Here is a 42,416-nt window from a genome sequence, read left to right as displayed (position 1 = left end):
AGGGGGACAGGAGCGCGAATTCTATACCTGCCTGTGTATGCGCCGGAATTGAATCCTATTGAGATGATGTGGTCGGTTTTGAAGCATTTTATTCGGCAGTTTTCCAGAGTTGGGAAGTATAGCCTGGAGCAGATAGTGCAGACTTCTTTACTACTGATTAATCCATCCTGCTTCCGAAGTTGGTTTGCTAAGTGTTGCTACTGTACCCCTTGATTCTTTAACAGGCTGTGCAAGGCAGCAAGAGCAGGGGTAAAGGTGGTGGTGCTGCCTGCCTACAGCTCGCAGACTTGTCACCGGTGTTTGTGGATTGGCCAGCGGGAAGGGAAGCGTTTTCGTTGTGTGAACCCGGCCTGTGGCTGGGAAGGGGATGCAGATTTGAACGGTGCCAACGTCATTGCACTTTTGGTGGCTGCCATAAACCAGCCTGGAGGTCCGTGGTTGGCTTGCCAACTGCAGGGCTACTGTTCGCGTCAGCGGCGCGTAGCGCTAAAACCCCACCCGCCTATGCGGTGGGGTAGTTTATCGATAGCAGGGAGGGCACTGCTGAACCTTGGCAGGGCAACTGGCTGGACTAGTCAGCCGCGGGATCCCTGCGAAGGTGGGTGGACAAGTCGGGGCAAGTCTCCAAGCTGGCCGCCCACTCACCAATGAGGGCGTTGACCCAGTGGGGCAGCTCGTCGTGAGCACAGTGGCCTACCCCTGGCAGCTTCACCAACGTAAGAGCCGGCTGCCAGCGCTTGAATTGGTCTGCCAAAAAGCTGGGCACCGCCGGATCTTCTTGGCCCCAGAGGAGCAAAATCGGCATTTTGAGGGTGGGCAGCAGGCGCTTGGGGCTGTCGAAGCGGCGGCAAAGGATGGCCCTCAGGCTATCCAAAAACACGTGGGCTGCCCCCGGCTCAAAGGCTGGCCTCTGGAAGATCTGCACCAGCTCGTCGTCCACCTGCTCGTCTCGCTTGTAGACATTTTTGATCCAGGCCCGCAGCACCTCGGTTTGTCGCAGCCAGTTAAACAAATGGGGATAGGTGAGCGGGCAGCCCAAAACAGCCAGGATCCCTTCGCAAAGGGCTTGAACCAGGGCATCCCAAGGAGAGGGCAATTCTTCCGGGTGAGGCCCATCGGCACAACTGATCAAGCACAAACCCTTCACCATCTGGGGATAGCGGGCAGCAGCAATGACCCCCACCAGGCCCCCAATGGAATGGCCTACCAAGAGGCTGGGCTGCTGGATGTGAGTTCGCCAAAACTCGTACACCTGCTCTACCCACAGGTCAACGCTGTAGGCGATCTCCGGCTTGGCGCTTTTCCCAAATCCCAGCAAGTCAAGGGCATAGACGGAGCGTTGGGATCCCAAGGGAACAATGTTATGGCGCCAATGGCCCACCGAGGCTCCCAAGCCATGGATCAAGATGGCCGGAGCCGCCGTCAAGTTCACCTGGCCCTTGGAGGTTTGGGCGCGACTGGGGGTGTAGGTGAAATGGATAGACCAGCCACGCCAGAGCCAGGTTTGGGAATGGCCATAGCGAGGGAGCACGGCAAGGGGATCCCTGTTGCCGACCGAAGAGGGGGGCGGCGCGAGGGGAGGGGAGCTTGCCCCGCCGACAGCAGCAGAGGGAGAAAAGTTGGGTTCAGGCAAGGGAGGAGCGTGTGACAACAACAGGCCCATCTCCACCAGCATAGACCGATCTTAGCGGCTGCTTCGGGGCGTCTAGAGTGGAACTAAAGGGGCGTCTCTCTCAGATAACCCTTTTGAGCACAGCTTTTCTGGACCTTCTGCACGACTTTCCCCGAACAAGACCGCCCGCGTCAGCAGGACGTAGAAAACCCCCCGGCCTGACCATGGCTCCGCCTGTGGATCCCACGATGGCTGAGATGATGGATGAGACAGCTTGGATAGACCCCATTACGGCGGCCAGCTTTCGCCAGATCGACCAAGAGATCGGCCCCCACCCGTGGCAAGGAATCCCCTACGAGATCGTGCGCCGCGCCATCCACGCCACCGCCGATTTTGAGCTGCGGGATCGCTTTGTGTTTAGCCCCACGGCGGTCGAGGTGGGGCTGGCGGCCCTGCGGCAGCAAAGGCCCGTGGTGGTGGATGTGAGGATGGTGGCTGCCGGGATCCAAGCTGGCCTTGAGGCGCAGGGGATCCCGCTCTATTGCGCTTTGGACTGGGTGGAAGACCCCCCCGCGGCAGGGCAAACCCGCACTGCCCAGGGGATGATCCAGGTGGCCCGCCGCTACCCGGAAGCCATCTTTGTTGTCGGCAATGCGCCCACGGCGCTGCTGGCGCTGGTGGAAGAGATTCGGGCAGAGCGGATCCGGCCCAGCCTGGTGATCGGGGTGCCGGTGGGCTTTGTGGCCGTGGAGGAGGCCAAACAGGCATTGGCACAAACGGATGTCCCCCAGATTCGGGTGGAGGGCCGCAAAGGCGGATCCCCGGTGGCCGCTGCCATCGTCAATGCTCTGCTGCTGGCCGCCCGCCGGGATCCCATTCCCAACTGACTAGAATTGGAACGACATCTTCAGACCTTTCCCATGACCCCCGAACAAGAGGAGTGGCTGATCCGCAACCTTCAGCTCCAACAAGAACAGCTTCAAGAGCTGCGGGCCGAACAGCAGCGGGCTGCCGAGCGCTTTGAGGCCCAGATGACGGAAATGCGGCAGGCCTTTACAGCCCAGATCGCCGAGATCCGAGCTGAGCAGCAGCGGGCCGCCGAGCGCTTTGAGGCCCAGATGACGGAAATGCGGCAGGCCTTTACAGCCCAGATCGCCGAGATCCGAGCCGAGCAGCAGCGGGCCGCCGAGCGTTTCTCCGCCGAGATCGCCGAGATCCGAGCTGAGCGGCAACAAGCTGCCGAGCGCTTTGAGGCCCAGATGGCTGCAATGCGAGCCGAGCGGCAGGCCATCGAAGCCCAGCTCCAGACCGAAATCCAGGAGATCCGGGCGTTAATTCAGCACAACCAGGAGCGGATTCGCCAGAACGAAGAGCGGGGAGATGAGCTGGAGAGGGCCATCCAGGAGTCTCGCCGCGATATGCAGGCCGGGTTTGCCGAGCTGAGGGAAGCGCAAGCCATGATGATGGAGCAATTTCGGGAGCGGGATGGCCGCCTGATCGAGGCTCATCTGGGCTTTATTCGGGAAATGCGGGAGATGCAGCGGGAAGTAGCGGAGCTGCGCCTGGATTTTCTCAACCACATGCGCCAGTACCACCCGCCTGTCGAACGCTAGATGGCGAGCCGGTTGCCTCAGCTTGCGGTCGTAGGGGTAGCTGGAGATGGCTCGGTGGCCTCTTGGGCGATTCCCCCCCTCTCCCAAGCGCAAACCCTGGCCGGGCCCCCCAGCCTGCTGCAGCACTTTGCCGACCATCCGGCTCGCCAGATCCGGCTTACTGGATCGGTGGAAAGTTGGATCCCGCTTTTGCAAAAGGAGCTGGCACAGGGATCCCTGGTTTTATTGGCCAGCGGGGATCCCCTGTTTTTTGGGATTGGGCGCCTGCTGACCCAGTATTTCCCGGCGGAGCAACTGGCTTTTTACCCCCAAGTCAGCTCGGTGCAGTTGGCCCTCAACCGCCTGCAGATCCCCTGGCAGGAGGCCACCATTCTCAGTCTGCACGGGCGGGGAATGGAGCCGTTGGAACCCGCTCTCAAACAGGGATCCCCTGTGATTGTGGTGCTTACCGACCCAGAGCACACGCCAGCCAGCTTGGCCCAGTTCATTGCCGACCTGCAGTTGCCGGTGCGCTACCAGGGCTGGGTATGCAGCCAACTGGGATCCCCCCACGAGCAGATCCTGCCTCTGCAGGAAGGTGAGAACTCCGCTTTCCCCAGCCCCAATCTGGTGGTGTTGCGCCGCGTTGACCCGGAACCGGATCCCCGCCGCTGGCCCCTAGTCGGGATCCCCGACGATCAGTTCCACACCTTTCCCGACCAGCCCGGCCTGATCACCAAGCAACCCATCCGCCTGCTCACCCTGGGGGCCTTGCAATTGCCGCGGCAGGGAGTGGTGTGGGATGTCGGGGCCGGCACCGGCTCCGTGGCCGTAGAGATCGCCCGCCTCTCCCCCCAGCTCCAGGTCTATGCCGTTGAGCGCAACGCCATGGGTATTTGTCTCATCCGGCGCAACCGCCAACGCTTCGGCCTGGAGAACCTGCACGTGATCCCCGGGGCAGCGCCCCAGGTGCTGGCCGACTTGCCGGATCCGGATCGGGTGTTGCTGGGGGGAGGCGGCAAAGGGATCCGCGATCTGCTGCCGGTGGTGGCGGCCCGCCTGCAGCCTGAGGGGATCTTGGTGGTCAACTTTGCCACCCTGGAAACCTGCAGCGAAACCCTGCAATGGCTGCGCTCGCAGGGCTGGCAGGTGCGGCTAGAACACATCCAGATCTCCCGCTCCACAGCCCTGGCAGAAGGCACCCGCTTCGCCCCCCTTAACCCCGTTTACCTGCTGCAGGGGATCCCTTCAACTTTGCAATCTCGCTGAACCCCCTCCTTTGGGGTGGGGGGTGAGAGAAAAATTACCCCTCATCCTCCTCGTCGGTGGTGAACCCGGGTCGGTACAGATAGGAGGGGCGATTGGTCTTCTTAATTTGGTCTTTGAGGGATTCTAGGTCGATGTAGCGATCTGCCAAGTTGATCAGTTGGTCGCTGGTCATGGAACGCAAGCTGACCACCTCCACCCGTGCCCCTTGGTAGCTGACGGCATTGACCGCGTAGGCCAAATCCCCATCGCCGCTCACCAGCACTGCCGTCTCGTACCAACGCACCAGCGACAACATGTCCACAGCAATTTCCACATCTAGGTTGGCCCGCTTGGATCCATCGGGCAGTTGGGTCAGCTCTTTGGTAACCACGCGGTAGCCGTTGCGACGCATCCAGAGCAAAAACCCCTGCTGCTTTTCGTTGTTGCGATCGACGCCGGTGTAGAAAAAAGAGCGCAGAAGGGGAGAACGGCCGGTTAGCGTCTTCAGCAGGCGGGTGTAGTCGATCTCAATGCCCAGTTGCAGAGCGGCATAGAACAGATTGGATCCGTCGATGAAGATGGCCACACGACCACGGTTGTCCTGCAACGGATCCGAAGGCTGAAAGCCGGGATCGGGGTCAAGACGCAACATTCGGCTTTTCTTCTCCAAGTGGTTTTGGCAAAGGGATAGAAAAAGGTAAGGTATTAAAGGATATATGAACAAGGCATCGGCAAAAAAAGGCCCTGGCCGGGGAGATACGTCATTTACCCTAGCGCAGGAAACACCCCACCCCTGGAAGACTTCCAAAATCCTAAAGAAAAAATACTTATCGGAGAGCTCTTGCGAATGACAGGCCAACAGGGGGCGCTGCCCTATCGTTTCCCGACCTCCCTGCACAGAGGGGTGTTGCGCAGCCGCTACAAGCGCTTCTTTGCCGAGGTGGAGCTGGAAAATGGGCAACAGGTAACCGCTCACTGCCCCAACACCGGGCCGATGACGGGGGTTTGCCAGGTAGGGGCACCTGTGTACCTCTCCCATCACCCCGATCCCAAGCGCAAATTGGCCTACACCTGGGAGATGATCCAGGTGGAAGGAGTGTGGGTGGGGATCAACACCGGCCTGCCCAATCGCCTGGTGGAATGGGGGCTGGAACAAGGGTGGTTTCCCCAGTTGGCGGGGTTTTCTCGTTGGCAACGGGAAGTGACCTGCGGCAGGAGCAAAATCGACTTCCTGCTGATAGGAGACTCTGGCTTGGCCTACCTAGAGGTTAAAAATACCACCTGGGCCGTGGGATCCCGCGCCCTCTTCCCGGATACGGTGACGACTCGCGGGCAAAAACACCTGGAAGATTTGATTGAGATCCGCCGGCAAGGGCAGCGGGCTCTGCTGCTGTACTGGATCAACCGTGCCGATTGCACCGAGTTCGCCCCTGGCGCAGAACGGGATCCCCGCTATGCCCATCTGTTTCGCCAGGCGCTGCAGGCGGGGGTCGAGGTGTTGCCCTACCGGATCGCGGTCTCGCCCCAGGGGATCCATCCCCTGGGTTTGGCCAAAATGGTGGCCTGAGCGTTGTCTTGGGAACCTGCTGCTATGCAAGTGGCCACCTGGAATGTCAACTCCATTCGCACCCGGTTGCCGCAAGTTTTGGCTTGGCTAGACAAGCAGGGATCCCTGGATGTGCTCTGCTTGCAGGAGACCAAGGTGGTGGATGAGGACTTTCCCCGCGCCCCCTTTGAGGAGCGAGGCTTTCATGTGGAGGTGTACGGGCAAAAGTCCTACAACGGCGTGGCCGTAATTAGCCGGGAGGTGCCGGAGAAGGTGGAGCGGGGGTTTGGCGCGCTGCTGTCGGCGGCTGCAGACCTGGACGAGCAAAAGCGGCTGATCGGTGCCCTCTACCACGGGATCCGCATTCTCAACCTCTACGTGCCCAACGGCGAGGCGGTGGGATCCGACAAGTACGCCTACAAGTTGCGCTGGCTGGCCACGCTGAAGGACTACCTGGCCGTTGCCCTCAGCCAAGGGGATCCCATCTTGCTCTGTGGGGACTTTAACATTGCCCTGGAAGACCGCGATATCTACGATCCCCAAAAGGCCGGAGAAATCATGGCCTCGGAGCCAGAACGGCAGGCCCTGCGGGAGATCCTGGCTTTGGGGTTTGAGGATGCCTTTCGCAAGTTTAACCCGGATCCCGGACATTTTAGCTGGTGGGACTACCGGGCCGGAGGGTTTCAGAAGAATCGCGGCTGGCGCATCGACCACCTCTACCTTTCTCCCCCGCTCCAGGACAAGGCCACTGCCTGCTGGATCGACGTCGAGCCGCGGCGGCTACAAAAGCCCAGCGACCATGCCCCTGTGGTTGTGGAGCTGGCGGTCTGAAATCCCCAGGCCGCTCCCTTGCCAATCTTTTCTCGAGACAAGAGCGGCTATCTACGCTAGGCTGGTAGATGTTAACGAATGTATCGGGCTACCGCCATGGCGCTCTTTGGTTTTGGCAAACTGAGCAAGAAGCTGACCTTGCCCACGCCGGAAGAGGCTTTGCCGGGCCGCTCCGAGCCAATGGCAATCGTTAACCGGCACTACGTCAAGGGCACGCCCCTAAAGCCCCCTTTTCCCGAGGGCATGGAGCTGGCCCTGTTCGGCATGGGCTGCTTTTGGGGAGCGGAGCGCAAGTTTTGGCAGTTGCCCGGGGTGTTCACCACTGCCGTGGGCTACGCTGGCGGGTATACCCCCAACCCCACCTATGAGGAGGTTTGCACCGGTTTGACTGGCCACAACGAGGTGGTGCGGGTGGTTTACGATCCCAGCCAGATTAGCTACCTGCAGCTTTTGAAGGTGTTTTGGGAAAACCACGATCCCACCCAAGGGATGCGCCAGGGCAATGATGTGGGCACCCAGTATCGCTCCGGCATCTACGTCTATTCCCCGGCACAACGGGAGCTGGCGGAAAAAACCCGCGATCTCTACCAGCAGGCTCTGAGCGCCCACGGCTACGGCCAAATCACCACTGAGATCCTGGACGCCCCAGAGTTCTACTACGCCGAAGACTACCACCAGCAGTACCTGGCCAAAAACCCACGCGGCTACTGCGGCCTGGGGGGCACCCAGGTTTGTCTGCCCGAGATCCTCACCGAGTCTGTCTAAGCCACACCCTGGCCGATGGCGGTCATGGCTGCCCTCACCCCCGGCCCCTCTCCCTCAGGGAGAGGGGGGTTAGAGCGTTGATTGCAAGGATCCCAAAAGATGTCTAGAAGATGCGGCGGGAAGGGGATCCCCGCTCCAGCAGCTCCTTGGCCACCAGGGTTACCACCGCCAGCAAGGAGAGCACCACTGCCGCCGCATAGGCCGAGCCCGTGGCATAGCTGCGGTAGGCATCTTCCACAAATAAGGGAAGGGTCTGGGTGCGGCCAATGATGTTGCCAGAGACCACCGCGACAGCGCCGAACTCCCCCATGGCGCGGGCATTGGTCAGGATGACCCCGTACAGGAGTCCCCAGCGGATGTTGGGTAGGGTGATGCGCCAGAAGATCTGCCAGGAATTGGCCCCCAGGGTTTTGGCGGCTTCTTCTTCCTCGCTGCCGGCCTCTTCCAACACCGGCAGTACCTCCCGCACCACAAAAGGGAGCGTGATGAAAGCCGTGGCCAGCACAATGCCCGGAAAGGCAAAGATGACCCGCAGGTTCCAGGATCCCAGCCAACCCTGACGGCCAAAGAGGAGCACCAGCATCAGGCCGGCCACCACCGGGGAAATGGAAAAGGGCAGATCGATCAAGCTGAGCAGCAAAGCCCGCCCCGGAAAACGGCGGCGAGCCAAGGCCAAGGCGGCGCAGAGGCCAAAAAAAGTATTGAGGGGAACAACAACCAGCGCCGTCAGCACCGTCAATCGGAGGGCGCTGAGCAGCTCCCGCTCGGTCAGGTGCTGGAGAAAAGCTGGGATCCCTTCTCGAAACGCCTGATAAAAGATGTTCACCACCGGGATCCCAAGCAGCAGGGCGATGTAGAGCCCGACAATGCCGATCAACAGGCCCGACAGCCAAGGGTTTGTCGATGGCTCCGGTTGGACACCCGCTATCCCGTCAGGTTTCATGGCGACTTCCCCAGGCTTGCAGAAGGTTAATCACCACCAGCGACAAGAACGAGATCCCCAGCATCGCCGTCCCGATCACCGTTGCCCCGGCATAGTCGTACTGTTCCAGCCGCTGGATCACCAGCACTGCCGCGATGAGATCCCGGAAGGGGATGCTAGAGGCGATGATAACAATGGAGCCATATTCACCCACAGCACGGGAAAACCCTAGGGCCACGCCGGTCAACACGGCGGGCAAAATCTGGGGCAGCACCACCCGCCAGAAGGTCTGCCAGCGGGAGGCGCCCAAGCTCCAGGCCGCCTCTTCCACATCTCGTTCCAGCTCCTGCAGCACCGGCTGTACCGTCCGCACCACAAAGGGAAAAGAGATAAACAGCATCGCCACCCCCACCCCCAGCCGGGTAAAGGCAATGCGGATCCCCAAGGGGGCCAAAAGGGATCCAATCCAGCCGTTGCTGCTGTAAACGGTTGCCAGGGTGAGGCCGGCCACAGCCGTGGGCAGGGCAAAGGGCAGATCGATCAACCCCTCGAGGAGCTTTTTGCCGGGGAAGGCGTAGCGCACCAACACCCAAGCCGTCAGGGTGCCCATTACGCCGTTAACCAAAGCCGCCAGCAGCGCGGTTACAAAAGTAACCTCATAGGCGGAGAGGGCCACCGGATCCGTCGCGATCCGCCAGAACTCCGCCCAGCCGACGCTGCTGGACTTGGCGATCAAGGCCGCCAGCGGCAAGGCCAACATCAGGAAGAGATAGCCCAAGCTCAGCCGCCACGGCCAAGACAGTTGAAACCCGGCTTGCTGCAACTTTCCTCAAGCTCCCAGCGACATCGGACTCCGTCCCGCCATTGCCAGCGGGGTCATGGCAGTTTTCTTATCGTTTTTTTTGAGGGGAAAGGCCTTGACCACCTTGGGGCGGACATAGACCTGCTGCCCCACCTGCAGCGGCTGGCTGGCATATTGCTCGCGGCTGAGGTGGGCCCACAGGGATCCGCCATCGCTGAGAATCAGCTCCGCCTGGATCTCCCGCCCCAGGTGGATGATCTCTTTGACCCAAGCCGAGACGCCGCTGCTATTGGGGTTGACCTCGATCTGCACATCGTGGGGGCGCAAGAAGAGCTGGTGCGGGCCCGCCTGGGCCTCGGGAAGCTGGCAAGATAACAGGGAGCGGGGAGAGAGCTCGTTGACCGGGCCGATGAAGCTCATGACAAAGGGAGTGGCCGGGTGATCGTAGATCTCGGCAGGGGATCCCACCTGTTCGATCCGCCCCTGGTTCATGACCACGATCTGGTCGGCCACCTCCATGGCTTCCTCTTGGTCGTGGGTGACCAAGACGGTGGTGACGTGTACCTCGTCGTGCAGGCGCCGCAGCCACTGGCGCAGCTCCTTGCGCACTCTGGCATCCAGCGCCCCAAAGGGCTCATCCAGGAGCAACACCTGCGGCTCCACCGCCAAGGCGCGGGCCAGAGCCACCCGCTGCCGCTGTCCCCCCGAAAGCTGTGAGGGGTAGCGATCCCCAAACCCTGATAGTTGCACCAGCTCCAGCAGCTCGTCCACCCGTGCCCGGATCTCAGCCCGCGAAGCTTTGCGGATCTCCAGGCCAAAGGCAATGTTCTGCCGCACCGTCATGTGCTTGAACAGGGCGTAGTGCTGGAAGACAAAGCCGACGTTGCGCTCCTGGACGCTGGCATGGGTGGCATCCCGCCCGGTGAGGAAAATCCGCCCCGTGTCCGGCTTTTCTAGGCCGGCAATCAGGCGCAAGAGGGTAGATTTGCCGGAACCCGACGGCCCCAACAGGGCAACCAGGGATCCCGTGGGAATGGTGAGATCCGTAGGGTGGAGAGCCTGAAACTGCCCAAAACGCTTCGATACCCCTGCAATGGTGATGCCCATAGGTTCTGCCTAGCTAAGGGTTGGCCGGATGGCGCTGCCTATCCCTGAGGAGGTAGGGAGCCTCTAATCTACGGTAAACCTGTCAACAAACCGTTGATACTGCTCCCAGGATACCTTGAATGGGGATGCAAAACAAGGGAGGCTCCCTACAACCCAGCTTGGATGCGGTCAAACACAGCCCCATCGGCAAAGAAGCGGTTTTGGATTGCTTCCCAGCCGCCCAGGTCGGCAACGGTTACCAGCTTCTCAATGGGAGGGTACCGCTGGGCAAACTCTTGCGCCACCGTCGGCTCCACCGGACGGAAACCCACCTCGGCAAAGGCCCGCTGCGCTTCTGGAGTAAACAGGTAGTTCACAAAGGCTTCGGCCACGGCGCGGGTTCCTTTTCGCTCCACCGTGGCATCCACCACGGCTACGGGGTTGTCGATGGAAATGTTGGGATCCGGCACCACGTAGGGCAAGGGCTGGCCGCGCAGGCCGGCCAGGATCACCTCCTGTTCGTAGGTGAGCAGGGCATCCCCCTGCCCTTTTTGGAAAAAGACATCGGTGGCTTCCCGCGAGTCCCGCGGCAGGACGCGGACATTTTTGTAGACCTGGGTGGTGAAGGCCAGGGCCTGAGGTTCAGGGACAGCACTCCAGAGGGCCAAAAAGTTCCAGCGGGCGCCCCCTGAGGTTTTGGGGTTGGCGGTAACCACCTGCAAGCCAGGCCGGGCCAGGTCCAGCCAAGAGTGGATAGCGTGGGGGTTGCCCTGCCGCGTGACGATCACCACCACCGAGCGGGTAACGATCCCTTGGTTGGGCGTGCGGCTTTCCCAGTCCGGTCGAACGAGACCGGCAGCCACAATGCGCTCCACATCCAGGCCCAGGGCCAGAGCCACCACATCGGCATCCAGCCCGTCAATGACCGCCCGCGCTTGTGTGGCCGAGCCGGCGTAGCTGCTTTCTACGCGCACCCGTTGGCCGGTCTGGGCCAGCCAGTGGGCCTCAAAGGCAGGGATGATCTGCCGGTAGGCATCGCGGGTCACCGCAAAAGAAGCTAGGAGAATCCTCACTTCCCCTTGGGATCCCACCCCACAGCCGCCCAGCCCCAGCAGAAGTCCCAGGAGCAGGGATCCCACCGCCAGCCACCGCCCCACTTTCCCAAACCAGACCACCGCGACAGGTGAGGGGATCCCCAATGGGTTCCCTGCTGTCCCTTCCATGTTCACCCCTATCCCCAAAAACTTCTCCACTTCTGTGTCCCTCACCCCCGGCCCCTCTCCCAAAGGGAAATTGCCCAAGCGCTCCGCGCCGCTCACGCGACCACCCCCAGCCCCTCTCCCAAAGGGAGAGGGGAGCTGAAGGGCTTTGCAACCCGTGAGGCTGGCTGCCGCTCTTCACATTCTACGGTAAGCCGGTCGGCAAACCGTTTTTAGGGCCAGGGATCCCTAGGCAGGGCAGGGGGTGGGGAGCGCCGCATCGGCAGCAAGATCCAGCGTGGCCCTGAGGAGGCCGGGATCCTCTGAAGAGGGGAGCAACTGGAACCCCAAGCGCCTGCAGAGGCGGCGCATGCCCTCGTTTTCGCTGAGCACCTCGCCGGTGAGGCGCCGGATCCCTTCGCAGCGGGCCACCTGAATCAGGCGGGTCAGCAGCTCCGTGCCGATCCCCTGTCTTTGGTAGGGATCCGCCACCAACAGGGCAAACTCGGCTTCTTCGGGAAGGCCGTGTTTTTTGGAGAGGCGGCTGATGCCGAGGATTGTAGCTTCTGGCTCCTGTTTTTCCGCCACCAGGGCGATCTCGCGGTCGTAGTCGTTAAAGCAGATGCGAACCAAGCGCTCGTGGGCGATGCGGGCGCTGTATTTGATGGGGTGGAAGTAGCGCAGGTAGATGCTGTAGTCGGAGACGTGGCGGTGAAACTGGATCACCAGCGGCTCGTCTTCGGGACGGATGGGGCGGATGGTGATGCCCTCGCGGAAGGGCCAAGTGTACTGGCTGGGGTAGGGGCGGATGGCCAACGGCACGGGTGGTTCTTGCTCCGAGCGCAAAATGACGCGGGCATCCAAAGCCAGCAGTTGCTCGCCCGAGGCCAGCAGGGGGTTGATGTCGATCTCTTGGATCTGCCGCTGTTCGGCCACCAGTTGGCTGAAGCGCACCAAGAGCTGTTCCAGCGCTTCCAGATTGACGGCTCGGCGCCCCCGCACCCCCTTGAGGGCCTTGTAGATGAGGGTATTCTCCATCAGGCGGCGCGCCAAGGTGGTGTTGAGGGGGGGAAGGCCAATGGCGCGATCCTGGAACACCTCCACCAACTGGCCGCCGCTGCCAAACAGCAACACCGGCCCAAACTGGGGATCCTCGCTGCTGCCCAGGATCAGCTCGTAGCCGTCGGTGCGGATCATCGGCTGCACCGTCACCCCTTGGAAGTGCTCTGGCCCTGCTTTCTCACTGACGTTGCGGCGAATCTGGGCGAAGGCCCGCCGCACCGCTTCGGCATCGGGCAGGTTGAGCTGCACACCGCCCACGTCGCTCTTGTGGGTGAGGGTGTGGGAGTAGAGCTTCAGCACCACCGGGTAGCCCATTTCTGCGGCGGCCTCTACCGCTGCTTCCGGGCTATTGGCCACCCGCGTGGGCACCACCGGGATCCCGTAGGCGGCCAGGATCTCCTTGGACTCGACCTCGGTTAAGAGCCGGCGACCTTGCTGCCGGGCTTGGCCGAGGATGGGTTGCACCCTCTCGCGCTCGACCGCTGTTGCAGGGAGCAGAGTGGGAGTTTCGTAGAGGGCCTTGAGGTTGTCGCTAAAGCGCCACAGATAGCTGAACACCCGTGCCGCCTGATCCGGATAGCGGTAGGTGGGGATCCCCGCTTGGTTAAGGATCTGCTCGCCGGCATCCACCAAGTCTCCCCCCATCCAACTGGCCAGGATGGGCTGCCGGGAGCCGCTGCGCCGCCAGGTCTCCACCACCTTGGCAGCAGTGGCGGTGGGATCCGTCATCGCCTGGGGGGTGAGGATCACCAAACAGCCCTGGCTGGCGGGATCCCGCAGCACGATCTCCAGCGCCTGGGCAAAGCGCTCCGGCCCGGCATCGCCCAAAATATCAATGGGATTGCCGTGGCTCCAGTGGGGCGGCAGGATGGAGTTAAGCTGCTCCAGGGTTTGGGGAGAGAGCTGGGCCAGGGATCCCCCGGCGCGGATGAGGGTGTCGGTGGCCAGCACCCCCGGTCCGCCGGCATTGGTGAGGATGCTGAGGTGGGGGCCCTGCGGGCGGGGCTGTTTGGCCAGCACCTCCGCCATGTCGAAGAGATCTTCGATGTGATCCACCCGCAGCACACCGCAGCGGCGGAAGGCTGCATCCAAAACCGCGTCGCTGCCGGTGAGGGATCCCGTGTGGGAAGCTGCCGCCTGGGCCGCCGCCTGGGTACGCCCCGCCTTGATGACAATAATGGGCTTGCTCAGCGCCACCTCGCGGGCCGCCGACACAAACGACCGCGCGTCCCCAATCGACTCCATGTAGAGGACAATGCTGTGGGTATGGGGATCCTCGCCCAGATAGTCGATGAGATCCCCCCAGCCCACATCCAGCATGGATCCCAGGGAGATGAAGGCGCTAAAGCCGACATTTTCCCGCAGGCTCCAGTCCAGGATCGAGGTGCAGAGCGCCCCGCTTTGGCTGATAAACCCCACGTTGCCGGGTCGGGCCATCTGGGCAGCAAAGGTGGCATTGAGGCCGGTGTGGGGATTTTGGATCCCCAGGCAGTTGGGACCAATGAGGCGCAGCTTGCCGCGGGCAGCCTCTTGGATGGCCTTTTCCAGCTCCAGCCCCTCCGGGCCAATTTCCTTAAAGCCTGCCGAGAGGACAATGGCCCCCTTGACGCCGGCCTCGACGCATTCTTGAATAACCGCCGGCACCCCGGCTGCCGGGATGGCGATGATGGCCAGATCCACCGGCTCCGGCAGAGCAGAGAGCCGCTCGTAGGCCCGGATGCCCAACACCTGGTGCCGCTTGGGGTTGACCGGGTAGACCGTGCCGCCAAAGGGGTGGCTGATCAGGTTCCAGAGCACCGTGCGCCCCACACTGCCCTCGCGCTCTGTTGCCCCCACCACCGCCACCGAGCGAGGCAGAAAAATGGGATCTAAGGGGTGGGATCTGGCCTTCCAGATGTCCAGGCTGGGATCGGGGCGGTGCAGCGTAGCCATAGCCGTTGCAAGGAGGGAAGGGAGAAGTACGTTTTGGCGGGGAGGAAGGCCGACCTTAAACCAGAGCCGGCTCCGGCTGGTGGTAGAGGGCAGCCTCCACCCGGCAGCCCCGATAGGCCAAGACGTACAGCTCCTTCATATCCTGAATGAGGGGGTAGCGGGGGTTGGCGCCGGTGCATTGGTCATCAAAAGCCTGCTCCGCCATCGCTTCCAGACGGTCGTAAAAGGCCTGCTCGCTCTCGCTGAGGGCCTCGCGAATGCTGGCCGGGATCCCCAGCTTCCGCTTCAGCTCCTCGATGGCCTCGATAAGGCGCATGACCTTTTCCTCATCATTGGCTCCCCCCAACTGCAGGTAATCGGCAATTTCGGCATAGCGGTGCTTGGCGTTGGGATAGCGGTATTGGGGAAAGATGGCCTGCTTGAAGGGGGCGTCGGTGGCGTTGTAGCGGATGACGTGGGTAATCATCAGGGCATTGGCCAGGCCGTGGGGCAGGTGGAAGGTGGATCCCAGCTTGTGGGCCAAAGAGTGGCACACCCCCAAAAAGGCGTTGGCAAAGGCCATGCCGGCAAGGGTGGCGGCGTAGTGGACTTTTTCCCGCGCTTCTGGATCCTCAGCTCCCTTCTCGTAGGCCCGCGGCAGGTAGGTCATCAGCAGCTTAATTGCCTGCAGCGCCAGCCCGTCGGTAAACTCGCTGGCCATCACCGAGACATAGGCTTCCAAGGCGTGGGTGAGGGCATCGATGCCGCCGTAAGCCGTCAGCTTCTTGGGCATCTTCAGGGTGAGATCCGGATCGACAATGGCCATGCTGGGGGTGAGGGCGTAGTCGGCCAGGGGGTACTTGATCCCCACCCGGTCATCGGTCACCACCGCAAAGGGCGTTACCTCGGATCCCGTCCCGGAAGTGGTGGGGATGCAGACCAGTTGGGCTTTTTGCCCCAGCGGCGGCAGCTCGTAGACCCGCTTGCGGATGTCCATAAAGCGCGTTGCCAGGCCTTCAAACTCCACCTGGGGCTGCTCGTACATCAGCCACATCACCTTGGCCGCATCCATCGGGGATCCGCCGCCCACGGCGATGATGACATCCGGCTGAAACTGGCGCAACTGCTCCAGGCCGCGGTTGACGTTGCTGAGGGTGGGATCCGGCTCCACCTCGTGGTAGACATCCCAGTTCACGTGCAGCTCGTCCAAAACCTGGGTAACCGGCTGCAGCACACCCAGCTCGAAGAGGGGCTTATCGGTCACCAAAAAAGCCCGTTTTTTGCCGGCCAACTCCCGCAGCGCCACCGGTAGACATCCCGGCTTGAAGTAGATCTTGGGCGGCACCCGGAACCAGAGCATATTTTCCCGCCGGTAGGCCACGGTTTTAATGTTGAGCAGGTGGCGCGGCCCCACATTGTCGGAGACCGAGTTGCCCCCCCACGTGCCACAGCCCAAAGTTAACGAGGGATCCAGCCTAAAGTTGTAGAGATCCCCAATCGCCCCCTGGGAAGAGGGGGTGTTGATCAGCACCCGCGCTGTTTGGAGGGCATGCTCAAAGTAGGCAATATCGTCCTGGTTGGCCGGATCGGTATACAAAACAGAGGTGTGGCCCCGCCCACCGAAATTGACCAGTTGGACAGCAACATCGACGGCGCTGTGGAAATCCTTGGCACGGTAGAAGGCCAAAACAGGGGCCAATTTTTCGTAGGAAAACGGCTCTTCGGGCCCCACCTTGTCCACTTCCCCAATCAGCAGCTTGGTGCCTTCGGGTACCTGGATCCCGGCTAGAGCGGCAATGGTCTGCACCGATTGGCCGACAATAGCTGGATTGAGACGGCCATCCCTGAGGAGGATGCGGCGCACCGCTTGCGTTTGTTCCGGATCCAAAAAGTAGGCCCCTTGATGACAAAATTCCGCCTTCACCTGCTCATAAACGGCCTCCACCACAATCACCGCCTGTTCCGAGGCGCAGATCATGCCGTTGTCAAAAGTTTTGCTGAGCAAGATTGAACTGACGGCCATGGGAATGTCGGCACTGGTGTCGATGACCGCCGGCGTGTTGCCCGCCCCCACGCCCAGCGAGGGGTGGCCGGAGGAATAGGCCGCCTTGACCATGCCGGGGCCGCCGGTGGCCAGGATCAATTTCACCTCCGGATGCTGCATCAAAGCCTGAGAAAGCTCAATCGTGGGCTCGTCAATCCAGCCAATCAAGCCCACAGGCGCGCCTGCCGCCTCAGCCGCCTCTTTGACCACTTTGGCCGCAGCGATGGTGCATCGTTTGGCGCGGGGGTGAGGCGCAAAAATGATGGCGTTGCGGGTTTTCAGAGTGATGAGGGCTTTGAAAACCGTTGTCGAAGTGGGGTTGGTGACCGGCACAATGCCTGCCAAAAGCCCCACCGGCTCAGCAATGCGCTCGTAGCCAAAGCTCTCGTCCCGCTCAATGACGCCACAGGTTTTCTCGTGTTTGTACTTGTTGTAAATGTATTCAGAGGCAAAGTGATTTTTGATCACCTTGTCTTCCACAATGCCCATGCCGGTCTCCTCTACGGCCAACTTGGCCAAGGGGATCCGCTCGTTGTTGGCCGCCAGGGCAGCTTTGTGAAAGATTCGATCCACCTGCTCCTGGGTGAAGGTGGCATACTCAGCCTGGGCAGCTTTCACCTGCTGGATTAAAGCTTCCAGTTCCTCGAGATTGGTAACAGGCATAGGTGGATCCCTCCAAAATCACATCCATACGGGTTAAGAGTTGAGGCAACCATTAGAAATTGCTGGAAAACTCCATAGGCTCACTGGCTGGCTAAGCGCCCACAGGTGCGGGAACCTGGATCTCGGTGGTCATTTTTGGGGGATGGGTGAGGGTGTTGTGGATGATGCAAGCGTCGACAGCTTTTTCTAGGCCCTTTTGCTGCCTTTCGTCGAGCGGGATCCCCGTCTGAACGCGAATGCAAATGTTGTCTAAGCGGCTGGGGTGCTCAACTTTATCTGCAGTAACAACCACTTCCAGCCCTCGAGGATCCAACTGCCGCGCTTCCAGATACTTGACGGCATAAAAGCCAACACAAGCACCCAAAGAGGCCAAAAACCACTCCGGCGGCGTCATTCCCTGATCTTGGCCGTGGTTGTCCAAGGGCTGATCGCTGAGGATGCGATGGCCGCGGCTTTCGGCTTGAAATTGAACGCCATTCTGGTAGGTTACGCGCACTTCCACTGGGGATCCCTCCTCTATTTTTCCATCTGCCAGAGTTGACCAGCTCCTAGCCTATAAGTTCAACCTAGCGCTACTTTAGGGGCAGCCTAAGAATTTTAGAGATGACTTTGGGATCAAGCTGATGCAAATGGGGATTGACTCTGTTTTTGTTACTGTTGCTACGGCAATAAACTAAGTCTTAGCAGCCATTAAACCGCCACCAATCCCCGCTCGCGAAAGATTTGCAAAGCGTGGTTGATCTGTTCCGGGGTGGGCGGCTGGACATCGCTGAGGGTGTAGGGCAGTCCCAACTGCTGCCATTTGTATTCCCCCATCTTGTGAAAGGGCAAAACCTCCACCCGCTCCACGTTGGATAGAGTGGCCACAAACTCAGCCAAGCCCTTGATGTTTTCCTCAGGATCTGTTAGTCCAGGAACGAGAACAAAACGAATCCAGGTGGGCTTGTGAATCTGATCCAAATAGCGAGCCAGATCGAGAGTGGGCTGCAGCGAAACGCCGGTAACTTTGCGATAGAGCTCCGGCAGATAGGACTTGATATCGAGCAACACCAAATCCGTATGGGCCAAAACCGGCTTGGCCACTCCCAAGGGCGCGTAGCCGGAAGTGTCCAGCGCCGTGTGCAAGTCCAGCTCGTGGCAGCGGCGGAAAATCTCGGCCACAAAGTTGGGTTGCATTAACGGTTCCCCCCCGCTGGCCGTGACTCCCCCACCCTTGAGGTAGTAATTGCGGCAGCGCTGGATCTCCGCCATGAGGGAGTCCACCGTCACCACCTGGCCGGCATTGGGATCCCGACAGTCGGGATTGTGGCAGTACAGACAGCGCAGAGGACAGCCCTGTAGGAAGATGACAAAGCGGATCCCTGGCCCATCCACCGTGCCACAGGTCTCGACCGAGTGAATGCGGCCGGTTATCGGCGTCAAGGGGTTGAGCGGGGTATCCATACTTCTATCCTCAATGGCTTTTGCAAAATATCAACTAATCTTGAGGTTTTCTTCCCAATTGCTGGCCATGTTATGCACATCACGGTTTTCTTCCTTATGAAATCTGGACTTTACCCAGACTGTGTTTTTCTTAACGGTTGAAAACCAGTGGAAAGATCTCCTACTGGGAGACCTCCGCCGAGAGGTTGTGCAGGCGATGGGCTTTGGGATCAAAGCCCGCCGGGAAATGGGTATAGGCATCGCAATCGGCGTGATCCAGCAAAGCCCCTTCCAAGAGGGCACCGCGGAAATTGCTGCCAAAAAGCAGACATCCCCGCAGGTCGGCTCCCGATAGGTTGGCGCCGCTGCAATCGGCAAAGCTGAGATCGCACCCCCGCAGGTTGGCGCCTGCCAGGTTGGCGCCGCTGAAATCGGCATAGCGCAGGTCGGCACCGGCTAGGTGGATCCCTTGTAGGTCGGCCTGGGGCAGCTCGATCTCCTGGAAATCTCGCCGTCCCGCCGCGTAGTCTCTAACCAAATCCCCAACGCTATAGTTCATTGAACCTCCTTGCTTGGGGAGGGGGGATCCTTTGCTTTCACCCGGCTAGGGGCAGCCTTCCGGGATCCCCCGCCCCCTCGTTTAGAAGTGTTGATGGAAGGTGCGGTTAATCACATCCAGTTGCTGCTCGCGGGTAAGCTTGATGAAGTTCACTGCGTAGCCGGAAACCCGGATGGTGAGCTGCGGGTAGAGCTCTGGGTGCTCCATGGCCTGCAGCAGGGTCTCGCGGTTGAGGACATTCACGTTGAGGTGAAAGCCGCCATCCCGCATGTAGCCGTCCAGCAGCCCCACCAGGTTGGCAACCCGCTCCTCAGCCGTGCGACCCAGGGCCGCCGGCACGATGGAGAAGGTGTTGGAGATGCCATCCAGCGCGTCGTCGTAGGGCAGCTTGGCCACGGAAGCCAGCGACGCCACCGCTCCCTTGGTGTCGCGGCCATGCATGGGGTTGGCCCCCGGCGCAAAGGGCTCGCCAGCCCGCCGCCCATCGGGGGTGTTGCCGGTTTTCTTGCCGTAGACCACGTTGGAGGTGATGGTGAGAATGGACTGGGTGGGAATGGCGTTGCGGTAGGTTTTGTGCTTGCGCAGCTCCGCCATGAAGGTCTGCACCAATTGCACCGCAATCTGGTCAACCCGGTCGTCGTTGTTGCCGTATTTGGGGAAGTCGCCCTCCACCGCGTAGTCCACCACCAAGCCGCGCTCGTCCCGAATCGCCCGCACCCGCGCGTACTGGATGGCCGAGAGGGAATCCGCCACCACCGATAAGCCAGCCAGGCCAAAGGCCATCGTGCGCAGGATATCCCGGTCGTGCAGGGCCATCTCCAGGCGCTCGTAGCAGTACTTGTCGTGCATGTAGTGGATGATGTTCATGGTGTTGACGTAGGTCTTGGCCAGCCAGGCCATCATCTGCACCAGGCGCGGCCACACCTCGTCGTACTCCAACACCTCAGAGGTGATGGGGGCATAGGCCGGGGCCACCTGCTCACCGGAGATCTCATCCCGACCGCCATTGATGGCATAGAGTAGGCACTTGGCCAGGTTTACCCGCGCCCCAAAAAACTGCATCTGCTTGCCAATGCGCATGGCCGATACGCAGCAGGCGATGCCGTAGTCATCCCCCCAGTAGGGGCGCATCAGGTCGTCGTTTTCGTACTGGATGGAGCTGGTTTCGATGGAGACCTTGGCGCAGTAGCGCTTGAAGGCTTCCGGCAGCCGCTCCGACCAGAGCACCGTTAGGTTGGGCTCCGGCGCCGGCCCCAGGTTGTAGAGGGTGTGCAGCATGCGGAAGCTGGTCTTGGTGACCAGAGGTCGCCCATCCAGCCCCATGCCGCCAATGCACTCAGTTACCCAGGTGGGATCGCCGCTGAAGAGCTCGTTGTACTCCGGCGTGCGCAAAAACCTGACCATGCGCAGCTTCATGACAAAGTGGTCGATGAGCTCCTGGGCCTCTTCTTCGGTGAGGATCCCGGCCTGCAGATCCCGCTCGATGTAGATGTCTAGGAACGTGGAGACCCGCCCCAGGGACATGGCGGCGCCGTTTTGCTCTTTGACCGCTGCCAGGTAGGCTAGGTACAGCCACTGGATGGCTTCGCGGGCGTTGGCTGCCGGACGGCCCAGGTCAAAGCCGTAGCTGGCCCCCATTTCCTTGAGCTCGTGCAGGGCTTTGATCTGCTCTGAGAGCTCCTCCCGCAGGCGGATGGTCTCTTCATCCATCGTGTCCAGGTCGAGGCTGGCTTTTTGCGCCTCCTTGTCTTCAATCAGCCGATCCACCCCGTAGAGAGGTACCCGCCGGTAATCACCGATGATGCGGCCCCGCCCATAGGCGTCCGGCAAGCCGGTGATGATGCCAGAGCGGCGGCAGCGGCGCATCTCCTCCGTGTAGGCGTCGAAGACCCCGTCATTGTGGGTCTTGCGGTATTTGGTAAAGATCTCCTTAACCTTTGGATCCAGCTCGTAGCCGTAGGCCTTGAGGGCCGTCTCTACCAGGCGGATGCCGCCAAAGGGCAGGATGGCCCGCTTCAGGGGCTTGTCTGTCTGCAGACCTACAATTTGCTCCAGCTCCCGGTCGATATAGCCCGGCGGGTGGCTGGTGATGCTGGAAGGAAGGTCGGTGTCGGCATCCAAAACCCCCCGCTCCCGCTCCAGCGCCATCAAATCCTTAACCTTGGCCCACAGCCGTTGGGTGCGCTCGGTGGCCGGCGCCAAAAAGCTTTCATCCCCGGTGTAGGGAGTGTAATTGCGCTGAATAAAATCTCGGACATCGATGCAGCGCTGCCACTGCCCCGGCAGAAAATCTCTCGCAACTGCTTGATCAGATACTTTGCGTTCTGTATTTTTTTCGGCCTTCGATTCTGTAGACAAAGCTACAGAACGCTGCGCGCTCGCTATCATAACAATCCTCCCAACTATGACGCCTGACAACTCCGCCAATAGGCTGACAATAGGGCAAGGCGGCGCCCCAGCAACTGCCAAAAGCTACAACAATCTTTGCAAAAGAGAGGGCCTGGTGACTGACTTGAGGGAGAGCTTTTAGCAACTCTGCTGTTTCTTTTTTTGGATGTTGGCCATACACCTCGCCCACTTCAATTTTAGTCCTTTGCCCTGCGAAGATGTTTTTGTGGGCGCATTTTTAAGCGTGTTTTTAATGTTGTCTTAAGGGTTTGCTGGAAAGGGTTTTGACCTTTTCCCTCGCCAAAGGGCCAGCCTATGCTGGGTTAGGGCGGCCCCGGTTACCTGTTGCCGGGAAAACACCAGAACACCTGGCGTTCGCGTTAGCCGTGCGCTTTCTATGAACCAGTCCATTCGAATTGTCCAAGGGATCCATCACCTGCACTTCTACCTTTGGGATCTGCCCCGTTGGCGGGAACACTTTTGTCGGGTTTGGGGCTTCCGACTGGAAAGCGAGGCCGGCAACACCCTGGATCTGCGGCAGGGATCCCTGCGCGTGCGCCTGTCTCAGCCGGCACGGGCGGGGGACGAGGTGGATCGCCATTTGCAGCAGCATTCGCCGGGGGTGGTGGATGTGGCTTTGGCGGTGGGGGAGCAGGAGCTACCGGCCTTGGCGGAGCTGTTGCGGGGGCGAGGCGCCCCAGTGGAATGGATCCCGGCAGCAGCGGCGCTCTGCCTCCACACCCCCTACGGGATCCGGCATTCTCTCGTCCCCGGCCCCTCCAACGTCACCCCTGCGGAAGCAGGCCTGTTCTCCCATTGGGATCACGTGGTGTTGAACGTGGAGCAGGGATCCCTGCAGGCGGCAGCCGACTGGTATGGCCAGGTGCTGGGCTGGCGGCATCTGTACCGTTACAGCATCCACACCGACACCTCTGGCCTGGAAAGCGTGGTGGTAGGGGATCCAGAAGCCGGGATCCAATGGGCCATCAACGAACCCACCTGCGCCGCTTCTCAGATTCAGGAGTTTTTGGATGCCCATGGTGGCCCGGGCATTCAGCACGCGGCGCTGCACAGCCCGGATATCGTTGCCAGCCTGCGGCGGTTGCGGCAGGGGGGAGTGGACTTTTTGCAGGTGCCGCCGCAGTACTACACCAGCCTGGAAAGGGAGTTGGGGTTGGCGCTCCGTTCCGCCCTTGGACAGGCCATCTCCTGGCAAGACCTGGTGGAGCAGCAGATCCTTCTGGATGCCACCCTGCCCGCCTCTGATGGCCAGGATCGTCCCCTTCTGCTGCAAACATTTACCCAACCTCTATTTGGCCGGCCCACCTTTTTCTTTGAAGTCATTCAACGGCTAGGCCGGGCCACGGGCTTTGGAGAGGCCAATTTTCAAGCCCTGTTCGAGGCCCTGGAGCGGCAACAGCGGCAGCGACAACAGCTATGACCAGCCAAGCCAATCTTGACCTCTCCAGACAAGATCGAGGCGGCCCCTACTGCTCGGCCCCCACCCCCCCTTGGCATAGCCGTACAATCGAGAAATCCCTGAAGACAGGCAACCCTCTTTCCTGCCCATGACAGCTTCTGCTGCGGCAACTGCCGATTCCGACTTGCAGACCTTGGCCGATTGGCTAGAAGGCTACTACAGCAACCGCGCCCAAGCCATGGCAGAACCGGTGTGGTTTGTGCCGGTCAGCCTCTGGTACGTGCGCCTACCCCGCTTGTTTTCAGAGGGGATCGGCTTTTTTACCGAGCAATTTAACGAGCACACGCCGGGCCGGTTTTACCGCAGCCGAGTGCTGCAGTTGTTGGCGGATCCCTTGCGGATCGAGAACTACAAGTTGCGGGATCAAGCGGCTTGGGCAGGCGCCTCTCAGGATCCGCAGCGCTTGGCGCAGCTTTCTCTGGCAGACCTGGAGCATTTGCCCGGCTGCCGCATTTTGGTGGAAAAACGTCCCAACTGCTTTCATGGCCAGATGCTGCCGGGCGGCGGCTGCCGTCTCAACCCCGGTGACAGCACCTACATCCACATCGAGTTTGACCTCACAGCCCAGGAATTCATCACCTGGGATCGCGGCTTTGACGCCACCACCGGTCAGCAAACCTGGGGATCCCGCGCCGGCCCCTACCGCTACCAGAAAGGGATCCCTCCTCGCCCTTGGGGAGAGGGGAACAGGGGGTGAAGGCCAGATCAAAGGCTATGGGAACAAAAAAGGAAACAGGTCGCGCAACCCTTTGCGCAGCCTGAGCAAAAAGATCAGCCGCTCCACCTCTGGAGAAACAGATCCGGTTTCGGGCCGGGCCCCCAGCGCTGCTTGGAGTTGCAGAGCTTCGCCGGCGGTGAGGGGCTGATTATCGACCGGAGAGCGAGCCTGCAAATCTGGCTGAGCCCGCAGCACCTCCTCAGGGAGCTCAGAAGCCGGGGGCAAAGCCAAAGCTGGATAGGGGGGATACAGCAGGAACACCAGCAGACCGGCCCATCCACTGCTCCTTCTGACCCAATGCTTTCGGTTCACTGGATGCCAATCTCCCGGTTCACTCCGCTTGATTCGGAATCTTGCCCAGGTCTTCTTTTTGCGGCGAGCCAAAATCCCCCTTAGCTGGCCATGGCTTCCGAGCGCTCTTGGATCACCCGGTCGACAATTCCATAAGCCTGGGCTTCCGTGGCCGAGAGGTAAAAGTCTCGCTCCACATCCCGCTCGATTTTCTCCAGCGGTTGGCCGGTGGTTTGCGCCAAGATCTCATTCATGCGCCGTTTGACCCGCAGAGTTTCGCGGGCGCGAATTTCGATATCGCTGGCCTGGCCTTGGATCGTGCCCAGAGAAGGCTGGTGCAGCATGATGCGGGAGTGGGGCAGGGCAAAGCGTTTTCCCTTGGTGCCGGCAGCCAGCAAAAAGGCCGCCATCGAGGCTGCCTGGCCCACGCAAACGGTTACGATGTCCGGCTTGATGTGGTTCATGGTGTCGTAGATGGCCATGCCCGCCGTCACAGAGCCGCCCGGAGAGTTGATGTACATCACAATATCCTTTTGGGGATCTTGGGAGTTGAGGTAGAGCATCACCCCCACGATAGTATTGGCCAAATTGTCATCGATGGGCTCGCCAATAAACAAGATCCGCTCTTGGTAGAGGCGGTCGTCGAGGCTGATCCACTGGCTGTAGGGCTCACCGGGCAGACGGTAGGGAACGCGGGGCACTCCAATCGGCATAAGTTTCTCCTGGCAAAGTATGCAGCACGGAACACTACACAGAACGACGCGCTTGCAAGATTTCTTCCACGCTCAAATCTAGCTGGGGCAAAACCGAGGCAACAATGCGTTCAGGGCCGGTTTTAACCTCGTCTTCGTATTCCCCACCAACCCAGCGCAACACGGAAACCGACTGCTTAGCGGGATCCCCAATCCAGTATTCCGGGATCCCACCGGCAGCACAGTCTTTGCGCTTGTCTTGATAATCGCGTTTTTCATAAGGCCAGTTCGTGAGGCGTAGGTACCCCTCCGCCGTTAAAGGCTGTGCAGGGACTTGAACCATCGACGGAGCCCTCTGTTTTAATTTTTGGCTGTTGCCAACTTCGGCAAGACTTTGGAGCTGGTCAACACCTGGTCGATGAGGCCGTAGGCTTTGGCCTCTTCCGGAGTCATGAAAAACAGCCGCTCCGTGTCCTTCTTGATGCGCTCCAGAGGCTGGCCCGTGCTGCGAGACAATTCCTCCAGCATCATGTTGCGCAGGGTCAAGATCTCGCGGGTGCGAATTTCAATATCGCTGGCCTGTCCGCGAGTGCCACCGTAGGGCTGATGCAGCACGATCGTGGCATTGGGCAAGCTGGCCCGGAACCCTTTGGCGCCCGCCGCCAACAACATGGCTGCCATACCGATGGCATTGCCAATGCAGATGGTATGCACCGGCGGCTTGATGTAGTTCATCGTATCCAAAATGGCAAACGCTGCCGTGTCGTAGCTGTAGGTGCCCGTCGAGTTGATGTACATCTTGATCGGCTTTTCCCGATCCTCGTACTGCAAATACAGCAGTTGTTCCACAATCAGCTTGGTGACGTTGGCATTCGACTCCTCTGCTAGGGGCAGGCCCAGGTAGACAATGCGCTCCTGCAACAGCAGCGAGGCCAAATCGGGAGGCGGAGTCCGAACCGGAGCGCCGCCATAGTAGTAGTAGGTCGATTGCACCATGCCAAAGTTCTCCTACGGCCAATCCCTTGACTCTAAAGACAACTGCCTAGAACAGCAACACAGACGAAGGATAAGAGCAAGGGATCCGAGAACAGCAGCGGATCCCTTGTCTTCCTAGCAACCAGAACCTGAAGGGGAGACACAGATGCCCCGCCGCAGCTTTACTCCGCTCCCTGCGGCAAGAGAACCCGCTCCGGCTGCGTGACCAGCACCTTGGGCTTGCGCTCCTCGTCCACATCGATGAGGACTTCCGAGCCCTCTTTGACGTGGCCGGTCAAGATCTCTTCCGCCAAGATGTCTTCCAACAGGCGCTGAATAGCACGGCGCAGCGGACGCGCCCCATAGCTGGGGTTGTAGCCCTCCTCCACCACCAAGTCTTTGAAGCGATCGCTGACCGTGAGGCGGATTTTCTTCTCCGTCATGCGGTCGAACACTTCCTTGAGCAGGATGTCGGCAATCTGCTTCACCTCGTCCTTGGTCAGTTGCCGGAAGACAATGATCTCGTCCACCCGATTGAGGAACTCAGGCCGGAAGTACTGCTTCAGCTCTTCGTTTACCAGGTTGCGGATGCGGTTGTAGTTTGCATCTTCGTCGTTGGTGTTGAACTCGAAGCCGAGGCTGCCGCCGCCCTTCTCGATCACCTTCGAGCCGATGTTAGAGGTCATCACGATCAGGGTGTTCTTGAAGTCCACCGTGCGGCCCTTGGCGTCGGTCAGGCGGCCATCTTCCAGAATCTGCAGCAGCAGGTTGAACACATCCGGGTGGGCCTTCTCGATCTCGTCGAAGAGCACCACCGTGTAGGGACGGCGCCGCACCGCTTCCGTGAGCTGGCCCCCCTCGTTGTAGCCGACATATCCGGGCGGGGATCCGATCAGCTTGCTGACCGTGTGCCGCTCCATGTACTCCGACATGTCGAGGCGGATCATGGCCGACTCGGAGCCGAAGAAGTAGGCCGCCAGGGCCTTGGTCAGCTCGGTTTTGCCCACCCCCGTCGGGCCGGAGAAGATGAAGCTGGCGATGGGGCGGTTGGGGTTTTTCAGCCCCACGCGAGCGCGACGAATGGCACGGGAAATGGCCCGCACCGCCTCATCTTGGCCGATGATGCGCTGGTGCAGGGTTTCCTCCATGTGCAGCAGCTTCTCCGACTCGCTCTCGGTCAGCTTGGCCACCGGCACCCCTGTCCAGGCGCTCACCACCTGGGCGATGTCCTCTTCGGTGACCTCCGGCATCTCCTCGCGGCTGCTTTCCTCAGCCTTCTTGGCAGCAGCAATGGCGCGGATCTGCTGCTTGATCTCCATCTCCCGATCCCGCAGCTCACCGGCCCTGTCGAAGTCTTGGGCCCGCACCGCGGCATCCTTCTCCTTGAGCACCCGCCGCAGCTCCTGATCCAGCTCCCGCGCCGCCGGCGGCAGTTGCGAGTTGATCAGGCGCACCCGTGAAGCCGCCTCGTCGATGAGGTCGATGGCCTTGTCCGGCAGGAAGCGGTCGGAGATGTACTGGTCGGCCAGCTTGGCCGCCGCATCCAAAGCCGCATCGGAGATCTTCAGCTTGTGGTGTTGCTCGTAGCGCTCCCGCAGACCAAACAGGATCTCGATCGTCTCTGAAACGCTCGGCTCGCCCACCATAATCGGCTGGAAGCGACGCTCCAGAGCGGCATCTCGCTCGATGTGCTTGCGATACTCATCCAGCGTGGTGGCGCCGATGCACTGCAGTTCGCCGCGGGCCAGGGCGGGCTTGAGAATGTTGGCAGCATCGATGGCCCCTTCGGCAGCCCCGGCCCCGATGAGGGTATGCACCTCGTCGATGACTAGGATGATGTTGCCGGCGTTGCGGATCTCATCCATGATTTTCTTGAGGCGCTCCTCAAACTCGCCGCGGTACTTGGTGCCGGCCACCAACAGGCCGATATCCAAGCTGATCACTCGCTTGTCGGCCAAGATATCGGGCACATCCCCCTGCACAATGCGCTGGGCCAGACCTTCGGCAATGGCGGTCTTGCCGACGCCCGGCTCGCCGATGAGGACGGGGTTGTTCTTGGTGCGGCGGCCCAAGATCTGGATCACCCGCTCGATTTCCCGCGTCCGACCCACCACCGGATCCAGCTTGCCCTCTTGGGCCAATTGGGTGAGGTTGGAGCCGAATTCGTCCAGGGTTGGCGTTTTGGTGCGGCTGGAAGACCCACCCCCTGCCGTCACTTCGGCGGTCTCGCCCAACATGCGGATCACCTGGGTGCGCACCTTGGACAGATCCACCCCCAGGTTTTCCAGAACGCGGGCGGCTACCCCTTCCCCTTCGCGGATCAGGCCCAGGAGCAGGTGCTCAGTGCCGATGTAGTTGTGGCCGAGCTGGCGAGCTTCCTCTAAGGAGAGCTCCAGCACTCGCTTGGCGCGGGGAGTGAAAGGGATCTCGACAGCCACAAAGCCGGATCCCCGGCCAATAATTTTCTCGACTTCAATGCGGGCGTCCTTCAAGTTCACTCCCATGGACTTGAGAACTTTGGCGGCGACCCCAGTGCCCTCGCCGATTAACCCCAACAAGATTTGCTCGGTGCCAACGAAATTGTGACCTAACCGTCTGGCCTCCTCCTGGGCCAGCATGATCACCTTGATGGCTTTTTCTGTAAAGCGTTCAAACATGATCCTCGGGCTCCCTACGCCTGCATCAAGGCGGACTTGATAGGCCTAATCCTAACACAGGATTCAGGCCAACTAAGGTAGGGTAAATACCCCAGACGAAAAATCATCTGGGATCGTGACGCGCCTGGAGAGATTTGAACTCCCGACACCGTGGTCCGTAGCCACGTGCTCTAGTCCACTGAGCTACAGGCGCAAGCTATCTACCTACAGGAAAAGCAAAACAGCCACGGTTGAAGACCTGTCTCTCCTCTTCAGAGATGGACGCCTATCAGTGTGGCTTAGGTATTCTAGCACAAGAGCGTTTTTGGGAAAGTCCAAGGGGGGTGTAGATATCCGCCAAGGTTCAACAATGCCCTGGCCAGGAGCGCAGAACTTCTCCCCCCACCTCGAGGCCGGCTTGGGAGCTGCTGGCCGTGAGCACCTGGATCCAGACTTGGCCGTTGCGCCGCCACAGGCGGGTTTGTAGATGCCCGGCCAAGGTGTCGCGGCAGTTGCGCCGCATCCCTTGCGGGCCAGGGGTGAAGACGGTTTGCCCAGGCTGCCGTGTATGACCTTCTACTTGGATGCACCAGTGGGATCCCTCACCGCGCACCTGCCAGGATCCCCAGGGATCTACCTGCCAGCTTAGCCGCGCTTGGCCGGGCCGCCATTCCAAAAAAGGCTGGGATCCCCACCCATGCAAGCTGATTAAGGCGACTTCTTCGGGGCGGGTGAGCACCTGTCGCTCGGCTCCGGCGCAGGTGAGGCTGAGGCCGGGATGGTCGGGAAAGGCGTTGCACTGGATCCAAAACCAGCGACGAGGGAAGCTCTGCCCCCAGTTTTTTTCGGCGTAGGCGGGGGCCTGCTCGAATGCGTAGCGCCTGCCCCGCCACTCCACCCAGCCGCTGGCCAGGCCGTGGCTCATCAGGATCTGCCAGCCCGGCTCAAAGATGGGCAGATAAGACCAGGCTCCCATGGTGGCCCGCGGCGGGATCCCATAGGCGCAGCAGGGTTGGATGCGATAGAGCCAGCGAACCGGCTCGGCCCGGGTGGGATCTGGCAGGATCCCTTGGTTGAGGTGGGCGCTGTATTGGTAGCCGCTGGCGGTGCGCTGGAAAAAGGTGAGGGGCTCCTGCAGCCCTCGCCAGCTCTCGCCTGGCCCGCCGGAGTGCCCCAAGGCCAGATGCCGCCAACTGGCCCAGAAGCGCTGCGGGTTGGGGAAGGTGCGCCACTGCAGCTCCTCGTCCGGCCCCAACACCTGCGCCATGCCTCCTCGCCTGGGATCGATGGCGTACATGAAGGCAAAGCTAAGGGGCGGATCCCCGGGCAAGGTGACACGGCTGTACCAACCTTCAAAAAACGGCTCGGCACAACCGTCCCAGTGATAGCCGGCATGGGGCAGGGATCCCCCATCCGTTGAGCCGTTTTGCTTAAAGCCCTCTGCCACCGGAGAGCAACTCCTTCGAGAATCGCCAAAAGATAGGGAAAAACCTATAGATACCAAAAGAATAATTGTATTGTTTCTATGCCTGTCTGCTTTTAGGATATCAACCAAGCTGAGATTTAAGGATTTCTTTACGAGGGGAATCCGTCGGTCTAGCGGCTTGAACTGGAAAGGTTTTTCTTGGCGCTCACATATTCTGTCAAAGATGAGGTGATCATGACATCACGTCGCAGCTTTTTATTGTCCGCGGGTGCAGCCACAGTGGGTGGGCTTGTGAGTGGCAGCCTAGCACGGGCCAGTACGGGCTACTGGGTTGCTCAAGCCAGCGGCCCGGAAACCCCCAACCTCAGGCTGGGTTTTATTCCGATTGTGGAATCTGCCCCTCTGATCATCGCCAAGGAGAAGGGCTTTTTCGCCAAGCACGGCATGACCGGCGTAGAGGTGTTGAAGCAGGCCAGTTGGCCGGCAGCCCGCGACAACGTGGTGATCGGCTCGGCGGGTGGGGGCATTGACGGCGGCCAGTGGCAGATGCCGATGCCCCATATGATCCACATCGGCGCCATCACCAACAACCAGCCGGTGCGCATGGCGGTTCTGTGCCAGTTGATCACCCAAGGCAACGGGATTGCCATTGCCGGAATGCATGCGGGCAAGGGCTTGGGGCTGGATGTTTCCGGAGCCGCAGACTACATCAAAAATTTCAGCGCCAGCAACGGACGCAAATTCAAGGCCGCCCATACCTTCCCCAACGTCAATCAAGATTTTTGGATCCGCTACTGGCTGGCTGCTGGGGGGATAGATCCGGATCAAGACATCGACCTGTTGGCGGTACCCTCTGCCGAGACGGTGCAGGGGATGCGCAATGGCACCATGGATGCTTTTAGCACCGGGGATCCCTGGCCCTACCGGATTGTGGCCGATAAAATCGGCTTCATGGCGGCCCTCACCCAGCAGATTTGGCCTTTTCACCCTGAAGAATACTTGGCCATTCGCGCCGACTGGGTGGAGAAAAACCCCAAGGCCACGCAGGCCACTTTGATGGCGGTCATGGAAGCGCAGCAATGGTGCGACGATCCGGCCAACCGTGAAGAGCTGGTGCGCATCCTTTCGGGGCGTGCTTATCTAAATGTGCCGGTCGAGGTTCTCACGCCTCCTTTTCAGGGCAAGTACGAATTGGGAGACGGCAAGCCGGCTGTTCAAGATTTCAGCGCCGGGCCTCTGTACTGGGAAGATGGGCGGGGCAGCGTCTCCTATCCCTACAAGAGCCATGACCTGTGGTTCTTGACGGAATCGCTGCGTTGGGGCTTCCACGCTCGCTTCCTCAAGGATCTGGATACTGCCCGCCGTCTGGTGGATGAGGTCAACCGCGAAGATCTCTGGCGCGAGGCCGCCCAGGCTTTGGGGGTGAAGAACATTCCCAGCAACACTTCGCGAGGAACGGAGCGTTTCTTCGATGGGGTGGTGTTTGACCCTCAAGATCCCCAGGCCTACTTGAACAGCCTGAAAATCAAGAGGGCCTAGTATTGACTCCAGCCACCACAGACGTGTTTCTCGCAAGACAGGGATCCTCCCTATTTACAGGATCCCATCGAGTGAGAAAAAGCTGAGCCGAGCTTTCTGCTCACATCGAGTTGATAGAAACTGTCAGCCTTGCGCTTTTTGAAAAGCTTTGAATTCTATGTTGAGGATCGGCTATGTTAGCTCTACTTCACGTTCCGCGGGAATACTCCAGGGATCCCTGCTTCGAGAGACCGGCTCAGCCCCAATGGGACAAGCTCATCCTCTCGATAGCGATGGGGGCACTGATTTTACTGATTGTTGTGAGAGTTTTGTCGAGCTTGCAGTCCTTGTGTTTGCCCGTCCAAGGAAAAGGCAAGTCTGATCCAAGTTCGTGCTCTGTTGCCAGCACTCTGTAGAACCCCTCGGTCGAGATGTTCTGGGGGCGCAGCAACGGAGAACTGTGTAAAACCCTATCCTCTCTAGGAGCCATGACGACGACACTTTCTTCTCCGGCAAAGTCTTCGACGGCCAAGTTTGACTTTGCCAAGTATCGGGATCAGATCCTCCCTCCCGTGGTTGGCATTGCGGGATTTTTGTTGATCTGGCAACTTTTGTCCAGCGCCAACCTGATCCGGCTGCCGGGGCCATGGGATATTTGGATGGATGAGCGCAGCCGTTATCTAATCCTGCATCCTCTGTATCGCAACAGCGACCTCGACCAAGGGCTGCTGTGGCAAACTTTGGCCAGCCTGCAAAGGGTTGCCATCGGCTACTGCAGCGCCGCCTTGGCGGGCATTGCCCTGGGGATCTTGGTGGGCAGCAGCGTGTGGATCAACCGCGCTTTGGATCCCCTCTTCCAATTTTTGCGCATGGTGGCTCCCTTGGCCTGGGTGCCCATCTCCTTGGCGGCTTTGCAGCGCAATGAGCCGGCTGCCCTGTTTGTTATTTTCATCACCTCGATCTGGCCCATTTTGATCAACACAGCGGTGGGGGTGAGGCAGATCCCGGAAGACTACATCAACGTTTCTAGAGTGCTGAGGCTTTCCAAGATAGACTTCTTTTTTAAGGTGCTGTTGCCCTCTGCTTTGCCCTACATGTTCACAGGTTTGCGGGTTGGCATCGGCCTCTCCTGGCTGGCGATTATTGCTGCAGAAATTGTCATGTCTGGCGTGCCAGGGATCGGCTTTTTTATCTGGGATGCCTACCAGCAGAATTATGTAACTGAGATCATCGTTGCTGTCATCTACATTGGGGCGGTGGGCTTGCTTTTGGATCGGCTGGTGGCTGCCCTGCAAAACAAAATAGCCAATCGCTAGCCCCGTTTGCAGATCTTTTCACTGCATGTCCATCCAATTGAGTTGGGATCCCTCTTCCATTGTCTTTGAGTGTTTGCTCCAATCCGCTCTTCAAAAAGAGTAGAATTGAGGTCTGGGATCCGAGTTGCCGAGCAAATTGAGAGTATCTACAGGTGGGGAGGTCTTCTGTGTCTGTACTGGTCAGTGTAGAGCAAGTGGAAAAAGCGTTTGGTCTGCCTGGGGGCCAAGAATATCTTGCTCTCCAAGGGATCGATCTCCAAATTCACCGCGGGGAGTTTGTCTCCTTAATCGGCCACTCCGGCTGCGGCAAGTCCACCCTGTTGAACATGGTGGCGGGGTTGTCTTTACCTACCGGAGGGATCGTGGCTTTGGATGGACACACCATCACCGTTCCCGGCCCCGATCGCATGGTGGTGTTTCAGAATTACTCCCTTTTGCCTTGGCTAACGGTTCGGCAAAACATTGCCCTGGCCGTAGACGCTGTGCTGAAAAACTACTCCCCAGCAGAGCGTCAGCAGATTGTCGAAGAACATATCGATCTGGTTGGTTTGCGGCAGGCGGCGGATAAGTTCCCAGCGCAACTCTCAGGGGGCATGAAGCAGCGGGTAGCCATCGCTCGCGCTTTGGCGGTAAGGCCCAAGGTGTTGTTGTTGGACGAGCCCTTTGGCGCTTTGGATGCCCTTACACGGGGGAATCTGCAGGAGCAGTTGATGCGCATCTGCGAAGAACATCACGTGACTACCCTTATGGTTACCCACGATGTGGATGAAGCCGTCCTGCTCTCGGATCGGGTGGTGATGCTGACCAACGGGCCGGGATCCCGAATTGGCAATATTTTAACCATCGATATTCCCCGCCCCCGCCGCCGGTTGGAGGTGGTCAATCACCCCAGCTACTACAGCTATCGCAGCGAGATCATCTACTTTTTGAACCAGCAAAAACGGATCAAGCAGTGGCGGGCCCGCCGCAGCACCGTGGTGGCCAGGCACGGTTTGGAAAAGATCAACTTGGAGATTGGCTTTGTGCCCCTGACCGCCTGCGCCCCGCTGGCGGTGGCCAAAGAAAAGGGGTTTTTTGCCAAACACGGCCTGGAAGAAGTCAATCTGGTGCGGGAAACCAGTTGGCGAGGGATCCAAGACGGCATCCAGGGAGGTTACTTGGATGCGGCCCAAATGCCCGCCGGCATGCCGGTGTGGATGTCTCTGGGCGGCGGGGACAATCCGCCTCAGCCGGTGGTGACTGCCCTTACCTTGACCCGCAACGGCAATGCCATTACCCTGCACAGGCGCTTCTACGAGCAAGGGATCCACACGCTGAGCCAGTTGAGGGCTTACATCTTAGATAGCCCCAGCCGTCGGCTGACCTTTGGGGTGGTGCATCCCAGCTCCATGCACAACTTGCTGCTGCGCTATTGGCTGGCAGCCGGCGGGATCCACCCGGATCACGATGTTGTGCTGAAAACCCTGCCCCCGGCCCAGATGGTGGCCAACCTAACAGCCGGCAACATCGACGGCTACTGTGTAGGAGAGCCTTGGAACTTGCGGGCCGCTCTGGAGGGCAGCGGCTTTACGGTGGCTACAGATTTGGAGATTTGGCTGGGCCACCCCGGCAAAGTGTTGGGGGTGCGCGAAGAGTGGGCCAGGGCCTATCCCAACACCCACATTGCCCTGGTGAAAGCGTTGCTGGAAGCCTGTCGCTACTGTGAAGATCCGGCCCACCACGACGAGATTCGCGAGCTGCTCAGCCGCCGCGCCTACCTGAGCACTGATCCTTCCTACATTCACCTGGGGGATCCCCAGCGCCTGCTCTGTGACCTAGACATGCCAATGCGGGAATATGCCCACCACCGCTTCTTTCTGGGCGCCGGCAACCGTCCCAGCCGCACCGAGCATCTGTGGATGATGACGCAAATGGCCCGCTGGGGGGATCTGCCCTTCCCGCGCAACTGGGTAGAGATCGTGGAGCGGGTGTGTCAGGTGGGAGTCTTCAGTACGGCGGCCCGCGAGCTGGGGCTGGATGTGTCTTACCAACGCCAGCCCATTCAATTGTTCGACGGGATCCCTTTTAATGGTGAGGATCCCTTGGCTTACCTCAACAGTCTGGCAATTAAGCACGACATTTACGTGGCCGAGGTTGCTTGGGATCGTCGTCCCGTGTTGCTCTAGAGATCTCCTTGGCAAAAGCACGTTCCCAGTTGTGAGAAAACGATGAATTGGAGCACCCCACGATGACTGCCCTCTTGACAACCTCTACCCCAGTAGCCACAGCCGCAGAGCCCTACTTAACCCTTGAGAATGTCAGCAAGACTTACCCAACTCCTAAGGGGGAGTATCCCGTATTGCGCGATATCAACCTCAGCGTCTGTGAAGGAGAATTTGTTTGCATCGTTGGGCATTCTGGCTGTGGCAAAACCACCCTGCTGAATATGGTTTCTGGCTTTACCCAGCCCACCGGCGGCTCGGTAAAGCTCAAAGGCCAGCCGATTACAGCTCCTGGGCCAGATCGCATGGTGGTGTTTCAAGGGTATGCCTTGTTGCCCTGGCTCACAGTTTATGAAAATGTTTACTTGGCTGTTCAGGCGGTGTTTCCCCAAAAGAGCCAGTCAGAAAAGCATCAAATTGTAGAAGAACACCTGAATCTGGTGGGGCTGGGGGAAGCAGCCCAGAAATATCCCCCGCAAATTTCCGGAGGGATGAAACAGCGGGTGGCCATTGCCCGTGCCTTGGCAATCCGCCCAGCAGTGCTGATTTTGGATGAACCCTTTGGGGCTTTGGATGCCATCACCAAAGAAGAACTTCAGGAGGAGCTGTTGCGCATTTGGGAGGAACATCGCTGTACAGTTTTGATGATTACCCATGACATTGACGAGGCACTGTTTTTGGCCGACCGTTTGGTCTTGATGACCAATGGCCCTGCGGCCACCATCGGGCAAATCATCTCTATTCCCTTCCCGCGTCCTCGCGACCGCGAGCGAATTTTGGAGGATCCACAGTACTATCGCCTGCGCAACTCTGTCCTCAGCTACCTCTACGGTCGTGAGGCCAACCCTGAAGCGGCTAACTAAGAGCTGCAAACCCCAGCTGGAACTCCTGCCCTTATCCTGCTGAGCCGACCAAGCTGCGCACGGCCTGCAGCAGCTCAGCAGGAAGTGGAGAGCCGGGATCCCAGCACAGCTCCAGTTGGTTGGGATCCCTGGGCAGATCTTCCTGGCAGGGGCCCGTGTGCAGGACGGCCACACACCGCAGGTTGCCCCGATCCCGACAAAACTCATGCCAGAGGGGAATGGCCGCCGGATCCCGGCTGACCAAGAGGTAATGGGAGCAGGCTTCCAGGATCGGCTGCTTGTGGGGATCCACCTTGCCGCCCACATCCACGATCACCAAGCTTTTTTGTTGGCGCAGGGCGAGGATGGCCTGGGCGTGGAAGCTGAAAAATTCAGGGGTCAAACGTCCCCGGTAGCGGTGCTTGAGGATTTTGGCTTCTTCCGGCGGCAGATCCAACGTCCAATTTCCTTCCCCATCCCAGTGGGCCCGCTGTAGATAAACGTTGGGATCCTGGGGCAGCAGGGCCTCGAAAAGAGCGCGGGCCAGGCGGCTTTTACCGCTATCCGGAGGGCCCACCACCATCACTGCCGCCGCCAATTCTGAGCCTGGCCTGCCCTGCACCCAGGGGATGATCTCGCCCACCTGCACGTCTGGGCTGTGGCTGGAGACCACCACTGCCCCCAGGCGCGGGTCGTAGCAGGCCACCCAGCGGGTGAAATGGCACTCGTGCACCAACCAGCCGTAGAGCCAAATGGGGGCGCGCCCGCTCAGTACCACTCCCAAGCGGGGGTCGATCCCCCCAGGCAGGCGCAGTTGAGCCAGATCTTCCGGGAAAACCAGCCGATCCGGTCGGGTCAGCTCGATTTCAATGACCTGAAACGATAGCCCGCCAAGATGGGGTTTCTGCGGCCAATGGGCCAGATAGCCAGACCGCAACTGCAGTGCTACAGCAGCCATAGCAATGGGGACGGAACGACAACAGACTGGCTCCAGTATGGAAAAGATTGGAATCGGGAGCTTCCAATTGTTGGCAGAGTAGGGGCGAAGGGATCCGACCTTGGTCTGTGCCTTGCCCTGGAGGGGGGAGATGAACGGAGGGGAGTTGCCTTTGACGGCAGAAGTATTGCGCTGGCTGGCGGGCGGACAGTTGCCAGAGCGCCTGGAGCGGGCGGTGCGTCTGTGGGTGCTGCTCCAGTGCCTCTATGGCGAAAACCGCTGGCCGGATCTGCCGCAGACCTTTGGCTACACCCACCTTCGGGATCGTCTCTTCTCGCCCCACCACCCCAAGCAGGATTTGCCCCACGGGATCGCCTGCCCAGATCCCGGCTGCATTTGCCAGAAGCCCCTGAGCTTTTGGCTAAAGGATCCCGACCTGGTGGCCGCCTTGAAAGCTGAAGTTCCCCATCTGGAGACGCTGCTGGCTAGCCGGCCCTTTTTCAAGACCCACCGCACCCTGCGCAAAGAGCTGGACTACCTGGCCGCCCGGGGCTGGCTGCAGCCAATCGAGGCCAACTCCAAGCGAAGAGATAACTTTCGCTGCCGCGCCGCCGGGGATCGCCCCTCCTTGCCGACGGCTGCCTCGGCCTTGACGTTGTCGGGCGGCCAGCTTGAGCAGATCTACCACGTCCTCAGCGACGTGGCCTTTGTGCATCCCGACGTGCAGGTGTTGCTGGACGATATCTGGAGAGGTCATCAACACCGGCAGCGGCGGCTGTTTGTCTGGTTTGAATACATCCTCTCCGACGAACAGCAGGAGCGGGTGGACGAATACCAAAACCAGCTAGAGGCCTTCTGGACAAAACCGGCGGCAGGGCTGATCCGCTTTGATTACGAAACCCGCCAGCACGGGATCCAAAGGGTTTTCACCTACCCGGTTTGCCTGTTTTATGCCCGCCGCGCCAAGTATTTGGCGGCCTTTGGTCAGCTCCCGCAGGCTGCCGGATCCCTGGGCTGGCACAACTTTCGCCTGGATCGCATTTGCTCGCCTCGCCTGACGGTGGTGCCCTGGTCTGACCCTGCGGTGCCGGCAGAGCTAGTGGCCCGCCAGAAGCAGGGGAACCTGCCCACCCCCGAAGCGGTGCAAGCGGCCTGGGAAGAGGCCTGGGGATCTGATTTCTATCTGCCCAAGGCGCTCTTGATTTTGCGCTTTGCGCCGGAGTTTGCCCGCCGCTACGTGGACAACACGGTGCGCCACCCCACCTTCCAACCCATTGACTACGAGCGGATCCCGGCTTTGGTACGGCGGGAGGTAGCCGATGCGGGGGAACGGGAAAAGATCCTGCACATTCTTCGGCAGAGGCCGGCCAGCGACCGCTACTTCCGCGCCTATGTGCGGGTGGGAGACACCAACTTCACCATGCGCCTGCGGGATTGGCGGCCCAACGGCGAAGTGATTGCCCCTCTGGCCTACCGGGAACAGATGGCCCAAGAAGCGCAGGCAGAGCTGGGGTTTTACCGGCCCGAGTTGGCCCTCGCCAAACCCGCCTGCCCATGACCACCCTCTATTTAACCGAGCCGGGTACCGTGGTTCACTGCCAGAACCAAAGCTTGCTCATTCGGCGCCGCGGCCAAGAGCAGCTTTGCCGCCTGGCCGAACTAGAGCTAGTGGTGGTACTGCCCGGGATCCAGTTGACCGCCGCCGCTCTGGCCCAACTGCTGGATCGCGGCGTGGAAACGATAGTTGGATCGCGCCGCCACTTACCCAGAGCGGGAAGCCCTGATGGGTCTGGAGGGCCATTGTGCCCGCATCTATTACCAAGCTCTCCAGCACTGCTTCTCGCCCGAGTGGAACTTCAGAGGCCGCAACCGCCAGCCGCCCCTCGACCCGATTAACGCGCTCCTCAGTTGGGGCTACGGGGTGCTGCTGGCACGGGTGTTCCCGGCAGCCGTCATGGCCGGCTTGGATCCCTACCTGGGCTTTTTCCACACCAATTTGCCCTATCGCCCCAACCTAGTGCTGGATCTGATGGAAGAGTTTCGGCCCTTGGTAGTGGATTGGGCCGTAATCCAGCTCATCAAGGCTGGCCTGCTCACCCCGGAAGATTTCGAGCCGTCGCCGGATGGGACAGGCGTATGGCTGGGATCCCTGGCCAAAAAGCTGTTTTTGGGTGAGCTGGAGCGCCGCTTCCGCCAGCCGTTGCTCTATCCTCCCCAGTCGCGTCGCCTAGCCCTGAGCCAAATTGTGCTGGAGCAAGCCCGCTGGCTGGGCCGTTGCCTGGTGAGCGGCAACCTGGAGTACGAAGCAATGGAGCTGCGCTGATGCTGTGGTTGGTTTGCTACGACGTGGTGGACGATAAGCGCCGACACCAGTTGGCCAAGTGCCTGGAGCAGTGCTGCCAGCGAGTGCAACGCTCCGTTTTTGAATGCCCCCTGGACACTGCCGAGCTGGAAGAGAAGCTGGAAAAGTCGTGGCTGCCTCTGCTCAACCTCCAGGAAGATAGCCTGCGGGCCTACCCTCTGGATGCCAGCGCCAAACAACGCACCAAGGTCTTCGGGGGGCCTCCCCCCTACGAGCCGCCGGACTACCTCATTTTTTGAGGTTCTCAGCTCGGCCAAAATTGTAAAGTTTTGTGCGCAATCCGTCGGGGCGAGCCATCGCTAGCTTTTCTTTGCCGGCGCCAGTTTTTAAGAGGGATCTAATAGCTTTTGCCGGGATTGGCGCGAAAATGTAGCATAATGCCCCTAAAAGAGCGAATTCTCCGACTTGCGCTTATTTGCCAAAGCGATGTTAATATCTGTGTCGGGAAGTCTCCGTACTCCCTCGCAAACGCACCTTGAAAACCGCATGAGTTCAGGCTTTTCCGGGGGTAGGGTTGATCCCTACCTTTTCCCCGCAAGGGGACGGAAACGCTGTTTACGTCCCACAAACGATATCGATCCCCTTCCGTTGATCCCTACCTTTTCCCCGCAAGGGGACGGAAACAACGCCCCGTCCGCCTGCTGCCCATTTACCAGCACCACGTTGATCCCTACCTTTTCCCCGCAAGGGGACGGAAACACTGGGTTCATGACATCAGCAGAGAAACATAATCGAGTTGATCCCTACCTTTTCCCCGCAAGGGGACGGAAACGTGTACCGAACTTAAGTACGTTTCCGGCCTGGTCAAGACGTTGATCCCTACCTTTTCCCCGCAAGGGGACGGAAACTAAGGTATTCTTTCCCCTGAATGGCCCTCGCCAACCCCGTTGATCCCTACCTTTTCCCCGCAAGGGGACGGAAACCTGGCGACGGCGCCGGCCACCGGCCTGGAGATCGCCGACGTCGTTGATCCCTACCTTTTCCCCGCAAGGGGACGGAAACCCCTTGGCCAGGACGTAGTGCACGTGGGCCGCCGCTGTTGATCCCTACCTTTTCCCCGCAAGGGGACGGAAACGCAGCTGGGCCACCAGGTCCGCGTCGTCACCGAAAGTTGATCCCTACCTTTTCCCCGCAAGGGGACGGAAACAACCCACCACCTGCACCACCTCCCCCGGCACAAAGCTGGGAGTTGATCCCTACCTTTTCCCCGCAAGGGGACGGAAACGCCGAGTGGCGACAACCCGTGGGCCTGGGCATGAGCAAGGTTGATCCCTACCTTTTCCCCGCAAGGGGACGGAAACGCGGGAACCGACCTGCAGGCTAAACAACACCCGCAGCGTTGATCCCTACCTTTTCCCCGCAAGGGGACGGAAACGCCGCTTTGCGCGCCGCCTTGCGGGCAGCCTTGGCAGGTTGATCCCTACCTTTTCCCCGCAAGGGGACGGAAACCATCACTCTTTCCCGCTACGAGGAAGACGACGAAATCGAGTTGATCCCTACCTTTTCCCCGCAAGGGGACGGAAACGGCCACCGGAGCGAAGCCCTTAAGACATTCTTTCCCCTGGTTGATCCCTACCTTTTCCCCGCAAGGGGACGGAAACCCTTAGGCCGGACTCGCGGATTTAAGCTTACCGCCGACGTTGATCCCTACCTTTTCCCCGCAAGGGGACGGAAACGACGAAACCGACTTCGACCAAACAGTTTAGATAGTACAGTGTTGATCCCTACCTTTTCCCCGCAAGGGGACGGAAACGTTTCCTTCTGAGCCTCTTTGAATAGCCAGGTGACGTTGATCCCTACCTTTTCCCCGCAAGGGGACGGAAACCCTTTTGGCGGCTGCGTATGTCCGCCTGATTTCACGTTGATCCCTACCTTTTCCCCGCAAGGGGACGGAAACCACCCGCAGCACCAACGGAATCGGGCTGATTTCTTGGAGTTGATCCCTACCTTTTCCCCGCAAGGGGACGGAAACCGACTGGTGGCGCCTCGGCCGCAAGCGGAGCCGCTCGGGCTCGTTGATCCCTACCTTTTCCCCGCAAGGGGACGGAAACGCACGGGTAAGTGCTTGAAGATCTCTCCCGCCGACTCCGGTTGATCCCTACCTTTTCCCCGCAAGGGGACGGAAACGGGTGGTGAGGGCCCATTTGTCAGCTACTTTCGCCTTAGGTTGATCCCTACCTTTTCCCCGCAAGGGGACGGAAACGGCTTGGAGTCCAGGCGGCTCAGAAGGCAGATAGGCTGTTGATCCCTACCTTTTCCCCGCAAGGGGACGGAAACCTCTCAGCGACGCCGAATTCGACCAACTGATTGATGTTGATCCCTACCTTTTCCCCGCAAGGGGACGGAAACTTCCCGAGGGCGGGAGAAAAACCTCAAAAGCTCCCAGGTTGATCCCTACCTTTTCCCCGCAAGGGGACGGAAACTGCAGCTGCTTAACTGGTTTCCCCTCAAACAGCCCCGTGGTAGGTTGATCCCTACCTTTTCCCCGCAAGGGGACGGAAACGCTGCTCGGCGGGCCGGGTACCGGTAAGAGCCACACCCTGTTGATCCCTACCTTTTCCCCGCAAGGGGACGGAAACCCTGGAGCGATTCCAAGACAATGTCGTTGCTGCCGGCGTTGATCCCTACCTTTTCCCCGCAAGGGGACGGAAACAGCGGTTCAACTGGTGGAAACAAAATCGGTGTCCAGTGTTGATCCCTACCTTTTCCCCGCAAGGGGACGGAAACCGGGACACAGGCCCATCGGCTGTGTATAGGGTGAGCCGGTTGATCCCTACCTTTTCCCCGCAAGGGGACGGAAACTTGGCACCGCCACCCGCTGAAAGAGGTGTTGCTGCGTTGATCCCTACCTTTTCCCCGCAAGGGGACGGAAACTGCACAGGTGGAGCAAGAGTTTCTCCTTGATGGCAATGTTGATCCCTACCTTTTCCCCGCAAGGGGACGGAAACCCCCATTCACTTGCCGGTGGCAAGTGAATTGTTACCTGGTTGATCCCTACCTTTTCCCCGCAAGGGGACGGAAACATAGAAGGCGTAGTTCGGGGCTTCGCTGCTGTGGCAGATCTCTATTGTTGATCCCTACCTTTTCCCCGCAAGGGGACGGAAACTCCGGGTTTGAGCCGCCCGGTTGAGGCGATCTTTGTTGATCCCTACCTTTTCCCCGCAAGGGGACGGAAACGGAATCCTTTGATGGGTTTATATCCTACCTCACCTTCCCCGAACGTTGATCCCTACCTTTTCCCCGCAAGGGGACGGAAACCACCTCACCGGCCCGTTGCTCCTCAAGTTGCCGACGTTGATCCCTACCTTTTCCCCGCAAGGGGACGGAAACTAGGCACCTTGGGCAAAGACAGTCTCAGGGCTTACGGCTT

At 59.9% G+C, this 42,416-nt stretch carries 35 protein-coding genes, 1 tRNA gene, 2 pseudogenes and 1 CRISPR repeat array; of the genes and pseudogenes, 18 read left to right on the top strand and 20 right to left on the bottom strand.

From position 1 onward, the window contains the following. Positions 1–213, top strand: a 213-nt coding sequence (locus NW862_RS10445) for a transposase (protein WP_414336911.1), incomplete at its 5' end; no start/stop codon positions are given. A gap of 18 nt (positions 214–231) precedes the next feature. Next, positions 232–462: pseudogene (locus NW862_RS10440) on the top strand (zinc ribbon domain-containing protein); the annotation flags it as partial. A gap of 109 nt (positions 463–571) precedes the next feature. On the opposite strand, the gene NW862_RS10435 reads toward NW862_RS10440, so the two are convergent. Then, complete coding sequence (locus tag NW862_RS10435) at positions 572–1,675, bottom strand: alpha/beta fold hydrolase (protein WP_414427158.1); 1,104 nt, start codon at positions 1,673–1,675, stop codon at positions 572–574. A 194-nt stretch (positions 1,676–1,869) separates the two neighbouring features. On the opposite strand from NW862_RS10435, the gene NW862_RS10430 reads away from it, so the two are divergent. From NW862_RS10430 to cbiE, 3 genes are read left to right on the top strand one after another with little or no spacing between them, the layout of a single operon-like run. Beyond that, entirely contained in the window at positions 1,870–2,499 is a 630-nt protein-coding gene (locus NW862_RS10430) for a cobalt-precorrin-8X methylmutase (protein WP_414335343.1), read from the top strand. A gap of 33 nt (positions 2,500–2,532) precedes the next feature. After that, positions 2,533–3,225, top strand: coding sequence for a hypothetical protein (locus NW862_RS10425; RefSeq protein WP_414427157.1), 693 nt, complete (start codon positions 2,533–2,535; stop codon positions 3,223–3,225). Then, positions 3,226–4,473 carry a precorrin-6y C5,15-methyltransferase (decarboxylating) subunit CbiE gene (gene cbiE / locus NW862_RS10420; protein WP_414427156.1) on the top strand — a complete coding sequence of 416 codons (1,248 nt, stop codon included), beginning with the start codon at positions 3,226–3,228 and terminating at the stop codon, positions 4,471–4,473. It begins immediately after the preceding gene. Between the two features lie 34 nt (positions 4,474–4,507). Here the strand turns inward: cbiE and NW862_RS10415 are convergent, their stop codons facing one another. Beyond that, the gene (locus tag NW862_RS10415; protein WP_414335330.1) at positions 4,508–5,104 is read right to left on the bottom strand and encodes an NYN domain-containing protein; all 597 of its coding nucleotides are present in this window, start codon (positions 5,102–5,104) and stop codon (positions 4,508–4,510) included. A gap of 195 nt (positions 5,105–5,299) precedes the next feature. Between NW862_RS10415 and sfsA the strand changes: the two genes are divergently transcribed. The 3 genes from sfsA (at position 5,300) to msrA (ending at position 7,594) form a co-directional block, all read left to right on the top strand. Further along, complete coding sequence (gene sfsA / locus NW862_RS10410) at positions 5,300–6,019, top strand: DNA/RNA nuclease SfsA (protein ID WP_414335331.1); 720 nt, start codon at positions 5,300–5,302, stop codon at positions 6,017–6,019. 24 nt (positions 6,020–6,043) lie between these two features. Then, positions 6,044–6,829 carry an exodeoxyribonuclease III gene (xth, locus tag NW862_RS10405; protein ID WP_414335333.1) on the top strand — a complete coding sequence of 262 codons (786 nt, stop codon included), beginning with the start codon at positions 6,044–6,046 and terminating at the stop codon, positions 6,827–6,829. 96 nt (positions 6,830–6,925) lie between these two features. Then, on the top strand, positions 6,926–7,594 hold the full coding sequence (msrA, locus tag NW862_RS10400; RefSeq protein ID WP_414335345.1) for a peptide-methionine (S)-S-oxide reductase MsrA: 669 nt from the start codon (positions 6,926–6,928) through the stop codon (positions 7,592–7,594). Positions 7,595–7,697: 103 nt separating this feature from the next. Here the strand turns inward: msrA and cysW are convergent, their stop codons facing one another. From cysW to pflB, 10 genes are all read right to left on the bottom strand, one after another. Further along, a complete protein-coding gene (gene cysW / locus NW862_RS10395) occupies positions 7,698–8,537 on the bottom strand; it encodes a sulfate ABC transporter permease subunit CysW (RefSeq protein WP_414335334.1) in 840 nt (279 codons plus the stop codon). Then, positions 8,527–9,339, bottom strand: coding sequence for a sulfate ABC transporter permease subunit CysT (gene cysT, locus NW862_RS10390; protein WP_414335336.1), 813 nt, complete (start codon positions 9,337–9,339; stop codon positions 8,527–8,529). The genes cysW and cysT overlap by 11 nt, the downstream gene beginning before the upstream one ends. Before the next feature lie 6 nt (positions 9,340–9,345). Continuing rightward, on the bottom strand, positions 9,346–10,425 hold the full coding sequence (locus NW862_RS10385) for a sulfate/molybdate ABC transporter ATP-binding protein (RefSeq protein ID WP_414349293.1): 1,080 nt from the start codon (positions 10,423–10,425) through the stop codon (positions 9,346–9,348). Between the two features lie 146 nt (positions 10,426–10,571). Beyond that, complete coding sequence (locus NW862_RS10380; protein ID WP_414427155.1) at positions 10,572–11,723, bottom strand: sulfate ABC transporter substrate-binding protein; 1,152 nt, start codon at positions 11,721–11,723, stop codon at positions 10,572–10,574. 129 nt (positions 11,724–11,852) lie between these two features. Further along, positions 11,853–14,597 carry a GNAT family N-acetyltransferase gene (locus tag NW862_RS10375; RefSeq protein WP_414427154.1) on the bottom strand — a complete coding sequence of 915 codons (2,745 nt, stop codon included), beginning with the start codon at positions 14,595–14,597 and terminating at the stop codon, positions 11,853–11,855. Positions 14,598–14,652: 55 nt separating this feature from the next. Beyond that, positions 14,653–17,283 (bottom strand): bifunctional acetaldehyde-CoA/alcohol dehydrogenase, encoded by a 2,631-nt coding sequence (gene adhE, locus NW862_RS10370; RefSeq protein ID WP_414427153.1) that lies wholly within the window; start codon positions 17,281–17,283, stop codon positions 14,653–14,655. A gap of 91 nt (positions 17,284–17,374) precedes the next feature. Further along, positions 17,375–17,785: an OsmC family protein gene (locus NW862_RS10365; protein ID WP_414335832.1), complete on the bottom strand. Its 411-nt coding sequence runs from the start codon at positions 17,783–17,785 to the stop codon at positions 17,375–17,377. A gap of 188 nt (positions 17,786–17,973) precedes the next feature. Continuing rightward, positions 17,974–18,726, bottom strand: a complete 753-nt coding sequence (gene pflA, locus NW862_RS10360; RefSeq protein ID WP_011429382.1) for a pyruvate formate-lyase-activating protein — start codon at positions 18,724–18,726, stop codon at positions 17,974–17,976. A 160-nt stretch (positions 18,727–18,886) separates the two neighbouring features. Continuing rightward, a complete protein-coding gene (locus NW862_RS10355) occupies positions 18,887–19,264 on the bottom strand; it encodes a pentapeptide repeat-containing protein (RefSeq protein ID WP_414336223.1) in 378 nt (125 codons plus the stop codon). A gap of 81 nt (positions 19,265–19,345) precedes the next feature. Further along, the gene (pflB, locus tag NW862_RS10350) at positions 19,346–21,652 is read right to left on the bottom strand and encodes a formate C-acetyltransferase (RefSeq protein WP_414427152.1); all 2,307 of its coding nucleotides are present in this window, start codon (positions 21,650–21,652) and stop codon (positions 19,346–19,348) included. Between the two features lie 397 nt (positions 21,653–22,049). Here pflB and NW862_RS10345 point away from each other — a divergent pair, with 397 nt between their 5' ends. Together NW862_RS10345 and NW862_RS10340 are read left to right on the top strand one after the other, a co-directional pair. After that, positions 22,050–23,093: a VOC family protein gene (locus NW862_RS10345; protein ID WP_414349300.1), complete on the top strand. Its 1,044-nt coding sequence runs from the start codon at positions 22,050–22,052 to the stop codon at positions 23,091–23,093. A 127-nt stretch (positions 23,094–23,220) separates the two neighbouring features. Next, positions 23,221–23,829 carry a chromophore lyase CpcT/CpeT gene (locus NW862_RS10340; RefSeq protein WP_414334588.1) on the top strand — a complete coding sequence of 203 codons (609 nt, stop codon included), beginning with the start codon at positions 23,221–23,223 and terminating at the stop codon, positions 23,827–23,829. Between the two features lie 15 nt (positions 23,830–23,844). On the opposite strand, the gene NW862_RS10335 is transcribed toward NW862_RS10340, so the two are convergent. The 7 genes from NW862_RS10335 to NW862_RS10305 all read right to left on the bottom strand — a co-directional run bounded on the left by NW862_RS10335 (position 23,845) and on the right by NW862_RS10305 (position 29,891). After that, complete coding sequence (locus NW862_RS10335) at positions 23,845–24,111, bottom strand: hypothetical protein (RefSeq protein ID WP_414368362.1); 267 nt, start codon at positions 24,109–24,111, stop codon at positions 23,845–23,847. A gap of 131 nt (positions 24,112–24,242) precedes the next feature. Further along, positions 24,243–24,854 (bottom strand): ATP-dependent Clp protease proteolytic subunit, encoded by a 612-nt coding sequence (locus NW862_RS10330; protein WP_414334591.1) that lies wholly within the window; start codon positions 24,852–24,854, stop codon positions 24,243–24,245. A 34-nt stretch (positions 24,855–24,888) separates the two neighbouring features. Further along, on the bottom strand, positions 24,889–25,176 hold the full coding sequence (locus tag NW862_RS10325) for a Uma2 family endonuclease (protein ID WP_414334593.1): 288 nt from the start codon (positions 25,174–25,176) through the stop codon (positions 24,889–24,891). A gap of 17 nt (positions 25,177–25,193) precedes the next feature. Further along, positions 25,194–25,829, bottom strand: a complete 636-nt coding sequence (locus tag NW862_RS10320; protein WP_414334595.1) for an ATP-dependent Clp protease proteolytic subunit — start codon at positions 25,827–25,829, stop codon at positions 25,194–25,196. Positions 25,830–25,990: 161 nt separating this feature from the next. Continuing rightward, positions 25,991–28,465: an ATP-dependent Clp protease ATP-binding subunit gene (locus tag NW862_RS10315; protein ID WP_414334597.1), complete on the bottom strand. Its 2,475-nt coding sequence runs from the start codon at positions 28,463–28,465 to the stop codon at positions 25,991–25,993. A 119-nt stretch (positions 28,466–28,584) separates the two neighbouring features. Continuing rightward, a tRNA-Arg gene (locus tag NW862_RS10310) sits at positions 28,585–28,658 on the bottom strand. Between the two features lie 150 nt (positions 28,659–28,808). Then, positions 28,809–29,891, bottom strand: a complete 1,083-nt coding sequence (locus NW862_RS10305) for a tocopherol cyclase family protein (RefSeq protein WP_414371384.1) — start codon at positions 29,889–29,891, stop codon at positions 28,809–28,811. A 213-nt stretch (positions 29,892–30,104) separates the two neighbouring features. Here NW862_RS10305 and NW862_RS10300 point away from each other — a divergent pair, with 213 nt between their 5' ends. The 4 genes from NW862_RS10300 (at position 30,105) to NW862_RS10285 (ending at position 35,768) form a co-directional block, all read left to right on the top strand. Next, positions 30,105–31,409, top strand: a complete 1,305-nt coding sequence (locus NW862_RS10300; RefSeq protein ID WP_414334600.1) for a CmpA/NrtA family ABC transporter substrate-binding protein — start codon at positions 30,105–30,107, stop codon at positions 31,407–31,409. A gap of 467 nt (positions 31,410–31,876) precedes the next feature. Beyond that, a complete protein-coding gene (gene ntrB / locus NW862_RS10295) occupies positions 31,877–32,704 on the top strand; it encodes a nitrate ABC transporter permease (protein WP_414334601.1) in 828 nt (275 codons plus the stop codon). 167 nt (positions 32,705–32,871) lie between these two features. Further along, positions 32,872–34,869, top strand: a complete 1,998-nt coding sequence (locus NW862_RS10290; protein ID WP_414334603.1) for a nitrate ABC transporter ATP-binding protein — start codon at positions 32,872–32,874, stop codon at positions 34,867–34,869. A gap of 62 nt (positions 34,870–34,931) precedes the next feature. Beyond that, positions 34,932–35,768, top strand: a complete 837-nt coding sequence (locus NW862_RS10285) for an ABC transporter ATP-binding protein (protein ID WP_414349123.1) — start codon at positions 34,932–34,934, stop codon at positions 35,766–35,768. A 31-nt stretch (positions 35,769–35,799) separates the two neighbouring features. On the opposite strand, the gene crn3 is transcribed toward NW862_RS10285, so the two are convergent. Continuing rightward, positions 35,800–36,705 (bottom strand): CRISPR-associated ring nuclease Crn3/Csx3, encoded by a 906-nt coding sequence (gene crn3 / locus NW862_RS10280; protein WP_414349121.1) that lies wholly within the window; start codon positions 36,703–36,705, stop codon positions 35,800–35,802. Between the two features lie 130 nt (positions 36,706–36,835). On the opposite strand from crn3, the gene NW862_RS10275 reads away from it, so the two are divergent. From NW862_RS10275 to cas2, 4 genes and pseudogenes are all read left to right on the top strand, one after another. Further along, positions 36,836–38,242 carry a TIGR03985 family CRISPR-associated protein gene (locus tag NW862_RS10275; protein WP_414427151.1) on the top strand — a complete coding sequence of 469 codons (1,407 nt, stop codon included), beginning with the start codon at positions 36,836–36,838 and terminating at the stop codon, positions 38,240–38,242. Continuing rightward, positions 38,239–38,379, top strand: a pseudogene (locus NW862_RS10270) (CRISPR-associated endonuclease Cas1); the annotation flags it as partial. The gene NW862_RS10275 and the pseudogene NW862_RS10270, both read left to right, overlap by 4 nt. A gap of 49 nt (positions 38,380–38,428) precedes the next feature. Beyond that, positions 38,429–39,007 (top strand): CRISPR-associated endonuclease Cas1, encoded by a 579-nt coding sequence (cas1, locus tag NW862_RS10265; RefSeq protein ID WP_414334610.1) that lies wholly within the window; start codon positions 38,429–38,431, stop codon positions 39,005–39,007. Then, positions 39,007–39,285 carry a CRISPR-associated endonuclease Cas2 gene (gene cas2, locus NW862_RS10260; protein ID WP_414334612.1) on the top strand — a complete coding sequence of 93 codons (279 nt, stop codon included), beginning with the start codon at positions 39,007–39,009 and terminating at the stop codon, positions 39,283–39,285. The genes cas1 and cas2 overlap by 1 nt, the downstream gene beginning before the upstream one ends. A gap of 274 nt (positions 39,286–39,559) precedes the next feature. Next, positions 39,560–42,376: a CRISPR direct-repeat array (repeat unit 37 nt; unit sequence GTTGATCCCTACCTTTTCCCCGCAAGGGGACGGAAAC). Between the last annotated feature and the right edge of the window lie 40 nt (positions 42,377–42,416).

Origin of the sequence: Synechococcus sp. H55.8 (genome assembly GCF_047462375.1) — a bacterium.
Taxonomy (GTDB): Bacteria; Cyanobacteriota; Cyanobacteriia; order Thermostichales; family Thermostichaceae; genus Thermostichus.
The sequence above is the reverse complement of the archived record's forward strand: the minus strand, read 5'-3'. Positions and strand labels throughout refer to the sequence as shown.

What these genes read in the sequence shown, in the direction of transcription:
- ntrB (WP_414334601.1), top strand. Translation starts at nt 31,877, where the DNA reads ATGACGACGACACTTTCTTCTCCGGCAAAGTCTTCGACGGCCAAGTTT.
- NW862_RS10300 (WP_414334600.1), top strand. Translation starts at nt 30,105, where the DNA reads ATGACATCACGTCGCAGCTTTTTATTGTCCGCGGGTGCAGCCACAGTG.
- cysW (WP_414335334.1), bottom strand. Translation starts at nt 8,537, where the DNA reads ATGAAACCTGACGGGATAGCGGGTGTCCAACCGGAGCCATCGACAAAC.
- NW862_RS10285 (WP_414349123.1), top strand. Translation starts at nt 34,932, where the DNA reads ATGACTGCCCTCTTGACAACCTCTACCCCAGTAGCCACAGCCGCAGAG.
- crn3 (WP_414349121.1), bottom strand. Translation starts at nt 36,705, where the DNA reads ATGGCTGCTGTAGCACTGCAGTTGCGGTCTGGCTATCTGGCCCATTGG.
- pflB (WP_414427152.1), bottom strand. Translation starts at nt 21,652, where the DNA reads ATGATAGCGAGCGCGCAGCGTTCTGTAGCTTTGTCTACAGAATCGAAG.
- NW862_RS10425 (WP_414427157.1), top strand. Translation starts at nt 2,533, where the DNA reads ATGACCCCCGAACAAGAGGAGTGGCTGATCCGCAACCTTCAGCTCCAA.
- adhE (WP_414427153.1), bottom strand. Translation starts at nt 17,283, where the DNA reads ATGCCTGTTACCAATCTCGAGGAACTGGAAGCTTTAATCCAGCAGGTG.
- NW862_RS10435 (WP_414427158.1), bottom strand. Translation starts at nt 1,675, where the DNA reads ATGCTGGTGGAGATGGGCCTGTTGTTGTCACACGCTCCTCCCTTGCCT.
- sfsA (WP_414335331.1), top strand. Translation starts at nt 5,300, where the DNA reads ATGACAGGCCAACAGGGGGCGCTGCCCTATCGTTTCCCGACCTCCCTG.
- NW862_RS10330 (WP_414334591.1), bottom strand. Translation starts at nt 24,854, where the DNA reads ATGCCGATTGGAGTGCCCCGCGTTCCCTACCGTCTGCCCGGTGAGCCC.
- NW862_RS10345 (WP_414349300.1), top strand. Translation starts at nt 22,050, where the DNA reads ATGAACCAGTCCATTCGAATTGTCCAAGGGATCCATCACCTGCACTTC.
- NW862_RS10275 (WP_414427151.1), top strand. Translation starts at nt 36,836, where the DNA reads ATGAACGGAGGGGAGTTGCCTTTGACGGCAGAAGTATTGCGCTGGCTG.
- NW862_RS10415 (WP_414335330.1), bottom strand. Translation starts at nt 5,104, where the DNA reads ATGTTGCGTCTTGACCCCGATCCCGGCTTTCAGCCTTCGGATCCGTTG.
- NW862_RS10320 (WP_414334595.1), bottom strand. Translation starts at nt 25,829, where the DNA reads ATGGTGCAATCGACCTACTACTACTATGGCGGCGCTCCGGTTCGGACT.
- NW862_RS10355 (WP_414336223.1), bottom strand. Translation starts at nt 19,264, where the DNA reads ATGAACTATAGCGTTGGGGATTTGGTTAGAGACTACGCGGCGGGACGG.
- pflA (WP_011429382.1), bottom strand. Translation starts at nt 18,726, where the DNA reads ATGGATACCCCGCTCAACCCCTTGACGCCGATAACCGGCCGCATTCAC.
- NW862_RS10385 (WP_414349293.1), bottom strand. Translation starts at nt 10,425, where the DNA reads ATGGGCATCACCATTGCAGGGGTATCGAAGCGTTTTGGGCAGTTTCAG.
- cas2 (WP_414334612.1), top strand. Translation starts at nt 39,007, where the DNA reads ATGCTGTGGTTGGTTTGCTACGACGTGGTGGACGATAAGCGCCGACAC.
- msrA (WP_414335345.1), top strand. Translation starts at nt 6,926, where the DNA reads ATGGCGCTCTTTGGTTTTGGCAAACTGAGCAAGAAGCTGACCTTGCCC.
- cbiE (WP_414427156.1), top strand. Translation starts at nt 3,226, where the DNA reads ATGGCGAGCCGGTTGCCTCAGCTTGCGGTCGTAGGGGTAGCTGGAGAT.
- NW862_RS10340 (WP_414334588.1), top strand. Translation starts at nt 23,221, where the DNA reads ATGACAGCTTCTGCTGCGGCAACTGCCGATTCCGACTTGCAGACCTTG.
- NW862_RS10430 (WP_414335343.1), top strand. Translation starts at nt 1,870, where the DNA reads ATGATGGATGAGACAGCTTGGATAGACCCCATTACGGCGGCCAGCTTT.
- xth (WP_414335333.1), top strand. Translation starts at nt 6,044, where the DNA reads ATGCAAGTGGCCACCTGGAATGTCAACTCCATTCGCACCCGGTTGCCG.
- NW862_RS10315 (WP_414334597.1), bottom strand. Translation starts at nt 28,465, where the DNA reads ATGTTTGAACGCTTTACAGAAAAAGCCATCAAGGTGATCATGCTGGCC.
- NW862_RS10375 (WP_414427154.1), bottom strand. Translation starts at nt 14,597, where the DNA reads ATGGCTACGCTGCACCGCCCCGATCCCAGCCTGGACATCTGGAAGGCC.
- NW862_RS10325 (WP_414334593.1), bottom strand. Translation starts at nt 25,176, where the DNA reads ATGGTTCAAGTCCCTGCACAGCCTTTAACGGCGGAGGGGTACCTACGC.